52 protein-coding genes and 1 tRNA gene (2 of these 53 running past the window's edge) are annotated in these 56,174 nt (G+C 70.6%); 31 read left to right on the plus strand and 22 right to left on the minus strand.

What is annotated here, in order from left to right; all coding sequences use genetic code 11:
- A protein-coding gene (locus AC068D_RS12400; protein ID WP_478822925.1) for an MFS transporter crosses the window boundary here: on the plus strand, window positions 1–524 show its final stretch. It extends 1,000 nt beyond the left edge of the window; 524 of the gene's 1,524 nt are visible here — the last part of the coding sequence; its start codon lies beyond the left edge, outside the window; its stop codon occupies window positions 522–524.
- A gap of 259 nt (window positions 525–783) precedes the next feature.
- Here the strand turns inward: AC068D_RS12400 and AC068D_RS12405 are convergent, their stop codons facing one another.
- Window positions 784–1,290, minus strand: a complete 507-nt coding sequence (locus AC068D_RS12405) for a MarR family winged helix-turn-helix transcriptional regulator (RefSeq protein ID WP_478822926.1) — start codon at window positions 1,288–1,290, stop codon at window positions 784–786.
- Between the two features lie 186 nt (window positions 1,291–1,476).
- Between AC068D_RS12405 and AC068D_RS12410 the strand changes: the two genes are divergently transcribed.
- A complete protein-coding gene (locus AC068D_RS12410) occupies window positions 1,477–2,235 on the plus strand; it encodes a dioxygenase family protein (RefSeq protein WP_478823133.1) in 759 nt (252 codons plus the stop codon).
- Window positions 2,236–2,360: 125 nt separating this feature from the next.
- On the opposite strand, the gene AC068D_RS12415 is transcribed toward AC068D_RS12410, so the two are convergent.
- The gene (locus AC068D_RS12415; RefSeq protein ID WP_478822927.1) at window positions 2,361–2,906 is read right to left on the minus strand and encodes an N-acetyltransferase family protein; all 546 of its coding nucleotides are present in this window, start codon (window positions 2,904–2,906) and stop codon (window positions 2,361–2,363) included.
- Between the two features lie 157 nt (window positions 2,907–3,063).
- Here AC068D_RS12415 and AC068D_RS12420 point away from each other — a divergent pair, with 157 nt between their 5' ends.
- A complete protein-coding gene (locus AC068D_RS12420; protein WP_478822928.1) occupies window positions 3,064–4,092 on the plus strand; it encodes a sigma-70 family RNA polymerase sigma factor in 1,029 nt (342 codons plus the stop codon).
- A 229-nt stretch (window positions 4,093–4,321) separates the two neighbouring features.
- On the opposite strand, the gene AC068D_RS12425 is transcribed toward AC068D_RS12420, so the two are convergent.
- On the minus strand, window positions 4,322–5,284 hold the full coding sequence (locus AC068D_RS12425) for a helix-turn-helix transcriptional regulator (RefSeq protein WP_478822929.1): 963 nt from the start codon (window positions 5,282–5,284) through the stop codon (window positions 4,322–4,324).
- Between the two features lie 62 nt (window positions 5,285–5,346).
- Here AC068D_RS12425 and AC068D_RS12430 point away from each other — a divergent pair, with 62 nt between their 5' ends.
- The 4 genes from AC068D_RS12430 to AC068D_RS12445 all read left to right on the plus strand — a co-directional run bounded on the left by AC068D_RS12430 (window position 5,347) and on the right by AC068D_RS12445 (window position 11,065).
- On the plus strand, window positions 5,347–6,951 hold the full coding sequence (locus AC068D_RS12430; protein ID WP_478822930.1) for an MFS transporter: 1,605 nt from the start codon (window positions 5,347–5,349) through the stop codon (window positions 6,949–6,951).
- A 186-nt stretch (window positions 6,952–7,137) separates the two neighbouring features.
- Window positions 7,138–7,899: a DeoR/GlpR family DNA-binding transcription regulator gene (locus AC068D_RS12435; protein ID WP_478822931.1), complete on the plus strand. Its 762-nt coding sequence runs from the start codon at window positions 7,138–7,140 to the stop codon at window positions 7,897–7,899.
- The gene (gene pfkB, locus AC068D_RS12440; RefSeq protein WP_478822932.1) at window positions 7,896–8,849 is read left to right on the plus strand and encodes a 1-phosphofructokinase; all 954 of its coding nucleotides are present in this window, start codon (window positions 7,896–7,898) and stop codon (window positions 8,847–8,849) included. The genes AC068D_RS12435 and pfkB overlap by 4 nt, the downstream gene beginning before the upstream one ends.
- On the plus strand, window positions 8,846–11,065 hold the full coding sequence (locus AC068D_RS12445; protein WP_478822933.1) for a PTS fructose transporter subunit IIABC: 2,220 nt from the start codon (window positions 8,846–8,848) through the stop codon (window positions 11,063–11,065). Before pfkB ends, AC068D_RS12445 begins: the two co-directional genes overlap by 4 nt.
- 21 nt (window positions 11,066–11,086) lie before the next feature.
- Here the strand turns inward: AC068D_RS12445 and AC068D_RS12450 are convergent, their stop codons facing one another.
- From AC068D_RS12450 to AC068D_RS12460, 3 genes are all read right to left on the minus strand, one after another.
- Window positions 11,087–11,905 (minus strand): DUF6227 family protein, encoded by an 819-nt coding sequence (locus AC068D_RS12450; protein WP_478822934.1) that lies wholly within the window; start codon window positions 11,903–11,905, stop codon window positions 11,087–11,089.
- Window positions 11,906–12,097: 192 nt separating this feature from the next.
- Entirely contained in the window at window positions 12,098–13,135 is a 1,038-nt protein-coding gene (locus tag AC068D_RS12455) for a P1 family peptidase (protein ID WP_478822935.1), read from the minus strand.
- 127 nt (window positions 13,136–13,262) lie between these two features.
- Entirely contained in the window at window positions 13,263–14,489 is a 1,227-nt protein-coding gene (locus tag AC068D_RS12460; protein ID WP_478822936.1) for a low temperature requirement protein A, read from the minus strand.
- Between the two features lie 425 nt (window positions 14,490–14,914).
- On the opposite strand from AC068D_RS12460, the gene AC068D_RS12465 reads away from it, so the two are divergent.
- Entirely contained in the window at window positions 14,915–15,127 is a 213-nt protein-coding gene (locus AC068D_RS12465; RefSeq protein WP_478822937.1) for a hypothetical protein, read from the plus strand.
- 28 nt (window positions 15,128–15,155) lie between these two features.
- On the opposite strand, the gene AC068D_RS12470 is transcribed toward AC068D_RS12465, so the two are convergent.
- The 5 genes from AC068D_RS12470 to AC068D_RS12490 all read right to left on the minus strand — a co-directional run bounded on the left by AC068D_RS12470 (window position 15,156) and on the right by AC068D_RS12490 (window position 20,547).
- Window positions 15,156–15,704, minus strand: coding sequence for a hypothetical protein (locus AC068D_RS12470; protein WP_478823134.1), 549 nt, complete (start codon window positions 15,702–15,704; stop codon window positions 15,156–15,158).
- Window positions 15,705–16,003: 299 nt separating this feature from the next.
- Window positions 16,004–16,921, minus strand: a complete 918-nt coding sequence (locus AC068D_RS12475; protein WP_478822938.1) for an S-methyl-5'-thioadenosine phosphorylase — start codon at window positions 16,919–16,921, stop codon at window positions 16,004–16,006.
- Between the two features lie 84 nt (window positions 16,922–17,005).
- Window positions 17,006–17,344 carry an FmdB family zinc ribbon protein gene (locus tag AC068D_RS12480; RefSeq protein ID WP_478822939.1) on the minus strand — a complete coding sequence of 113 codons (339 nt, stop codon included), beginning with the start codon at window positions 17,342–17,344 and terminating at the stop codon, window positions 17,006–17,008.
- Window positions 17,345–17,412: 68 nt separating this feature from the next.
- Entirely contained in the window at window positions 17,413–18,720 is a 1,308-nt protein-coding gene (locus AC068D_RS12485; RefSeq protein ID WP_478823135.1) for an MFS transporter, read from the minus strand.
- 324 nt (window positions 18,721–19,044) lie between these two features.
- Window positions 19,045–20,547, minus strand: coding sequence for a potassium/proton antiporter (locus AC068D_RS12490; RefSeq protein WP_478823136.1), 1,503 nt, complete (start codon window positions 20,545–20,547; stop codon window positions 19,045–19,047).
- Window positions 20,548–20,811: 264 nt separating this feature from the next.
- On the opposite strand from AC068D_RS12490, the gene AC068D_RS12495 reads away from it, so the two are divergent.
- Window positions 20,812–23,658 carry a penicillin acylase family protein gene (locus AC068D_RS12495; protein WP_478822940.1) on the plus strand — a complete coding sequence of 949 codons (2,847 nt, stop codon included), beginning with the start codon at window positions 20,812–20,814 and terminating at the stop codon, window positions 23,656–23,658.
- Window positions 23,659–23,718: 60 nt separating this feature from the next.
- Here the strand turns inward: AC068D_RS12495 and AC068D_RS12500 are convergent, their stop codons facing one another.
- Complete coding sequence (locus AC068D_RS12500) at window positions 23,719–24,300, minus strand: 5-formyltetrahydrofolate cyclo-ligase (RefSeq protein WP_478822941.1); 582 nt, start codon at window positions 24,298–24,300, stop codon at window positions 23,719–23,721.
- A 107-nt stretch (window positions 24,301–24,407) separates the two neighbouring features.
- Here AC068D_RS12500 and galU point away from each other — a divergent pair, with 107 nt between their 5' ends.
- The 7 genes from galU to AC068D_RS12535 all read left to right on the plus strand — a co-directional run bounded on the left by galU (window position 24,408) and on the right by AC068D_RS12535 (window position 29,843).
- Window positions 24,408–25,310: a UTP--glucose-1-phosphate uridylyltransferase GalU gene (gene galU / locus AC068D_RS12505; protein ID WP_478822942.1), complete on the plus strand. Its 903-nt coding sequence runs from the start codon at window positions 24,408–24,410 to the stop codon at window positions 25,308–25,310.
- Between the two features lie 4 nt (window positions 25,311–25,314).
- Window positions 25,315–26,724, plus strand: a complete 1,410-nt coding sequence (gene glp / locus AC068D_RS12510; protein ID WP_478822943.1) for a molybdotransferase-like divisome protein Glp — start codon at window positions 25,315–25,317, stop codon at window positions 26,722–26,724.
- Window positions 26,725–26,777: 53 nt separating this feature from the next.
- Complete coding sequence (gene moaC, locus AC068D_RS12515) at window positions 26,778–27,281, plus strand: cyclic pyranopterin monophosphate synthase MoaC (RefSeq protein ID WP_478822944.1); 504 nt, start codon at window positions 26,778–26,780, stop codon at window positions 27,279–27,281.
- 80 nt (window positions 27,282–27,361) lie between these two features.
- The gene (locus tag AC068D_RS12520) at window positions 27,362–27,859 is read left to right on the plus strand and encodes a MogA/MoaB family molybdenum cofactor biosynthesis protein (RefSeq protein ID WP_478823137.1); all 498 of its coding nucleotides are present in this window, start codon (window positions 27,362–27,364) and stop codon (window positions 27,857–27,859) included.
- Window positions 27,860–27,876: 17 nt separating this feature from the next.
- The gene (locus tag AC068D_RS12525) at window positions 27,877–28,482 is read left to right on the plus strand and encodes a GNAT family N-acetyltransferase (protein WP_478822945.1); all 606 of its coding nucleotides are present in this window, start codon (window positions 27,877–27,879) and stop codon (window positions 28,480–28,482) included.
- A gap of 142 nt (window positions 28,483–28,624) precedes the next feature.
- Window positions 28,625–29,671 carry a divisome protein SepX/GlpR gene (gene sepX, locus AC068D_RS12530; protein WP_478822946.1) on the plus strand — a complete coding sequence of 349 codons (1,047 nt, stop codon included), beginning with the start codon at window positions 28,625–28,627 and terminating at the stop codon, window positions 29,669–29,671.
- Between the two features lie 98 nt (window positions 29,672–29,769).
- Window positions 29,770–29,843 (plus strand) — tRNA-Ala (locus AC068D_RS12535).
- 354 nt (window positions 29,844–30,197) lie between these two features.
- On the opposite strand, the gene AC068D_RS12540 is transcribed toward AC068D_RS12535, so the two are convergent.
- Both AC068D_RS12540 and AC068D_RS12545 read right to left on the minus strand, forming a co-directional pair.
- Window positions 30,198–31,172, minus strand: a complete 975-nt coding sequence (locus AC068D_RS12540) for a 2-hydroxyacid dehydrogenase (protein WP_478822947.1) — start codon at window positions 31,170–31,172, stop codon at window positions 30,198–30,200.
- Window positions 31,169–32,338: a lactate 2-monooxygenase gene (locus AC068D_RS12545; RefSeq protein WP_478823138.1), complete on the minus strand. Its 1,170-nt coding sequence runs from the start codon at window positions 32,336–32,338 to the stop codon at window positions 31,169–31,171. Before AC068D_RS12545 ends, AC068D_RS12540 begins: the two co-directional genes overlap by 4 nt.
- Window positions 32,339–32,411: 73 nt before the next feature.
- Here AC068D_RS12545 and AC068D_RS12550 point away from each other — a divergent pair, with 73 nt between their 5' ends.
- Window positions 32,412–33,734 (plus strand): PucR family transcriptional regulator, encoded by a 1,323-nt coding sequence (locus AC068D_RS12550; protein WP_478822948.1) that lies wholly within the window; start codon window positions 32,412–32,414, stop codon window positions 33,732–33,734.
- Window positions 33,735–33,764: 30 nt separating this feature from the next.
- On the opposite strand, the gene AC068D_RS12555 is transcribed toward AC068D_RS12550, so the two are convergent.
- Window positions 33,765–34,973 carry an FAD-dependent monooxygenase gene (locus AC068D_RS12555; protein ID WP_478822949.1) on the minus strand — a complete coding sequence of 403 codons (1,209 nt, stop codon included), beginning with the start codon at window positions 34,971–34,973 and terminating at the stop codon, window positions 33,765–33,767.
- Between the two features lie 79 nt (window positions 34,974–35,052).
- Between AC068D_RS12555 and AC068D_RS12560 the strand changes: the two genes are divergently transcribed.
- Window positions 35,053–35,631 carry a TetR/AcrR family transcriptional regulator gene (locus AC068D_RS12560; RefSeq protein WP_478822950.1) on the plus strand — a complete coding sequence of 193 codons (579 nt, stop codon included), beginning with the start codon at window positions 35,053–35,055 and terminating at the stop codon, window positions 35,629–35,631.
- A gap of 34 nt (window positions 35,632–35,665) precedes the next feature.
- Here AC068D_RS12560 and AC068D_RS12565 read toward each other — a convergent pair whose 3' ends face one another.
- Both AC068D_RS12565 and AC068D_RS12570 read right to left on the minus strand, forming a co-directional pair.
- Window positions 35,666–36,637, minus strand: coding sequence for a trypsin-like serine peptidase (locus AC068D_RS12565; protein WP_478822951.1), 972 nt, complete (start codon window positions 36,635–36,637; stop codon window positions 35,666–35,668).
- Between the two features lie 233 nt (window positions 36,638–36,870).
- Complete coding sequence (locus AC068D_RS12570) at window positions 36,871–37,377, minus strand: GNAT family N-acetyltransferase (protein WP_478822952.1); 507 nt, start codon at window positions 37,375–37,377, stop codon at window positions 36,871–36,873.
- A 51-nt stretch (window positions 37,378–37,428) separates the two neighbouring features.
- Here AC068D_RS12570 and AC068D_RS12575 point away from each other — a divergent pair, with 51 nt between their 5' ends.
- Window positions 37,429–38,238 (plus strand): exodeoxyribonuclease III, encoded by an 810-nt coding sequence (locus AC068D_RS12575; RefSeq protein WP_478822953.1) that lies wholly within the window; start codon window positions 37,429–37,431, stop codon window positions 38,236–38,238.
- 117 nt (window positions 38,239–38,355) lie between these two features.
- On the opposite strand, the gene AC068D_RS12580 is transcribed toward AC068D_RS12575, so the two are convergent.
- The gene (locus AC068D_RS12580) at window positions 38,356–39,042 is read right to left on the minus strand and encodes a MerR family transcriptional regulator (protein ID WP_478823139.1); all 687 of its coding nucleotides are present in this window, start codon (window positions 39,040–39,042) and stop codon (window positions 38,356–38,358) included.
- A 179-nt stretch (window positions 39,043–39,221) separates the two neighbouring features.
- Here AC068D_RS12580 and AC068D_RS12585 point away from each other — a divergent pair, with 179 nt between their 5' ends.
- The 4 genes from AC068D_RS12585 (at window position 39,222) to AC068D_RS12600 (ending at window position 42,915) form a co-directional block, all read left to right on the plus strand.
- Window positions 39,222–40,757 (plus strand): flavin-containing monooxygenase, encoded by a 1,536-nt coding sequence (locus AC068D_RS12585; RefSeq protein ID WP_478822954.1) that lies wholly within the window; start codon window positions 39,222–39,224, stop codon window positions 40,755–40,757.
- Window positions 40,754–41,677 carry an alpha/beta fold hydrolase gene (locus tag AC068D_RS12590; protein ID WP_478822955.1) on the plus strand — a complete coding sequence of 308 codons (924 nt, stop codon included), beginning with the start codon at window positions 40,754–40,756 and terminating at the stop codon, window positions 41,675–41,677. The genes AC068D_RS12585 and AC068D_RS12590 overlap by 4 nt, the downstream gene beginning before the upstream one ends.
- The gene (locus AC068D_RS12595) at window positions 41,674–42,555 is read left to right on the plus strand and encodes an SDR family oxidoreductase (protein ID WP_478822956.1); all 882 of its coding nucleotides are present in this window, start codon (window positions 41,674–41,676) and stop codon (window positions 42,553–42,555) included. Before AC068D_RS12590 ends, AC068D_RS12595 begins: the two co-directional genes overlap by 4 nt.
- Before the next feature lie 96 nt (window positions 42,556–42,651).
- On the plus strand, window positions 42,652–42,915 hold the full coding sequence (locus AC068D_RS12600; RefSeq protein WP_478822957.1) for a hypothetical protein: 264 nt from the start codon (window positions 42,652–42,654) through the stop codon (window positions 42,913–42,915).
- Window positions 42,916–43,120: 205 nt separating this feature from the next.
- On the opposite strand, the gene AC068D_RS12605 is transcribed toward AC068D_RS12600, so the two are convergent.
- Entirely contained in the window at window positions 43,121–46,636 is a 3,516-nt protein-coding gene (locus AC068D_RS12605; RefSeq protein WP_478822958.1) for a S41 family peptidase, read from the minus strand.
- Between the two features lie 189 nt (window positions 46,637–46,825).
- Between AC068D_RS12605 and AC068D_RS12610 the strand changes: the two genes are divergently transcribed.
- Together AC068D_RS12610 and AC068D_RS12615 are read left to right on the plus strand one after the other, a co-directional pair.
- Complete coding sequence (locus AC068D_RS12610; RefSeq protein ID WP_478822959.1) at window positions 46,826–47,407, plus strand: TetR/AcrR family transcriptional regulator; 582 nt, start codon at window positions 46,826–46,828, stop codon at window positions 47,405–47,407.
- Between the two features lie 227 nt (window positions 47,408–47,634).
- Window positions 47,635–49,809, plus strand: a complete 2,175-nt coding sequence (locus AC068D_RS12615; protein WP_478822960.1) for an MMPL family transporter — start codon at window positions 47,635–47,637, stop codon at window positions 49,807–49,809.
- Between the two features lie 36 nt (window positions 49,810–49,845).
- Here the strand turns inward: AC068D_RS12615 and AC068D_RS12620 are convergent, their stop codons facing one another.
- Complete coding sequence (locus AC068D_RS12620) at window positions 49,846–50,208, minus strand: SsgA family sporulation/cell division regulator (protein ID WP_478822961.1); 363 nt, start codon at window positions 50,206–50,208, stop codon at window positions 49,846–49,848.
- A gap of 183 nt (window positions 50,209–50,391) precedes the next feature.
- Here AC068D_RS12620 and AC068D_RS12625 point away from each other — a divergent pair, with 183 nt between their 5' ends.
- The 6 genes from AC068D_RS12625 (at window position 50,392) to AC068D_RS12650 (ending at window position 55,225) form a co-directional block, all read left to right on the plus strand.
- Complete coding sequence (locus AC068D_RS12625) at window positions 50,392–51,441, plus strand: energy-coupling factor ABC transporter permease (RefSeq protein WP_478822962.1); 1,050 nt, start codon at window positions 50,392–50,394, stop codon at window positions 51,439–51,441.
- Window position 51,442: 1 nt separating this feature from the next.
- A complete protein-coding gene (cbiQ, locus tag AC068D_RS12630; RefSeq protein WP_478822963.1) occupies window positions 51,443–52,204 on the plus strand; it encodes a cobalt ECF transporter T component CbiQ in 762 nt (253 codons plus the stop codon).
- On the plus strand, window positions 52,201–52,950 hold the full coding sequence (locus AC068D_RS12635) for an energy-coupling factor ABC transporter ATP-binding protein (protein ID WP_478822964.1): 750 nt from the start codon (window positions 52,201–52,203) through the stop codon (window positions 52,948–52,950). Before cbiQ ends, AC068D_RS12635 begins: the two co-directional genes overlap by 4 nt.
- A complete protein-coding gene (locus AC068D_RS12640; RefSeq protein ID WP_478822965.1) occupies window positions 52,947–53,411 on the plus strand; it encodes a MarR family winged helix-turn-helix transcriptional regulator in 465 nt (154 codons plus the stop codon). The genes AC068D_RS12635 and AC068D_RS12640 overlap by 4 nt, the downstream gene beginning before the upstream one ends.
- Window positions 53,412–53,508: 97 nt before the next feature.
- Window positions 53,509–53,946 (plus strand): organic hydroperoxide resistance protein, encoded by a 438-nt coding sequence (locus tag AC068D_RS12645; protein ID WP_478822966.1) that lies wholly within the window; start codon window positions 53,509–53,511, stop codon window positions 53,944–53,946.
- A gap of 112 nt (window positions 53,947–54,058) precedes the next feature.
- Window positions 54,059–55,225 carry a serine hydrolase domain-containing protein gene (locus AC068D_RS12650; protein WP_478822967.1) on the plus strand — a complete coding sequence of 389 codons (1,167 nt, stop codon included), beginning with the start codon at window positions 54,059–54,061 and terminating at the stop codon, window positions 55,223–55,225.
- A gap of 34 nt (window positions 55,226–55,259) precedes the next feature.
- Here AC068D_RS12650 and AC068D_RS12655 read toward each other — a convergent pair whose 3' ends face one another.
- Together AC068D_RS12655 and AC068D_RS12660 are read right to left on the minus strand one after the other, a co-directional pair.
- On the minus strand, window positions 55,260–55,679 hold the full coding sequence (locus tag AC068D_RS12655) for a hypothetical protein (protein ID WP_478822968.1): 420 nt from the start codon (window positions 55,677–55,679) through the stop codon (window positions 55,260–55,262).
- Between the two features lie 220 nt (window positions 55,680–55,899).
- Window positions 55,900–56,174: the 3' end of an EamA family transporter gene (locus AC068D_RS12660; protein ID WP_478822969.1), read on the minus strand. 577 nt of this gene lie beyond the right edge of the window; the window shows 275 of its 852 coding nt (coding positions 578–852); its start codon lies off the right edge, out of view — the gene reads right to left on this strand; the stop codon is at window positions 55,900–55,902.

The following is a 56,174-nucleotide window of genomic DNA, read 5'->3' on the forward strand; positions in this document are numbered from 1 at the left end:
TGCCGCCCCGGCTGCTCATGGGCCCGGGCTTCCTGGTCGCCGCGACGGGCATGCTGCTGCTGACGCAGCTCGAGATCGGGTCGTCGTACACCGGTCTGATCCTGCCCGCGCAGCTGCTGCTGGGCCTCGGTATGGGTACCGCCTTCATGCCGGCCATGTCGCTGTCCACGCACGGTGTCGAGGCACGGGACGCGGGCGTCGCCTCCGCGATGGTGAACACCTCGCAGCAGGTGGGTGGCGCGATCGGCACGGCTCTGCTGAACACGATCGCCGCGTCCGCGACCACCGGCTACATCACCGCCCACGCGGCGGGTGCGGCCGGGCCCAAGGCGCAGCAACTGCTGCAGCTGCAGGGCATGGTGCACGGCTACGCCAGCGCCATCTGGTGGGCCGTCGGCATCCTGGCGACCTCCGCGGTCATCGCCATCACCTTCATCAACACGGGGCGGCCGGGTACGACGACCGTGGCGTCCTCCGGGAACGGCGTCGACGACGAGGTGAAGATCCCGGTCGTCGCACACTGACCAGTGCCGGCGCCGCCATGAAGTCGGGGCCACCGACAGGGAGCGGGGCCGTGCCCGGGTTCACCGAACCCGGGCACCGGCCCGTCGCCGATGTGCAGCCCGGGGGCGCGGCGTATCGCGTCCGGCCGGGCCCGTTACTGTCCCCGTCCCGGGGGCCGGCCTCTGTAGCCGTACCCGCACCAGGGCCACCCCTGCCCGCGCCGGACCAGCGTCCGCCGGACGCGGCGGACCCGGAGTGCCGTGCAGGCGGCCGTGGGTATCAGCGCAGCCAGGGCAGGTCGGCGCCGGTGCCGTCCGGCTCGAGACCCTCGGCCATGGTGCGGGCGATCTCGCCGAGCTGGCGGACCTGTTCAGGGGTGAGTCTGTCGAAGATCGCCTGCCGTACGGCCGCCACATGCCCCGGTGCCGCCTTCTTCAGGACCTCGTACCCCTCGTCGGTGAGATATGCGTTCTGGCCGCGCCTGTCGGACGGACAGTCCTCGCGGCGCACCCAGCCGTTCTTCTCCAGGCGGGCGATGGCGTGCGAGAGCCTGGACCGCGTGATCTTGGCGTCCTTGGCCAGCTCGGTCATGCGAAGGCGGCGGCGCGGTGCCTCGGCGAGCTGGACGAGCAGGCCGTAGTAGATGTGCGGCATGCCCGCGTCCCGCTGGAGCTGGCGGTCGAGGGTGTCCTCGAGGAGGGTGGTGGCGTGGCGGTACGAGCGCCACACATGCTGCTCCTCGGTGCTGAGCCAGCGGACGTCGCCCGCGTTGGGTGCGGTGGTCATGTATCCACTCTACGAGCCTATTCTTGAAAGTTGAACAAGATGGGTCTAATCTGATGTCCAAGAAAGCTTGAAGTTTCAAGGTCAACTCCTCGGGAGGGGCTCATGGGCACCGTGGAATCCGGGAACCGTGTGGACCCCGCGGATGCGGCAGGCGTCGCCGCGGCCGGTCCGGCCGCCGCGGAGCGGATGCCCGTCCTCTACCTCTCCCACGGTGCGCCTCCGCTCGCCGACGACCCGGTCTGGCCGGGTCAGCTCGCCGCCTGGTCGGCGGAACTGCCGCGACCCAAGGCCGTCCTGATGGTCTCCGCGCACTGGGAGGAGGCGCCGCTCGCGCTCGGTGCCACGGAGACCGTGCCGCTCGTGTACGACTTCTGGGGCTTCCCCGAGCACTACTACCGGGTCCGGTACGGGGCGCCGGGAGCGCCGGTGCTCGCCGACTCGGTGAGGAAGCTGCTGCGCGGTCCCGGCACGCCCGTCCAGGACATCGCGGATCGCGGCCTCGATCACGGCGCGTACGTCCCGCTGGTCGCGATGTACCCCGGCGCCGACATCCCCGTACTCCAGATCTCCATGCCGACGCTCGACCCTCAGCGGCTCCTCGCGATCGGCCGCAGGCTCGCACCGCTGCGCGACGAGGGCGTGCTGATCGTCGGCAGCGGTTTCTTCACCCACAACCTGGCGGCGCTGCGTCATACGGGCGGTGTCCCCGGGTGGTCGGCGGAATTCGACGACTGGGGGAGGCGTGCGCTGGCCGCCGGGGACATGGACGCGCTGCTGGACTTCGAGCGCAAGTCACCGGCAGGGAGGCTCGCCCATCCGCGCACCGAGCACTTCGCGCCACTGTTCGTGAGTCTGGGCGCATCGGACAGCGACCCGGCGCAGGGCCGGAGCGTCATCGACGGCTTCTGGATGGGGCTGGCGAAGCGCTCGGTCCAGTTCGGCTAGGTCGCGTGGGCCGGCCTTTCGGGCGGGTACTCGGGTCGGGCCCTTCGGTCGGGCCTTTCGGGCGGGTACTCGGGTCGGGCCTATCGGCTCGTCCTCGGGCCGGGTCCTACGGTCCGGCCTCTCGACTACGCCTCGGGGGCGGGGTCTTCGGTCCGGTCGAGCCTCTTCTCGAACCAGGCCACGTCCCAGTACCGGCCGAACTTCCGCCCGACTTCCCCGTATGTGCCGACGTGCCGGAACCCGAAGCGCTCATGGAGCCGGACCGAGGCCTCGTTCGGCAGGGCAATGCCTGCGTAGGCGCGATGCAGGTCCTCTTCGGCGAGTGCGTCGAACAGCGCGTTGTAGAGGAGGGTGCCGACGCCGCGGCCCGTTGCGTCGGGGGCGAGGTACACGCTGACCTCCACCGAGGTGACGTAGGCGGGCTTCGGGCGAAACGCACTGCTCGTCGCGTACCCAATGACCCGGTCGGAACGGACATCCCGAGCAACCAGAAGGCGGTGGGGGCCGTCTTCAGGGTGGGAGTGCAGCCAAGGCAGACGCTGCTCGGGCGTGAATGCGGCAGTGTCGAAGGTGACGGCCGTCTCGCGCACGTAGTGGTTGTAGAGCTCTGTGAGGGCCGGGAGATCGGCCTCCGAGCCCGCTCTGACCTGCGTATCCGTGTGCGACAGCATCTTTCCTCCCCGTGCAGCGGCACAGGGTACTGCAAGATCACAAAAATCCATGCACCCCGCGGGAATTCTGTCCGGTTTCCAGTCGTTGTTTCCCTCGGATGCAGGACACCCTGAAGACTCTGACGGGTGTCGCGACCTACACAGCAAGGGAGCACGCATGGCAACCCGGGCCGTCGCCCGCCGTCAGTCCGCCACCAATGGGGCCAGGGCCGATGGGGCAAGCAGTGTTCGCGCCGTGGGCGGGGAGATCGCCGACCGCGACCTGGTCGGCATGTATCTCGACGAGATCGCGCGCACGCCCCTGCTCGACGCAGCGAAAGAGGTCGAGCTCTCCCAGACGATCGAGGCCGGCGTGTACGCCAGGCAGGTTCTCGACGGCGCTGTGACATCGGACGTTGCCGAGGAGGGCTCAGGAGGCGGGGGCGGAGCCACGCGCGAGGAGCTCGAGGTGCTGGTCGCCGAGGGCGAGCGCGCCAAGGACATCTTCATCCGGTCGAACCTCCGCCTGGTGGTGGCCGTCGCGCGACGCTATCCGCGCAGCGGGCTTCCGCTGCTGGACCTGATCCAGGAAGGCAACGCGGGCCTGGTGCGCGCGGTGGAGAAGTTCGACTACGCCAAGGGCTTCAAGTTCTCGACGTACGCGACATGGTGGATCCGCCAGGCCATCACCCGTTCCATAGCCGATCAGTCCCGCACGATCCGGCTGCCTGTCCACCTCGTGGAGGAGCTGGGCCGGATCCGTCGTGTCCAGCGAGAGTTCAACCGTGAGAACGGCCGTGAGCCCGAGCCGGCCGAGGTGGCCGCGGAACTGGGCTCGACGCCGGAGCGGGTCACGGACGTGCTGGACTGGGCCCGCGACCCGGTCTCGCTGAACATGTCGGTGGACGACGACGGTGACACGCAGTTCGGCGATCTGTTGGAGGACACCTCGGCGGTGTCGCCCGAGCAGTCGGTGCTGACGCTGCTGAGGAGCGAGGAGCTCGACGATCTGATCGACCAGCTCGACCACCGGACCGCGTCGATCATCCGCATGCGGTACGGCATCGAGGACGGCCGCGAGCGTACGCTGACCGAGGTCGGCAAGGAGCACGGTCTGACACGTGAACGCATCCGCCAGATCGAGAAGCACGCGCTGCTCGAGCTGAAGCGCATGGCTCGGGACACCGGCTTCGACGCGGCGGCGTAGCCCGTGTGGGGCCTCGGCCCCACCCCTGAGCGGACCCCGGCACCTTCCCCCCGGTGTCGGGGTCCTTTGTGTCCGGGCGCGCTCGGCGGGGAGCGGGTGGGGGGAGGCCCGGCAGAGCGCACGAGCGTGCGGGCGGGAGGCCGCGCAGGCAGGCGTGCGGGTGGGAGGCAGCGCAGGAAGGCGTGCCCGGCCGGCACGATGGGTCCGCTCGCCGTGCCTGCCGGCGGTGTCAGCCCGCAGCGCGTGTGAGGCGCGCGCCCATCTCCGTCACGAAGTCGGCCAGAGCCGCAGGGCCGTGGACCGTGAACTCGCAGTCGACCAGGGCCAGCCGGACCGCGAGCCACTCCAGCGAGTCCTGGGCGCGGGTCCGCAGACGGCAGCTGTCCGGGCCCGTGGCCTCGGGCGTGCCGAGGTAGCCGGGGAGCCGGGCCGAGACGAATTCCGCCGGCGCCCGGAAGGACACGTCCAGGGCGTGTTCCGGCTGGTTGCGGAACATGGAGTGGGAGAGGAGCTTCGCGGCGTCCCAGCCGTCCGGCACCTCGCGCGGTGTGAAGCGGGCGCCGGTCGCGAACGCATCGCTCACCCGGTCCACCCGGAAGGTGCGCCAGTCCTCCCGCTCGACGTCGAAGGCGACCAGGTACCAGCGCCGGCCCGTCGAGACGAGCCGATACGGCTCGACCTGCCGCTTCGTCTCCGTGCCGTCGCCCGAGCGGTAGCCGAACCGCAGTCGCTCCCGCCCGGTGACCGTCGCCGCGATGGCCGTGAGCGTATGCGGGTCAACGGTGGCGCCGTCGCCCCGAGTGAAGGGGATCACCGCGTTCTGAAGGGTCGAGACCCGGTGCCGGAGCCGCGACGGCAGCACCTGCTCCAGCTTTGCGAGGGCCCGTACTGACGCCTCCTCGACGCCTTCGATGGCGTGGCCGGCCCCCGCTCGCAGTCCCACCGCGATGGCGACGGCCTCCTCGTCGTCGAGGACCAGCGGCGGCATCGCGGCCCCTGCTACCAGCCGGTATCCGCCCACTGCGCCCTTGGTCGCCTCGACGGGGTAGCCGATGTCGCGCAGCCGGTCGATGTCCCTGCGGATGGTGCGCGGGCTGACCTGGAGCCGTTCGGCGAGTTCGCTGCCCGGCCACTCGCGCGGGGTCTGGAGGAGGGACAGAAGATTCAGCAGTCGTGCCGGAGTGTCTGCCATGTGTTCGAGAATGCCAGCGTTCTAGGACATGAGCTGACCTATATCCTCACTAGTTTCCTCCCATGAGCTCCGAAGCCGCCGTACCGGATACGGCAAAGTCCACGACTGCCCCCGCTTCCGTTCCGTCCCCCGCGTCCGCCCCGGCGGCCGAGTCCGTTCCCGCAGCGGCCGACCGGCGTCGCTGGATAGCCCTGGCCATCGTCATGACCGCGGCCTTCATGGACCTGGTCGACGTCACCATCGTCAATATCGCGATCCCGAGCATCGAGCGGGACCTCGGCGCGTCATTCGGAGCGATCCAGTGGGTCACTGCCGGTTATGCCCTGGCCTTCGCTGCCGGTCTCATCACGGGTGGCCGGCTCGGTGACATCTTCGGCCGCAAGCGGCTGTTCCTGATCGGTATCACCGGTTTCACCATCGCCTCGGCGTTGTGCGGGTTCGCTTCGGACGCGGACATGCTGGTCGCCGCACGGCTGCTGCAGGGTGCCATGGCCGCGATGATGGTGCCGCAGGTGCTCGCGATCATCCATGTCACCTTCCCGGCGCATGAACGGGGCAAGGTCTTCGGGATGTTCGGCGCGGTCGTCGGCCTCGGTGCGGTGTCCGGGCCGCTGCTCGGTGCGCTGCTGACCCAGTGGAATCTGTTCGGGCTCGAGTGGCGGCCGATCTTCCTGATCAATCTGCCCGTCGGTATTGCCGGAGTCATCCTCGGCCGGAAGTTCATCACCGAGTCCCGTGCCGAGAAGGCGCTCCGCCTCGACCTGGGCGGTGTCGTCCTCGTCACCGTCGGTCTGCTGATGCTGATCTACCCCCTCACGCGGGGCCGTGAGCTGGACTGGCCGCTCTGGGGTCATCTGTGCATGGCGGGAAGCCCCCTCGTGTTCGGTGTGTTCGTGGCGTACGAGAAGTGGAAGACGCGCAAGGACGGCTCGCCGCTCGTCGAGCTGTCGCTGTTCCGCGTGAAGAGCTTCGCCGCCGGTATCGCGGTCCAGCTGACCTTCGGTCTGGTCATGGGCATCTTCTTCCTGGTCTGGACGCTGTACATGCAGGTCGGGCTGGGTTGGAGCCCGCTGAAGGCGGGGCTGACCGGGGTGCCGTTCTCCATCGCGGTGTCGCTGGCGGCCGGAATGTCCGTGCAGAAGCTGGTGCCTCGCTTCGGCCGGAAGGTGCTGCAGGCGGGGGCGCTGACCATGGCGGCCGGTCTGCTGATCTACATCTGGGAGGCCGGGCGCTACGGCACCGGGATCCACTCCTGGCAGATGATTGCGCCACTCGTGATCATGGGGCTCGGGATGGGTCTGATCGTCGCGCCGCTGACGGACGCGGTGCTCTCCGATGTGCCGCGTGAGCACGCGGGTTCCGCGTCCGGGCTGATCAACACCACCATGCAGATGGGCAATGCCCTGGGTCTCGGACTGGTGTCGGTCGTCTTCTTCCGCACCATCGACGACCAGCAACTGACGCCGAGCACGGTGGGGACGGCGTTCTCGGACGCCTTCCAGGGCGCGCTGTGGTGGGTCGTCGCGGTGCTGGGCGCGATCTTCCTGGTGATGTTCGCACTGCCGGCGCGGCCCAAGCAGCACCTGGAGGGCGGCGCCGTCGCGGGCGAGGCCGAGCCCACGGACGACCTGGGCAGGCAGGAGCGGGAGGCGGCGCTGACGCATTGAGCCCGCAGGCCGAAGGATCGGCCCGGTGCCGGGAACATGTCCAATGTTCCCGGAACCGGGCCTTTCCTATGGCCCGCAAAGCCCGAATATGTCTGTTCAATGCCCGAATCTGTTTACTTACGCCTTTGCTGGGCGTACTCTTGCGAGGAAACCACAGGTTCGGACATGGAACGGATGTAAACCCACATGTACGCACCGGAGCGCCAGCAGCAGATCCTGCGACTCGCCCGTGAGGGCGGACGCGTCGACGTGCAGTCTCTCGCCGACGCGTTCCAGGTCACCGCCGAGACCATCCGGCGCGATCTGAAGGCCCTGGACAGGGCCGGGCTGGTACGCAGGGTGCACGGTGGAGCCATTCCGGCAGGCCGACTCGACTTCGAACCGGACCTCGCGGAGAGGGAGTCCACCGCCGCCGACGAGAAGGACCGGATAGCGCGGGCGGCGCTCGCCGAACTGCCGGAGGAGGGCAGCGTCGTCCTCGACGCGGGCTCGACGGTTGCCCGCCTGGCGGCGGAACTTCCGCTGGACTGCTCGCTCACCGCCGTCACCCATGCCCTGCCGGTCGCGGCGAGGCTCGCCGATCACCCCGGCATCGATCTGCATCTGGTCGGCGGCAGGGTCCGTCACCGGACGCGTGCCGCTGTCGACGCCTGGGCGCTGCGTGCCTACGGAGAGATCCGCGCCGATGTCGCATTCCTCGGCACGAACGGCTTTTCGGTCACCGCCGGGCTGACCACACCCGATCTCGCCGAGGCAGCCGTGAAGCGCGCAGTCGTGGCGGCGGCACGACGTGTCGTACTGCTCGCCGACTCGGCCAAGTGCGGCGAGGAGCACTTCGCGCGCTTCGCCGGGCTCGCCGAAGTCGATCTGCTCATCACCGACAGCGGGCTCAGCCCCGAGGACGCCGCGGCGATCGAGGCCGCGGGCACGAAAGTGGTACGCACATGATCCTCACCATCACCCCCAACCCGTCGCTGGACCGGACGTACGAGATCCCGGACCTGGAGCGCGGCGCGGTGCTGCGTGCCGCCGGCGAACGACTGGACCCCGGCGGCAAAGGCGTCAACGTCTCCCTGGCGGTCGCGGCGGCCGGGTACCGCACCGTCGCCGTGATGCCGCTCGGCGGCGCACCGGGTGCGCAGGTCGCCCAGCTTCTCGAGGGCGAGGGCGTCGAGGTCGCACCGGTGAGGATCGCCGGGACGACACGGTCGAACATCGCACTTGCGGAGCGGGACGGCACGCTGACGAAGATCAACGCGCCCGGGCCGCGGCTCACGACCGGTGAAGCACGAGCTCTGCTCGCAGCGGTGATGGAGCGCTCCTCCTCCATGGCGTGGATCGTCTGCTGCGGCAGCCTCCCCCTGGGCCTCGCCCCCGCCTGGTACGCCGAACTGGTCACCCGGGCGCACGAATGGGGAGCCCGGATCGCCGTGGACACATCCGGACCCTCTCTTCTGGCCGCGCTCCCCGCCCGGCCGGACGTCGTGAAGCCGAACTCCGACGAGCTCGCCGCGGCAGTCGGACGGCCGCTGTCGACCGTGGGGGACGCGGTGAAGGCGGCGGAGGAACTGCGCTCGCTCGGGGCCCGAACCGTGCTGGCAAGCCTGGGCGCGGACGGGCAGTTGCTCGTCTCCGACGCGGGCGTCCACTACGGTGCCGCGCCGGTCTCCACCGTACGGAGCAACGTCGGCGCCGGGGACGCCACGCTGGCCGGCTTCCTGACGGCGGGCGGCGAAGGCCCCGGCGCCCTGGCCGCCGCGGTGGCGCACGGCGCCGCCGCCGTCCAACTCCCCGGCAGCGTGATGCCCACGCCGACCGACCTCGATCCCACCGCGGTGACGGTGACCGCGGACGTCCCCCTGGACCTCGCACTCACAGAGCAAGGGAGCCCGCGATGAGCGACATGATCACCGCGGACCTGGTCGACCTCGACCTGGCCGCCGCAACCAAGGAAGATGCGGCCCGTTCGCTGGCCGAACGCATGCACACGCTCGGCCGCGTCACCGACATCGACGGCTTTCTTGCGGACGTGGCTGCGCGGGAGGCGCAGATGCCGACGGGCCTCGACGGCGGGATCGGCATCCCCCACTGCCGCAGCGCACATGTCGCCGAACCGACCCTGGCCTTCGGTCGTGCGCTCGGCGGCATCGATTTCGGTGCTCCCGACGGCCCCGCGGACCTCATCTTCCTCATAGCGGCCCCGGCGGGTGCGGATGACGCCCACCTCACCATCCTCTCCTCCCTCGCCCGTCGGCTCATGGACGGGAACTTCACCGATGCCCTGCGCACAACGGCCTCACCGGCCGCCGCCGCGGCCCTGCTCCGCGGAGACGCCGACCCGGACGCGGCGACAGCGGCGACCGGAGCGGCGGACGGGGACGAGGCCGAGGACGAAGCGGCCGGCACCGAAAACGCCGTGCCCGCACAGGCCACCGCCATGGATGAGGCCACCGGCCGGGGTGCACCGGACGCCGTCGGGGAGCCGTTGGCCACCGGCGGCCCGTCTGCCGTCGAACGGCCCGTCGGCGCAGGCGACACGAGTACGGCGCCCGGGCCGACAGCTGCCGCCCCGGCGCAGCCCACCGCCCTGCCGGAAGGCACCGGATCCGCCCCGGCGCCCGGGGGTGGAGGAGACGGACGGTTCCGGATCGTCGCCATCACCTCCTGCCCTACCGGCATCGCCCACACCTATATGGCTGCCGAGTCCCTCGAGAGGGCCGGTCACGCCGCAGGCGTCGAAGTCGCCGTAGAGACCCAGGGATCGGCCGGGTTCACCCGACTCGACCCGGCCGTCGTCGCGGCCGCCGACGGCGTGATCTTCGCGCACGACGTGCCCATCAGGGAGAAGGACCGGTTCGCCGGGAAACCGACCGTCGATGTCGGGGTGAAGGCCGGGATCAACCGGCCCGCGGAGCTCATATCGGAGGTCAGGGGCAAGGCCGCCCGCGGTGAGGTGGACCAGGCGGCCACTCCCGGCCCGGCGGAGCGCGCCGGCGAGCCCGGCGAAGGGTACGGCACCAAGCTCCGCAAATGGCTGATGTCCGGCGTCAGTTACATGATTCCGTTCGTCGCGGCCGGCGGTCTGCTCATCGCTCTCGGCTTCGCCATCGGCGGATACGAGGTCGCCGGCGCCAAGCCCGTCGCGGAGGCCTTCGCCTGGGGCGACCACAGCAGCTGGGCCGCCCTCCTCTTCCAGATCGGCGGGCTGGCGTTCAGCTTCCTGATCCCCGTCCTCGCCGGATACATCGCCTACGGAATGGCCGACCGTCCCGGACTCGTTCCCGGTTTCGTCGGCGGGGCCATCGCGATCACGATCAAGGCGGGCTTCCTCGGCGGCCTGGTCGCGGGACTCCTTGCGGGCGCCGTGGTGCTGGCGGTCCAGAAGGTCAGGGTGCCCGCAGTGCTGCGGGGCATCATGCCCGTCGTCGTGATCCCTCTGGTCTCGTCGGTGATCGTCGGGTTCCTGATGTTCCTGGTGATCGGGAAGCCGCTTGCGAAGCTCCAACAGGGGCTCACCGACTGGCTGAACGGTCTCACGGGCGCCAACGCCGTCATCCTCGGCGTGATCCTCGGCCTGATGATGTGCTTCGACCTGGGCGGCCCGCTCAACAAAGTCGCCTACACCTTCGCGGTCGGCGGTCTTGCCGATGCCACCGACGGCTCCTTCAAGGTCATGGCCGCCGTGATGGCCGCGGGCATGGTGCCGCCGCTGGCGCTTGCACTGGCGACGACCGTGCGCGGCAGGCTGTTCACCAAGGCGGAGCGCGAGAACGGCAAGGCGGCCTGGGTGCTGGGTGCCTCGTTCATCACGGAGGGCGCGATCCCCTTCGCGGCGGCCGACCCCCTTCGGGTCATCCCGGCGGTGATGGCGGGTGGCGCGGTGACCGGTGCCCTGTCGATGGCTTTCGGCTGCACGCTGCGCGCACCGCACGGCGGCATCTTCGTGGTCCCGCTGATCGGCAACCCGCTGCTCTACCTGGTTGCCATCCTCGCGGGCACCGTCGTCGGCGCGGGCCTGGTCCTCCTGCTCAAAGGTATGAGCAGGAGGACGTCGACGGTGAACGGAGCGGTCACGGCGGCGTCGGACCGGTCCCGGGTGGCCGCGGCCGTCTGAGCCCGGTCCCGGGACCGTCGGTCAGCGCACTCGTGCGCGGAGCTCCATCGCCCCGCGTGCGGTGCGCTCGTCCGCGTACACCTCGCACATATGGCGGCCGTCGGGCGTCGCCGTGTGCTCCACCTCCCACAGGCTCAGCTCCGTGCCGTCGAGCAGCAGGAAGGCGTGCTCGTAGAGGGTGAATCCGGCATCCCGGCCGTCGGACAGCCACGGGCGCCCGAATGCCTGGCTGATCTGGTGGGCGAAGGCGGACCTCAGTATCCCGGCCGTCTCCTCGCCCGGCCGGTCGGCGTTCTCGGCGCGGCGCAGCAGCCGACGGGCGTGGTCGGGGGAGTTGTCGGGGACATACGTGCGCACGGGGGTGGCGGAGGGCCTGGCGAGAAGCCTGCCGAGCAGCTCCAGGTCGGCGTCCAGATCGGTGTCGGAACCGAGGTCGAGGTCGGGGACCCTGTCCGGCCCGGTGCCGGATATCGCCGCAAGTCCGTCGCCGTCAGCACCTTCCGCATCGCCGGACCGTTGCCGGCGGGTGACCGGGAGCCGGGAGGCGGCAAGCCGCGCCTCGGCCTCGTCCGCGTAGAGCTCGTGCTGCTCGGTGCCGTCCCGGCCGGTGTTGTGCACCAGCTCCCAGAGGGTGAGGGACGAGCCGTCGGCCAGCAGGTACGTATGCCGGTACGTCGTTCGGTGCAGCGTCGCGCTGTGGTGCGAGGAGTGGAGCGAACTGGCGTGTGCCAGTGCGGACTCGAGCCGGTCGACCGTGGTGTCGGGAAGGTCGAAGGAGTTGAGTGCCCGACCCATGAGCCGATCGAGGTGCGTCTCGGTTGTCTCGTAGGGATCGTTCAAGGTGGATCTCCGGATCTCCAGGCCGTTGCCACATGTCACTTGGTGACTGCTTAACGTAGTCCCTGGGTCCGACATCCCGTCCCGGGTTCGGAAAAACGAACCGGGCGCGCGAAGAGTTTCCGAGGGCATTCGTGCACTCCCCCCAACTCCCTTGCCGGTCAAGGGCATCGAGCCGCCAGGATGTGTCGCCTGTCACTCCGCCGGTGCGCCGTACAGATCCCGGTACGAGGGGAAGTCGCCGCCCGGACCCGCCACGGTCCGCGCCGTCAGCACGGCGCGCACGATCGCCCTGGTCACGACGTCCGCGCCGGCCGCGAGGACGGCGTTGAGGGCGAGCGGATGGCCGTCGAGGGGACGGGCGCCGGTGGCGAGGGCGAAGACCGTGTCACCGTCATTGAGGAGATGGACCGGGCGCACGGCGCGCGCGATGCCGTCGTGCGCGGTGCCCGCGAGTTTCTGCGCCTGGGCACGGCTCAGTTCGGCGTCGGTGGCGACCACGGCGAGGGTGGTGTTCAGCGGCGGCGCCCCGTTCGCGTCCGAGGCCTCGGCGAGACGGCGCAGTGCCGCCGCATGGACCTCGGGGGAGGGGGACGCGGGCCGCTCACCGGTGAAGTACTGCCCGTACAGCGCACCGGTGTCCGGATCGACCGCCGAGCCCACGGCATTCGCCACGACCAGAGCGGCGACGGTGGACCCGTCCGGAAGCACGGTGCTCGCCGTGCCGACCCCGCCCTTGATGCGGCCCACGACCGCACCCGTACCGGCACCGGCACAACCCTCCTCGACCGGCGTGCCCGGCTCCGTACGCGCCGCCGCTTCCACCGCAGCCCGCCCGGTCGCCGCTCCCGGCCTCGCCCGCCAGTCGCCGCCGCGCCCCAGGTCGAAGACGCACGCGGCCGGTACGACCGGCACGACCCGGCCGGGCTCCCGGCTCACCTGGACCCCACGGCCCTGCTCCTCCAGCCAGGCCATCACTCCCGACGCGGAGTCCAGCCCGTATGCGCTTCCGCCGGTGAGCACGATTGCGTCGACGCGCTGCACCAGATTTCGCGGGTCGAGGGCATCGGTCTCCCTGGTGCCCGGGCCGCCGCCCCGTACATCGACCGCGGCGACCGCCCCGCCCTCGGGAGCGAGGACGACGGTCGTTCCGCTCAGCGCGCCGGGGCCGGAGAGGCGGGCGTGGCCGACCCGGATGCCGAGGACATCGGTCAGTGCGTCGTTGAATGCCATGGCCACTGCGTATCACGCGATCCGGCGCAACGGCCGGGCCGCGGACATCCCTTGCACCGGAGCATCGGTCATCAGGGCCGGTCGCCAGGGCCGGTCGACGGGCCCCGCCGGGCACGGCATCCCCGGGTCACCAGGCCAACTCCGGGAAATCCGGGGTTTCCGGCGACTCCGGATTCCGGCTTGCGAGGACCACACCCACCGCCACCGTGGCCGCCGCGACCAGGCCGGCGGCGAGCACGGCCCAGTGCCCGGCGAATGTGCACGCGAGGACCGCGGGAACCGAGACCGGAAGCAGGAGCTGCTGCGCGACGGTCCGCTTGAAATGCCGGGCATGCAGAAACCAGACGGTCAGCAGGAAAAGCGCTGTCGGTACGGTCACGGCAGCCGACGCGGCGAACGTCGAGATGTGCGCCTCATCCACGGACTGCTCCACCGCAACCTCCAGACCCGCTCCGATCGCAGCTGCCGAAGCAAAGATCAGGAAGTGCCCGTAACCCCATGGGATGGCCTCGCGGTTGCCTTTGAGCCGCTCGTGCGCGGGCACCGCGAAGTAGATCCACCAGGCCGAGAAGATGATCAGGATCCCGCCTGCCGCGATGGGTACCAGCTCACCGATCTCCTGGATCTTGCCCAGGACCGACTGGACGCCGATGGTGGCCGCGAACATCGTCTCGCCCAGCACGATGATGGTGAACAGGCCGTAGCGCTCCGCGATGTGGTGTGGATGCCAGGGCGTCTGGTGGTGACGCTCGGCGAACACCGGCACAAGCATCTCGGCCGCCGCGATGACCAGGAACAGCCATCGCTTCGCCCCTTCCGGTGCGGCCAGCAGGGCGATCCAGCCGGCCTGGCAGACGACCAGACCGGTGGCGTATCCGAGCGCGGTGGCGCGGGCGGGCCCCGCCGGTTCGGACGCCGCCGCCCTCAGCCACAGCGAGGTCAGCGCGATCCGCATCACGACATAGCCGATGACGGCAATGGTCCAGTCGTTCTCGGTGAATGCCCGCGGCACACCGGCGGCATAGATCAGCACTCCGCAGATCTGCATCAGAGTCGCGATCCGGTACGGCACGTCGTCGCAGTCGTAGGCGGAGGCGAACCAGGTGAAGTTCACCCACGCCCACCACACACCGAAGAAGACGTACAGATAACCGGCGATGCCGTCGATCACATGCCCCTCGGCGAGTGCATGCACCAGCTGCAGCCCGGCCTGCCCCACCGCGACGACGAAGCAGAGGTCGAAGAAGAGCTCCAGTGGTGTGGCTGCGCGGTGCGCCTCGTCGCGGCGGCGGGGGCGCATACGGCGCACCGGTCTGGCGCGGTCGCCGGCGGCGAATGCGGAGGTGGAGGTCATGCCTCCAGCACAGCAGAACGGGACGGATCCGCACCCTGCACGACACCCCTCCGCGGCGTGCCCTGCCGGGCCCCGCGCCCTGCCGGAGTCGGCGCCGCCCGGCCAGGGCAACCGGCAGCATCCTCGCCGGTCGGCTCCCTCCGAAGGCCGAAACCCTGGGCCAGGGCCAGCAGTCCGATGGGGTCGTGGCAGGGCGGCGCCCCCTGGGCCTCCCGGGCCCCGGCGGACCGGTCATCTCCAGGGCGGCCTCCCGTACCGGCGGGCTTGGTCCCCATGAGGGTTCGGGGCCCGGCGGACCCGTCATCCTCGGGGTTCCGGTCTCGACCGGCCCGGTCTCTGCGAGATCTCCGATGCCGGCGCCCCGGCCCTCCGACGATCCCGGCCCCCACCGTGGGGGGTGCCTGTGTCCGGCGTACGCTGGCTGCATGAGCACTGCCCCCAGCCCTGGACCGCGCGATGCGAAGGAATCCCGGCAGCAGCCTCTTCCCAAGCCGACGCTGATCTTCGAAGATCCGCTGGACCAGCAGTCCTCGGACGACACGGACCACGGGTGGGGCGAGCGGCCTCCGAGGACGAGTGGTGACAGCGCCGCGGACCTCGCCCGCTTCCTCGACGAGAAGCCCCCGCACCACATCTGAGCCGCGCCCCGGTCCCGGCGGCGGTCGGTCAGCACAGCGTCACCGCCAGACGCGAGGTCGTGCCCGCGCCCGCGAGCACCGCGGCGACGGGTCGGGGGACCGCCAGGACGACCAGTGCTCCGCCCTCCGCAGATGCCTCGTACGACCGAGGAACGTCGGTCACCCTGGCGCCGGTTGCCACGACGCGGGCATCGGCCGCTCCGCCCGCCCGGGAGTCGGCGGCGGCGATCACATCGACCCGGTCGCCGGGCCTCAGCAGCCGGACCGTCTCGGCGTCCGCGATGCGCACAGGGGCGGAGACCACCTCCACGGGCGGCGGCCGGTGCTGTCGCCGTGAAGCGGGCGCGTCGGGCGAGGCGACGGGTGCCCGCGGCCCCCAGGCCGCAAGGGCTGCCGCCGTCACCGCCAGTCCGGCAGCCAGCGCCCGCCGCCTCCGCCGCATCGCACGCCGCAGCCACAACCGCTGCCATCCGGTCCTGACGTGCAGTGGAGCGAATGGCGGCACCCCGAAGGGCTCCGGTGCCGGTGCGGGCGGCAAGGCCGTCCGCGAGCCCCATGTGTCCGGGTGCCCGTTCATGCTCATGGACCGATCGACGCCCATGGCCTCGTCCCCCGGCAGCGATCCGTCACGGCTGCTGCCGGATCCGCGCGGCCCGTGCCGCGGGTCCGGGAAGCGGCCGCTCCCGTACGAAGAAGGGTGCGCGCAGGAGGCGCCTTGACCGGGAGGAGAAAGCAGCGACATCGTCGTGACCGCCGTTCGTGGGATGCGTGAGGTGCCGTGTCGAACGCACCTCACGATCCACTCTTTCCCGCCGCCCCGCCGGTGCCTGTGGATCGCGACCCGGTTGTGGACAACTCGCTCACCCCGCAGGGTGATTACGGCAGCTCTATCCCTGTGTCCAGGCCGTTCAGTGCCGTCGCGCACTGGCAGTCGCGGTCCTCGTTCGACCGCAGACCCGCCACCGCGTCGAACAGCACCCCCCTCAGCCGGCCCACGTTCGCGGCGAAGACCGCCATCACATCCTCCTGGGAGACGCCTTCCCCGGCCTCCGCCCCCGCGTCGAGGTCCGTCACCAGCGCTATCGCCGCGTAGCAGAGCTCCAGTTCACGTGCGAGCGCGGCCTCGGGATGCCCGGTCATGCCGACCACGGACCAGCCCATCGCCGCGTGCCAGCGTGACTCGGCCCGAGTCCCGAAGCGCGGGCCCTCGACCACGACCAACGTCCCACCGTCGACGGGCTCCCAGTCGCGCCCCCGTGCCGCGGCCAGTGCGGCCGACCTCCCCGCCGGGCAGTACGGGTCGGCCAGCGACACATGGACGACCTTCGGTACCGAGCCCTCCGAGAGGGGCTCACCGTCGTAGTACGTGTCCGCGCGCGTCTTCGTACGGTCCACCAGCTGGTCGGGGACGAGCAGCGTGCCCGGCCCGTACTCGGGCCGCAGCCCGCCCACGGCGCACGGCGCGAGCACCTGGCGGACGCCCACGGACCGAAGGGCCCACAGATTGGCCCGGTAGTTGATGCGGTGGGGCGGCAGATGGTGACCGCGTCCATGCCGGGGGAGGAAAGCGACCCTGCGGCCGGCGATCTCACCGAAGAAGAGGGAATCGCTGGGGCTGCCGTAGGGGGTCGGCACCTGGACCTCGGTCACGTTCTCCAGGAACGAGTAGAAGCCCGAGCCGCCGATCACGCCGATCTCGGCACGCGGGGTGGCGGCGGTCCGCTGCTCGGGGGTCCCGGCCCCGGCGGTCACCTGCTGGGCGTTCTCTCGCTGTGCACTGTCTGCATTGGCCATGGCGATCACAGTAGCCGCGCCCGAAGTGCCGAAGGCCCCGCCGTCCGGACTACCGGACTGCGGGGCCCTGCAAGAAAAGGGAGGTCAGGCGGCCGTGGTGCCGCTGCTGGACGACGAGCTCGGGGCGGACGGCTTCGATTCCGAGGACTTCGTGCCCGCGGACGACGAGGTCGCGCTCGACGACGAGGTCGAGGTCGAGGTCGACGACGAGGAGCCCGCGGATGCCGGCGAGCTGCTCGACGACGCACCACGGCTGTCGTTCCGGTAGAAGCCGGAGCCCTTGAAGACAATGCCGACGGCGGAGAACACCTTCTTGAGGCGTCCCTGGCAGTTCGGGCACACGGTCAGGGCGTCGTCGGTGAACTTCTGCACCGCCTCGAGGCCCTCGCCGCACTCGGTGCACTGGTACTGGTAGGTCGGCACTTGTCTTCCTCCTGGCACTCTCACTCAGTGAGTGCTAACGATGGTCCATAGTGACGTATTCCGCCGGATCAGTCCACCGTCACCGGCACTCGGTGACCGATACCACGTGCGACCGTACGGCTGTGCGTCTGCGGAGCGAGGCGCGATCGCAGCGCCACCAGGGTGGCGAAGGCCAGGGCCGTGCCCACCAGCGGGACCACGAATCCGGCGGCAGAGCCGTGCGCATCCGCCAGCCGGCCGGCCACCGTCACCGCGGCCGCCTGGCCCAGTGCCACGGCGCCGGTGAGCCAGGTGAAGGCCTCGGTACGGGCCGATGCCGGCACCAGCGGCTCGACCAGTGTGTAACCGGTGATCAGCGCAGGCGCGATGCACAGGCCCACGAGCAGGCCGAGCGCGCCCAGCAGCAGCACGGAGTGCACCGTCCACAGCAGGGATGCGGCGACCGCCAGGCCCGCGTAGCCGACGATCATTCGTCGACGCGGCCCGGACTTCCAGGCGATGGTGCCGACGGCGATACCGGCCAGCATGTTTCCGGCCGCGAACAGCCCGTACAGAAGACCGTTCATGCCGGGCCGGCCGATCTCCTCGGTGAAGGCGGTCAGCGAGACCTGCATACCGCCGAAGACCGAGCCGATACCGAGGAACGCCACGATCAGGACCCGTACGCCCGGGATGAACAGCGCGGACGAGCGCGCCGTCCGCTCATGGGCGGCCGGACGGCCGAAGGGCGGCTGGGTACGGCGCTGGGCCGCGAACAGCAGACCGCCGGCGAGCGTGAGCACCGCCTCGGCGATCAGACCGGAGGCCGGGTGGACGCCGGTGCACAGCGCGGTGGCCAGGACGGGCCCGACCACGAAGGTGAATTCGTCCGTCACGGACTCGAAGGCCGCCGCGGTCGGCATCAGCGGAGAGCCGCCGAGCTTCGTCGCCCAGCGGGCCCGCACCATGGGCCCGACCTGCGGCACCGAGGCACCGGTCGGGACGGCTGCAGCGAACAGCGCCCACAGGGGCGCGTGCGCCAGCGCGAGCGTGGTCAGAACACCGATGGACATGGCGTGGGCCAGGACGCCGGGAATCAGCACGGTGCGCTGGCCGAAGCGGTCGGCGAGCGTGCCGCTGAGGGGGGCGAAGAGCGCCATCGCGACGCCGGTGACAGCGGCGACGGCCCCGGCCCTGGCGTAGGAACCGGTGGTGTGCTGCACCAGCAGAAGGATGCTGATGGTGAGCATCGCGAAGGGCTGCCGGGCGGCGAACCCGGGAAGCAGGAACGTCCAGGCCCCGGGTGTACGGACCAGCTGTCCGTAGCCGGGGCGGCGGCCGGCGGTGGCGGACGACGTGGCGGCGGCTCCGGAAGCTCCGGAGGTGCCGACGGTGATGGACGTGCCAGAAGTGGCCGGCGTGCCAGAAGTGGCGGACGTACCGGGAGCGCCGGACGTGCCGGAAGTGACCGTGGATGCCACGGCCCCTTGCCTTTCTGCCGCCTGGTAGCGCTCCCCGGGGTGACGGGAGCTGCCGAGAGCTGTCCTCTTGCGCGGAACTGCGGTAGATACCGACGCCCACTGAGGGGGAGACTCGGCCGCCATACGGTCGCGCCAGCTCTGCATCAGGCAGAGTTGGTCGATCAGTGTGCCTTCATACTACAGGGGGTGCAGGCGGCGTCTCCTGTGAAATGGCCGACGCTTCCCGGGTCCGGCCTGGGTTCAGTCGGCCGTTCCTCTTCCGGTCCCCAGCCACCCGGCCAGCTTTCCGCCCTGCCCGACTGCCCGCAGCCGTGCCTCGGCCGCGTCCCGCACCGGATCCGTCGTCACCACCAGCAACTCGTCGCCGCGCCTCAGCACGGTCGACGGCAGTGGTACGAAGCTCTTGCCCTCCCGCACGACGAGGGTCACCGCCGCCCCTGCCGGCAGTCGGAGTTCCGCCACCTCGACACCGTGCATCCGGGACTTCGCCGGGATCGCCACCGACAGCAGATGCCCGCGCAGGCGCTCCAGCGGCGCCGATTCGATGCCGAGGTCGGCGGCCTCGGCGCTGCCCCCGAGCCGCAGTGCCCTCGCCAGCCAGGGCAGTGTCGGCCCCTGCACCAGTGTGTAGACGACCACGAGCACGAAGACGATGTTGAAGATCCGGTCGCTGCCCTGGATCTCGTACACCATCGGGATGGTCGCCAGGATGATGGGGACGGCGCCGCGCAGCCCCGCCCACGACATCAGTGCCTTTTCCGGCCAGGGCAGCCTGAAGGGAAGGAGGGCGACGACGACCGACAGGGGCCGGGCCACCATGGTCAGCACCAGGCCGATGACGACGGCCTTCCAGAAGTCGTGCACCAGCTCGTGCGGGGTGACGAGCAGTCCGAGCAGGACGAACATGCCGATCTGGGCGATCCAGCCGAGGCCGTCCGCGAAGCCCCGGGTGGCGGGCCAGTGCGGCAGCCTGGAGTTCCCGAGCACCATGGCCGCGAGATAGACCGCGAGGAAGCCGCTGCCATGGGCGATGGCGCCGGCGGCGTACGCGGTCACGGCGATCGCCATGACCGCGATCGGGTACAGACCCGAGGCGGGCAGCGCCACATGCCGCAGGCCGTACGCGCCGAGGAAGCCGACCGCGAGACCGATGGCGGCGCCGATCGCCAGCTCAAGGGCGATCTTGGCGATGAGGATGTACCAGTCGTCCACCGGGCCGGCCGTCGAGAAAGCGACCACCAGGATGACCACCGGGGCGTCGTTGAAGCCCGACTCCGCTTCCAGCGTCCCCGTGATGCGCGCCGGCAGCGGCACCCTCCGCAGCACGGAGAAGACGGCCGCGGCGTCGGTCGAGGAGACGACGGCGCCGATGATGAGCGCCTGGCGCCACTCCAGCCCGACCAGGTAGTGCGCTCCCGCGGCAGTGACTCCCACGCTCACCGCGACACCTACGAGCGACAGTGAGACTGCGGCGGGCAGGGCCGGTTTGACCTCCTTCCACTTGGTGCCCAGGCCACCTTCGGCCAGGATCACCACAAGCGCGGCATAGCCGATCACCTGTGTCAGTTCGGCGTTGTCGAACTTGACGTCAAAAATGCCGTCCTGCCCAATGGCGATCCCGATGCCCAGATACAGCAGCAGGCTCGGCAGCCCGCTCCGGGACGAGACGCGCACCGCCGCGACGGCGATGAGCAGGACGAGCGAGCAGATGAGCAGGAGTTCATTGAGCTGGTGGACAGTCAGTGGCCGATCCTTCCCCTGGTGCCGGTACGCCGGATCGTTCCACCGGCAAGAACACTTCGTTACCTTACCTAATCTTTAACGCTTTCTTGACGCTCCTTGACCTCTCTCCATGTTCTCGATCGCCAGTTCGACAGTGGGGTCCGGTGAGCGTCCGGCCCACTTTGTTGACATGGCGTTACTGATACCGCGTCCGGGCTGCTTTCGCGCTGCGCCTATGGTTGCTCCAGCACTCCTCTGGACCACACTGCGCCTCGAAGGACAGCGATGCCCTCCCGAACGTCGCCCGACAACCGCACCTCATCGACGCCGCCGCGCGGCGACAGTGCTGAATCCACCGCCTCTCCGGCCGGCAAGCCCGGAAGGAAGAAGGCGCGACGCGGCCGTCTGGTCGTGATCGCTCTGGTTCTGGCGCTGGTCGGGGGCGCCGTCTACGGCTCGTACTGGGGCGTGAGCACGGTACGTGCCTCCTTCCCGCAGACCACCGGCACGATCGAGCTCAAGGGCCTGACCGCCGCTGTCGACGTCAAGCGTGATGCCAACGGCATTCCGCAGATCTACGCCGAGACCGACGAGGACCTGTTCAAGGCGCAGGGTTATGTCCACGCCCAGGACCGCTTCTGGGAGATGGACGTGCGGCGCCATATGACCGCCGGCCGCCTCTCCGAGATGTTCGGGTCCGGGCAGGTGGACACGGACGCCTTCCTGCGCACGCTCGGCTGGCGCAAGGTGGCCCAGGAGGAGTACGAGACCCGCCTGTCCCCCGCGACCAAGAAGTACCTCCAGGCGTACGCGGACGGTGTCAACGCCTATCTGGCCGGGCGGGCGAAGGAGGACATCTCCGTCGAGTACGCCGCCCTCGATCTCACCAATGACTACGTGCCCGAGAAGTGGACGCCGGTCGACTCGGTGGCCTGGCTCAAGGCCATGGCCTGGGATCTGCGCGGCAACATGCAGGAAGAGATCGACCGGTCGCTGATGTGGTCCAGGCTGAGCCCGCAGCAGATCAAGGACCTGTACCCGGCCTATCCGTACGAATGGCACCAGCCCGTCGTCCGGAACGGCGCCGTGGACTCCGACAGCGAGAAGTGGGACCCGAACGCCGAGGCGTCCTCCGACTCCCGCGGCTCTTCGGGCTCCGGCCCCGCCGCGGCAGCCGGTTCCTCCGCGGGATCCGGTGGCTCCACCTCCGGGGGCGGCGCCCAGGACGCCGGCGTTCAGTCCCAGCTCTCCGCGCTCTCCGATTCGCTCGACAGGGTCCCGGCGCTGCTCGGTCCGAGCGGCAGCGGCATCGGCTCCAACTCGTGGGTCGTCTCGGGCGCGAACACGACCACCGGCAAGCCGCTGCTCGCCAACGACCCGCATCTCGCGCCCCAGCTGCCCTCCGTCTGGTCCCAGATGGGTCTGCACTGCCGCGCCGTCTCGGACAAGTGCAACTACGACGTCGCCGGATACACCTTCTCCGGCATGCCGGGCGTGATCATCGGCCACAACCAGGACATCGCATGGGGCTTCACCAACCTCGGCGCCGATGTCACCGACCTCTACCTGGAGAGGGTCTCGGCGGACGGCTACCTCTCAGGCAGCAGGACCAAGCCCTTCACCGTCCGCGAGGAGATCATCAAGGTCGCGGGCGGCGAGAGCCACAAGATCATGGTCCGGGAGACCGAGCACGGTCCGCTGGTCTCCGACCGCAGTGAGGAACTGGAGGGCGTCGGCGAGCGCGCGCCCGTCAAGACCCCCGCCCCGGACCGGGGCGAGGGCTATGCCGTGGCCCTGAGGTGGACGGCGCTGGATCCGGGCAAGTCGATGGACGCCGTCTTCAAGCTCAACCGGGCCAAGGACTTCGACGGCTTCCGCGCCGCCGCGAAGGACTTCGAGGTCCCGTCCCAGAACCTGATCTACGCCGACACCAAGGGCAACATCGGCTACCAGGCCCCCGGCAGGATCCCGATCCGGGCCAAGGGCTACGACGGCTCCATGCCGACGCCGGGCTGGGACCGGAGTTCGGGCTGGGGGCGCGACATCCCGTTCGAGGAATTGCCGTACGAGTACAACCCCAAGCGGGGCTACATCGTGACCGCCAACCAGGCCGTCGTGGACGCCCGGAAGTACCCGTACCTGATCACCAGCGACTACGGCTACGGCTCCCGCAGTCAGCGGATCAACGACCTCATCGAGTTGAAGATCAAGGACGGCGGGAAGATCTCCACGGACGACATGCGCACGATGCAGATGGACAACAGCAGCGAGATCGCCAAGATGCTGAGGCCCTATCTGCTGAAGATCGATGTGTCCGACCCGTACGTCCGTGAGGCCCAGAAACTGCTCGAGGGCTGGGACTTCACCCAGGAGCCGGACTCCGGGGCCGCGGCGTACTTCAACGCGGTCTGGCGCAATGTCCTCAAGCTCGCCTTCGGGAACAAGCTGCCCAAGGAGCTGCGGGTCGAGGGCGAGTGCCTCAACGTCCGTCCCGCCGACAGCACGGGACCGGTCGACGATCTGAACAAGCTGGTGCGCGAGTGCGGCAAGCGTGACGCCGAGTCGGCCCAGCCGGACGGCGGCGACCGCTGGTACGAGGTGGTCCGAGTTCTGCTGGAGGACGAGACCAGCGAGTGGTGGCAGACTCCGCCCAACCGCAACGAGGCCGCCACGGCCACCCGTGACCAGCTGCTCGAGCGGGCCATGGACGACGCACGCTGGGAGCTCACCGCCAAGCTCGGCAAGGACGTCTCGACCTGGAGCTGGGGCCGGCTGCACCAGCTGACGCTGAAGAACCAGACGCTGGGCAAGGAGGGCCCGGGCGCACTGCAGTGGATGCTCAACCGTGGGCCGTGGAACCTGGGCGGCGGCGAGGCCGCGGTCAACGCGACCGGCTGGAACGCGGCGGGCGGCTACGAAGTGACCTGGGTGCCGTCGATGCGGATGGTCGTGAACGTCGGCGACTGGGACAAGTCCCGCTGGATCAATCTGACCGGTGCCTCCGGGCACGCGTACAGCGCGCACTACACCGACCAGACCGAGAAGTGGGCCAAGGGAGAGCTGCTGAACTGGGCCTTCGGCGAGCAGGCCGTCGCCGCCGCGACGCAGGACACGCTGGTGCTCAAGCCCTGATCCCGGAACGGCCGGCGGGCCCCGGACCCGGTGGCGCCGGGGCGGGCCTGCGGTCCGGCCTCAGACGGTGAAACGGCGAATGCCTCCGGGCGTCACCACCGCGTGCACGGGGTGGTCGTGCGGTTCCTCCGGGACCCGCGCGATCACCTCGTTCGCGTACAGGAGCACGACGAGGGCGGGGTGCGCTCCGGCCGCTTCGAGACGGGCGAGGACGCGGTCGTACGAGCCGCCGCCGCGGCCGAGGCGCATGCCCCGCTCGTCGACCGCAAGGCCGGGCAGCAGCACGGTCTCCGCCTCGAGTACGGCCGCGGGGCCCAGCCGTTGCCCGTCCGGCTCCAGCAGGCCGCGTCCGGCGGGCTCCAGGTGCTCCGGCCCCCCGTACACCGCCCAGTCGAGATCGTTGTCCTCCATCAGCACGGGGAGCAGAACGCGAACGCCCCGCGTGCGCAACGCATCGAGCAGCGCGCGGGTGCCGGGTTCGCGCCCCACCGACACATAGGCGGCGACGGTGCGGGCCGACGCGAGTTCGGGGAGACCGAGTGCGTGCTGCGCGAGAACCATGGCGGCGTTGTGGACGTCATGAGAAGACAGCAGGCGCCGTGCGTCCAGCAGTTCACGCCGAACCGCACTCTTTCCGGACATGTCACCGACCACGGCAACCTCGCAATTCTCAGTCAATACGCCTTTATGAGCGGAAAGTTATCCGAAAGGTAGTCTTCCGCCGATAGGTAGCAGATAGGGTGCTCCGCATGAACGACTCGCACATCAGGATCAGCAAGGCTGTCATCCCCGCCGCAGGCCTCGGTACCAGGTTCCTGCCTGCCACAAAAGCCACTCCCAAAGAGATGCTGCCTGTTGTCGACAAGCCGGCGATCCAGTACGTCGTCGAGGAAGCGGTGAGCGCCGGCCTCTCCGACGTCCTCATGGTCACCGGCCGTAACAAGCGCCCCCTCGAGGACCACTTCGACCGCAACTACGAGCTGGAAGAGGCGCTGCGTCGCAAGGGTGACGCCCAGCGACTCGCCAAGGTCCAGGAGTCGAGCGACCTCGCCACTATGCACTACGTGCGCCAGGGGGACCCCAAGGGCCTCGGCCACGCCGTCCTGTGCGCCGCCCCGCACGTCGGCGACCAGCCCTTCGCCGTTCTCCTCGGTGACGACCTCATCGACCCGCGCGACCCGCTGCTCTCCCGGATGGTCGACATCCAGGAGCGCGAGGGCGGCAGTGTCATCGCTCTGATGGAGGTCGAGCCCTCCCAGATCCACCTCTACGGCTGCGCCGCCGTGGAGACCACCGGTGACGACGACGTGGTCAGGGTGACCGATCTGGTCGAGAAGCCGGACCCGGCCGACGCGCCGAGCAACTACGCGATCATCGGGCGCTACGTGCTCGACCCGGCCGTCTTCGAGATACTCCGGAAGACCGAGCCCGGGCGCGGCGGCGAGATCCAGCTCACCGACGCCCTCCAGAAGCTCGCCGCCGACGAGAAGGTCGGAGGCCCCGTCCACGGCGTCGTGTTCAAGGGCCGCCGCTACGACACCGGCGACCGAAGCGACTATCTGCGTGCCATTGTCAGACTCGCGTGCGAACGTGAAGACCTGGGCCCGGACTTCCGGACCTGGCTTCGCCGTTACGTCACCGAGGAGATGTAGCACTTTGAGCAGTACGGCAACTCCGGCCGCCGGCTCCGGCGGCAGCCGCGGGGGCACCCGCTCCGTGTGGTCGGTGGACGAGCACCTGGACGACATCCTCGGTGCGATCCGCCCGCTCGAGCCCATCGAGCTGCAGCTGCCCGACGCCCAGGGCTGCGTCCTGGTCGAGGACGTCACCGTGCCTCTCGCCCTGCCGCCCTTCGACAACAGCTCGATGGACGGGTACGCGGTCCGGGTTGCCGATGTCGCGGGTGCCAGCGAGGAGTTTCCCGCGGTCCTCACCGTCGTCGGCGATGTCGCGGCGGGCAGCGGCGAGCCGCCCACCGTGGGTCCGGGCCAGGCGGCCCGCATCATGACCGGTGCGCCGATGCCACCCGGCGCCGAGGCCGTCGTCCCGGTCGAATGGACCGACGGCGGCAGCGGCGAGGGTGCGGCAACGGCCATGCGCCCGGCCGGGGCGGCCCCCGAGGGCGCGAGCGGTGAGGTCCGGGTCCACCGGCCGGCCGGGCTCCGGGCACACGTCCGGGCCCGGGGCAGCGACGTCCAGGCCGGCGATCTGGCCCTGACGGAGGGCACCGTTCTCGGCCCGCCGCAGATCGGCCTGCTCGCCGCCATCGGCCGCGCCACCGTGCGGGTGCGCCCCCGCCCGCGCGTCGTCGTCCTCTCCACCGGCAGTGAACTCGTCCAGCCGGGCGAGGAACTGCCGGAGGGGAAGATCTACGACTCGAACAGTTTCGCGCTCACGGCCGCCGCCCGTGACGCCGGAGCCATCGCGTACCGGGTCGGCGCCGTCACCGACGACGCCGACGAGCTGCGGGCCACCATCGAGGACCAGCTGATCCGTGCCGATCTGCTGGTCACCACGGGCGGCGTCAGCGTCGGTGCGTACGACGTGGTCAAGGAGGCGCTCACACCGGTCGGGGACGAGGACCGGACCGGCGACGAGAGCGCGAACGGGGGCGGGGACGGGACCGAGGGCCGGGGCGAGGGCGGGCCGCGCACGGGGGTCGACTTCCGCAAGCTCGCCATGCAGCCGGGAAAGCCGCAGGGCTTCGGTTCCATCGGCCCCGAGCACACGCCCCTGCTCGCGCTGCCGGGCAATCCCGTGTCCTCCTACGTGTCCTTCGAACTGTTCGTCCGTCCGGCCATCCGTGCGCTGATGGGCCTGAAGGACGTGCACCGGCCGCGTGTGCGCGCCGAGCTGCAGGCCGACAAGGCACTGTCGTCGCCCGCCGGGAAGCGCCAGTTCCTCCGGGGTGCCTACGATGCGGAGAAGGGCACCGTCACACCCGTGGGAGGCAGCGGATCCCATCTGATCGCCGCCCTCGCACAGGCCGACTCGCTCATCGTGGTCGCCGAGGACGTCACGTCCCTGGAACCGGGCACGGAGACCGAGGTGGTCCTCCTCGGCTGACCGCCGGGCCGTGGCGGTACGGTGTCTGACCACACACACCGGGAGCCACAGCCATGAGCGCGCAGCAAGGACTGACACACATCGACGAGGCGGGCGCGGCTCGTATGGTCGACGTCTCCGGTAAGAACGTCACGGCGCGCACCGCCCGTGCGAGTGGCCGGGTCCTCGTGTCGCGCCGCGTGGTCGAGCTGCTGCGGGGTGAGGGAGTCCCCAAGGGGGACGCCCTCGCCACCGCCCGCATCGCGGGCATCATGGGCGCCAAGCGGACCCCCGATCTGATCCCGCTCTGCCACCCGCTGGCGCTCTCCGGTGTGAAGCTGGATCTGTCCGTGTCCGACGACGCCGTGGAGATCCTCGCCACGGTGAGGACGACGGACCGGACGGGCGTCGAGATGGAGGCCCTGACCGCGGTGTCCGTGGCGGCGCTGACCGTCGTCGACATGATCAAGGCCGTCGACAAGGCGGCGGTCATCTCCGACATCCGGGTGGAGGAGAAGACGGGCGGCAAGTCGGGCGACTGGTCGCGCACGACGGCGGGGACGGAGGCCGGGCAGTGAGTCCGCGTGCCGGCGAGGTCCACAGTCACGCCCATGGCACGGCGCCCCTCGGTGAGGAACGCGAGGAGACCGTCGCCCCGATGCGACGCGCCCTCGTGGTCACGGCGTCGAACCGTGCGTCCGCCGGTGTGTACGAGGACCGGGGCGGCCCGCTGCTCGCCGATGGGCTGGCGGCGATGGGCTTCGCCGTGGACGGCCCCCGCGTCGTCCCCGACGGGGACCCGGTCGAGGCCGCCCTGCGCGAGGGGGTCGCCGCTGCGTACGACGTCATCCTCACCACCGGCGGCACGGGAGTCTCGCCCACCGACCGCACTCCCGATGCCACCCGCCGGGTCCTCGACTACGAAATCCCCGGCATCCCGGAGGCGATCCGGGCGCACGGCCTGGCGAAGGTTCCCACCGCCGCGCTGTCGCGGGGCGTTGCGGGTGTCGCGGGCGGGCGCACGCTGATCGTCAATCTGCCGGGTTCGACGGGCGGGGTACGGGACGGACTCGCCGTACTCGGCCGGATCCTTCCGCACGCCGTGGAGCAGATCCACGGCGGCGACCATCCGAGAGCAGCCGGGAGCTCGCACTGAACGCCCCTCACTGGCCCGTGGTTCTGACGGACGGTGATGTCACCCTCCGCCCGATAAAGCTGCGCGACCAGCGGGCCTGGCGTGAGGTGAACCGGCGCAACCGCGACTGGCTGCGGCCCTGGGAGGCGACCATCCCGCCGCCGGCCCCGGGTGCGCCGATGGCCCAGCGCCCCACGTACCGCCAGATGGTCCGGCATCTGCGTGCCGAGGCGAATGCGGGCCGGATGCTGCCCTTCGTGGTCGAGTACAGAGGTGTGCTCGTCGGACAGCTCACCGTCGCCGGGATCACCTGGGGTTCGATGTGCTCGGGCCATGTCGGCTACTGGGTCGACCGCGATGTCGCGGGCCGCGGAGTGATGCCGACGGCGGTCGCTCTCGCGGTCGACCACTGCTTCCGTGCGGTCGGACTGCACCGCATCGAAGTCTGCATTCGTCCTGAGAACGGGCCGAGTCGCAGGGTCGTCGAGAAACTCGGATTCCGTGAGGAGGGCCTGCGCCCCCGCTATCTCCACATCGACGGTGCCTGGCGGGACCATCTGGTCTTTGCGCTCACGGCCGAGGAGGTGCCGGAAGGGCTGCTGCGCCGCTGGCACCGGGCACGAACCGCATCCCCGGAAAAATGAAATAACTGTTCGAATTCAATCGAGACTCGATCGCCGAGTGATCTGAAGAATCACAAAAAAAGTCAGTGATATCAGCCAGATCGTGCGACACACCGGGCCAATTGGCCGATGCCCCCGCGCGAACCCCTCTACGGTGTGAGACGTGAGCAGCAGCGGCCTCATCTACGCAGTCATCGTCGGGGCCTGGGCCGCCTACTTGGTGCCGATGTGGCTCCGCAGGCAGGACGAGCTCAACGAAGCCCGTCCGACGGAACGCTTCAGCACCGCGATCCGGCTACTGTCCGGACGCGCGGGAATGGAGCGCCGGTATGCCAAGGGGTTGCGTGAGCGCACCGCAGAGGAGGAGGCGACCGCCGACGCCGACCCGGATGCCGAGACGGACCGATTGAGTTCCGTCGACGTCCGGGCCTTCGCAGCGCCCCCGGCCCGTACGGAAGCCCGTATCCGGCCTCCGGAGCGCGCCCCGCGCCCGGACGGGGCAGCCGCAGCGCGGGCCCGGCGCTCGAAGGTCCTCGCGCGCCGCCGGCGCAGCACGGTGATCCTCTTCCTCGCCTTCACGCTCGGCGCGATCGTCGCCGCGGTCGGCGGCCTCGGCTTCCTCTGGGCACCAGGGGTCCCGGCGGTCCTGCTCACCGTGTACATCGCGCATCTGCGTGCGCAGGAACGCCGCCGCTTCGTATACGTGATGGACCGGCGCCGCGCGGAGGCCGCAGCCCAGCGCCTCCGCGAGAACCGCCCGCGCCGCCAGCCCGTCCCGGCCGCGGAGCCGGCCGCGGAGCCCGAGGTCCGTCCCGAGCCCGAGCCTGCCCACGGACTTCGTCCGGGGGGCCCCGCACCCGTGGTCTCGCCGCAGGAGGCGGGCCGTCGCGCCCTGGTCGAGCAGACCGACCATGCGGAGTGGGTCGACCAGCAGCGCGACCCCGGCCCGGCCCGCGGCGACAGCTGGGACCCGGTACCAGTCCCTCTTCCGACCTATGTCACCGCTCCGGTCGCCCCGCGCGCCACCAGCGGCATCGATGTCAACGACCCGGACACCTGGAGCTCGGCCCGCTCCTCCGTGGCCGAACCCACCCCGGCTCCACCGCCACGCCAGAGCCCCGCGCCGCCCCGCCGGACCCGCGACCGCGGCCGCACCCCGCTCTTCGACCAGTACGCGGACGACGACCGTCCCCGCGCCGCCAACGAGTGAGACCAGCGGCGAGACCTTCGGAACTCTGCCTCTGCTGACCAGCGAGGAACGGATTTCCAAGCACCCCGATCGGGATGCTAAGGTTTCACTCGTTGCAAGGGCCTGTGGCGCAGACTGGTAGCGCACCTCGTTCGCATCGAGGGGGTCAGGGGTTCAAATCCCCTCAGGTCCACAACAACAAGTCGAAGCCCCTGCCGGAGAAATCCGGCAGGGGCTTCGTCGTGCGTCACACCGCGACGTGGACAACTGCTTCCGAAAGGGCGCGCCCACGGTTCCCGTGGCGGAAGGTCGGATCATCCCGGTCGGCTTCGGAACGTGCTCCCTTTGCCCCGGGGCGCCGAAACCAATGACCACAGGAGAGCGTGATTCTCCATGCACTCCGGCCGACACCGTGTCCTTTCCCGGGGGCAGCCGGCCGGCGTGCCGTGGGCCGGATCTGATCGTGAACACCCGCAACGGGACAGGGCCCCTGCCGGAGATGTCCGGCAGGGGCCCGCCGGCCGTGCGCCGCGGCACTGGACCACGGCTACCCCACCACGTCCCCGAGCGGTTTGCCGTCCAGGTGGTCGATGACGTTCTGGACCGCGGCCAGGGCGATACGGACCAGGGTTTCGCGGGTCACTCCGCCGACGTGGGGAGAGAGGACCACGTTCGGCGCCTTGAGCAGCCGCAGGGCGGAGGTGGGGGGTTCGGGGTCGAAGACGTCGATGCCCGCGCCGGCGAGGGTGCCTGCGGTGAGTGCGTCGGCGAGGGCGTCCTGGTCGATGAGGGCGCCGCGGGCGGTGTTGACGACGAACGCCGTGGGCTTGAGGAGGGCGAGCCGTCCGGCGTCGAGGAGATGGCGGGTCTCGGCCGTCAGTGGTGCATGGAGGGACACGTAGTCGGAGGCGCGCAGAAGCTCGTCCAGGGAAACGAAGCGGGCGTCGCCCAGACGGGCTTCGGTCTCCGGGGCCACGCGGCGTGGGCCCGTGTAGAGGATGTTCATGTCGAACGCGACCGCGCGGCGGGCCACTTCCTCGCCGATGTGTCCGAGGCCGACGATGCCGAGCGTCTTGCCGGAGAGTTCGGTGATCGACTGCTGGAGACGCGGCAGGGCCCAGTCGGCGTCGACGAGGGCGGTGTGGGCCGGGATCAGCTGCTTGGCGAGGGCGAGCATGAGGGCGAAGGTCTGCTCGGCGACGTTCTGCTTCTCCGCGCCGCTGGAGCCGATGTTGCAGACAGGGACGGAACGGGCGCGGGCGGCGTCCGTGTCGATGTAGTCGAAACCGTGGCTCGCGCACTGGATGAGCTCCAGAGCGGGGGCGGCGGCGATGTGTTCGGCGGTCACGGGCCCGAGGCCGGTGATGACGACCTGCGCCTCGCGCAGCGCGGCGGGGTCCTCGTCCGTCGTCTCGACGACGGTCACCCGGGCGCCGGGAAGAAGACCGGCGAGGGCGGCTCCGGCCGTACGGCCGCCCACATGGGGGGAGATGACGGCGAGGACGTTCTTGACGGCGGTCATGCGGATTCCTTCACGAGGTCGTCGGCGGTCAGGGTGCCTGGGCCGGTGTGGCCGGACAGCGCCAGGGTGAGGTCGAACTCGGCCAGCAGACAGCGGATGACGTGGTCGACGCCCGCCTGTCCGTCCAGGCCGAGGCCGTACGCGTACGGACGGCCCAGCAGCACCGCGCGGGCGCCGAGTGCGATGGCCTTGAAGACGTCGTCGCCCGTGCGCACCCCGCTGTCGAAGAGCACGGTGAGCCGGTCGCCGACCGCCTCGACCACGCGCGGCAGTGCATCGGCGGCGGCCACGGAGCCCGCGACCTGCCGGCCGCCGTGGTTGGAGACCACCACGCCGTCCATGCCCGTGTCCGCGGCACGGCGGGCGTCGTCGGGGTGGAGTACGCCCTTGAGGACGATGGGGCCGTCCCAGTGCTCACGGAGGAACGCCAGGTCCGGCCAGGTCTTGGCGGGATCGGCGAACATCCCGACGAAGTGCATCACCGCCGCGTTCGGGTCCTCGTGCACGGGCTTGGCGAGACCCGCCAGGAAAGCCGGGTCGGAGAAGTAGTTCGCCGTGCCCACACCATGGAGGAACGGCAGATACGCCTGGTCGAGATCGCGCGGACGCCAGGCCAGCAGAGGGGTGTCGAGGGTGACGAACAGCGCGGTGTACCCGGCGGCCTTCGCCCTGCTCAGGAAGCTTGCCGTCACGTCGCGGTCCTTCGCCCAGTACAGCTGGAACCATCGCTCGCCGTCCCCCATGGCTTCGGCGACCTGCTCCATGGGTGTGCTGGATGCCGAGGAGAGGATGTACGGCACTCCGCGGGCGGCGGCGGCCCGCGCGGCGGCGGACTCCGCGTCCGGGTGCATGATCGACAGCACGCCGACCGGCGCGAGGGCGAGTGGCGCCGGTATCGCGCGCCCGAGCAACTCCATGGACAGATCGCGTTGGTGCACATCACGCAGCATGCGAGGCACGATCCGCCACCGGTCGAGCGCGAGGCGATTGGCCCGTGCCGTACTGCCGCTGCCCGCGCTGCCCGCCACATAGCCGAACGGGCCCGGTCCGAGCCGGTGCTCGGCCAGCTCCTCCAGCCGGGTCAGATCGGTGGGCAGCCGGGGAACGGCGCCCGTCATGCCGTTCAGATAGATCTCGTACTGGAAGTCCGCCCAGTGGGTGGCCATGCGTACGTCCCGCCTCTCGTCGCTGAGATTGCGCTGCACGAGCCGATCCTGGCGACAGTGACAAGGTGCGTCCATGGTGGTGCGCACACTGAGCCGCTGGGATTATCACGGTGTGATGAGTGAGCGGGAGCGGGTCATGACGGAGCTGGTCTCCGATCCGCAGGTGGTCGAGGCCGTCGTCGCCGCGGTGCACGCACAGGTCCCGGCCTACGCCGCGCTCGACGGCAGCCGGTTGCCGGAGGTGCGGGCCATCGCCGCATGGGCATTGGAGCGGCTGCTGCAGACCTGGGTCACGGACGGCGGACTCGAGCCTGCCGATCTGCGGAGGTTCCGGGGGATCGCGGCGGCCCGTGCGGCGGACGGCCGGCCGGTGCAGGCCGTGCTGCGCGCCTACCGGGTGGCGGCCGCCGTGATCGCGGACGAGGTCGCCGCACATGCGCAGGGGCTGGCCGCGGAGGACGCCTTTGCTCTCACACGGCACCTGCTGACCGCGATCGACACACTCTCCGAGGTGATGACCACGGAGTACGCGGCCGCCAGCGAGCATCTGACGGGAGACCGGGAACGGGCCCTGCGGCATCTGCTCGACGATCTGATCGCGGGACGGCACGCGTCCGTCGGGGCACTGACCGATCGGGCGGCGCGCCTGGGCATTCAGCTTCCCGATCCCTACTGTCTGCTGGTGGCCGAGCCGGTGGACGCGGACGGCCGGCCGCACATCACGGCGGATGCGGCTGCCGGGCTGCTCACCTCCCTGGCCGGACGCGGCGCCCACGCTGCACGGGGCAGACGCGGTGACCGCGATGACCGCGATGAACACAACGGACATGGCGAACACCGTGGACACGGCGGCCGCATCACATCGCTCGCGACCGCCCGCGGCTCGCGTGCCGTGCTCCTGCTGCCCGCCGGTGCCTCCGGCGCAGCGCCGGAGGCACTGCGCGAGCGGAGCTGGCGCGGGTGTGCGATCTCCGGGGAGAGCCTGGACCGTATCGCCATCGCCCACCGTCTGGCCGTGGACGCCCTGGACACCGCGCCGCCGCACGCCCATCATCCCGAGCGGGTCCTCACCGACGCGGACGCCCACGTTCTCGCTCTCCTCGCCGGGCATCCCGCCGCGACCCCGGACCGGATCGGCCGCCTCGTGCTCGGTCCGCTGACCCAGCCCGGCCGGCGTCACCTCCTCGACGCCCTCACCGTGTACATCGGTGCGGGCTCGGCCAATGCCGCGGCCCGGGTCCTGCATCTGCACCCGCAGTCCCTGCGCTACCGCCTGCGCCGCATCCTCGAGCTCACGGGCCGCGACCCGCGCGACCCATGGCAGCGGCTCACGCTCGACATCGCCCGCACCGTCGTGTCGGGGCTGGGCGACGGAGGTAGCGGCGACCGGACGTGACCTACGTGCCGCGTCGCACCGGACGGGGCGTCACACCAGCCGCGGCGGGGTCCAGTCCGCATGGCGCAGGATCGCCCTGATGGTCGCGCGTGAAGGGGTGAGCCGGACAGCCGTGTTGCGCAGGGCCACCGCGACCGGGTGGCTGAGCTGCTGGCCCATGCGGCCGGCCCGCCGTGCGGCGAGGGCGACGGACTGGGCACGGGGGCGGCGCTCGGCGTCGTAACGCAGAAGGGCCCCTCCCAGGGTGGGCTCCTGGGCGACGGCAGCTGCCAGCGAGGCCGCATCCTCCAGTGCCTGGCAGGCGCCCTGGCCCAGATGAGGGGTCATCGCGTGGGCGGCGTCGCCGAGCAGGGCGACCCGGTCGTTCACGAACGAGGGGAGCGGCGTGACCAGTTCGTGGATGTCGTGATGGAGCACGGCATCGGGGTCGGTCGCGGCCAGCAGTGACGGGATCGGCTCGTGCCAGTGGGCGAATCGACGCCGCATTTCCGCGAGCGGGTCCGGATAGCGCACGCCGGCCGGGGAGTTGAGCACGGCGTGCCACTCTACGCGGCCGTCGGTGAAGCGGATGTGGCCGAATTCCGCGCCTTTGCCCCACGTCAGTTCGAAGTCGCTGTCCACTGCGGCCACCGGGCCGGTGGTGATGGCGCGCAGTACCGTCGAGCCGCTGTGCACGGGGCCGGGGGCGGACGGGTGCAGCTGCGAACGGATGCGGCTGTTGACGCCGTCGGCGGCGACGACCAGATCTGCGGTGAGGAACGCCCCCGCGGCGGGTGTGCCGTCGTTGCCGTACCCCTGCCCCGCCCCGCGATGGCGGCCGGAACCGAGACGGACCCGCGCGGCCCGGGGGTCCACCGATACCGCCTCGGTGCCGATCAGCAGGGAATCCGCCGGAAGGGCCGCGCGCAGCAGCCGGTGCAGGGTCGCGCGAGGGATGCCCACGATGGGGGCGCCCAGGGCCCGCTCCAGGGCGAGGCCGTCCATCCGGGCCAGCCAGCGGCCGTCGGGGGTCCGCGTGCCGCCGACGAGCTGGCGGGCGGACGCCTCGCGAACGGCGGCGCCGACGCCGAGTGCCTCCAGCGCCCGTATCCCGTTGGCTGCGAGTGAGATGCCGGCCCCCGCGTCGTCGAGGACCCGGGCGCGCTCGACGACGGTGACGCGCCAGCCGATGCGCCGCAGCCCGATTGCGGCGGCCAGTCCGCCGATGCCTCCGCCGACGACCACCGCGTGTCCGATCATGGGCCGCTCCTTTCTACAAGTGTAGAAGGAGGCTACTGCGGATGGAGAAAAGGAGGCGGTCAGGGGTTAGAAAGGGGAGGTGACAAGCGATCGCCGTACCGTCCTCGCCGACGCCGCCATCGACGTACTCGCCGACGGCGGGATGCGGGCGCTGACCCATCGCGCCGTGGACGCGGCGGCGGGGATGCCGAGCGGCACCACCTCCGCATACCTCCGCACTCGCAAGGCGCTGCTCACTGCGCTCGTGCGGCGGCTCGTCGAGCTCGACCAGGCAGAACTCGAGGCGGCGGGACGGGTGACCGCGCCGCCACGGGACGCGGATCAACTGGCCGACGCCCTTGCGCGGTTCACTGAGCAGCGGCTCGGGAGCGGCCGTAGGCGGTCGCTCGCCCGGTACGCGTGCGCCGTCGAATCCGTCCATCACCCCGAGCTGCGCGAGATCCTCGTGCCACGTGAGAACGCCGCCCTCGGCACCGTGCGCGGCTTTCTCGCCGCCCGCGGTGTCGTGGACGCCGAGGGGCGCACCGTGACGCTGCTCGCCTGCGTCGACGGCCTGGTCTTCGACCGGCTCGTCGGGGGCGGGGGAGGCGGGGCGCTGCGGGCGGAGATCCGGGGGCTGGTGGAGGTGGCCCTGCGTGCGGAGGCCGACGAGGGCTGATGCCCCCGCCGGCCGTCCGCGGTGTGTCAGTCGGTCAGGTCGCCTGCGCCTTGTCGTACAGCGCCTTGGCGTCATTGCCGAAGTACGGGCCGAACATCCGGTTCGGCAGGAAGATGTAGCCGAAGCTGTTCACCGAGACCTGCAGACCGGTGCCGGCCGACTCACTGAAACCGGTGAACCAGGGTCCGCCGCTGGAGCCGCCCGTCATGTTGCAGCCCAGGCTGTGGTCCTGCGTGAACAGCCAGTCCTTGGAGCTGTTTCCGCTGCAGTGGATCAGCTTCGTGCCGTCGTAGGGGGACGCGGCCGGGAAGCCGAAGGCGTACATCTGCTTGTTGTAGCCGCCGTTGAACTGGATGCCCTGTGCGCCGGTCACCGAGGTGAGTTTCTGGCCGTTCAGCGGGGCGACGACCGCCGCGCCGATGTCGTAGTTGATGTCCTCGGTGGCCTCCCACTGCGGGGTGGTGAGCGTCTTCGTCGCGGTCCACTGGCCGTAGGGGGCCTGGCCATTGTTGTACGCGGGCACGAAGACCCAGTTGGTGTGCCAGCTGCCCTGGTACTTGACGCAGTGCCCCGCCGTGATGATCGTGCTGCCGTTCTGGCTGTTCACGGCGTTGCCGGAGCAGGATGCCGTACGACCCTGGAAGGTGAAGAACACCCGGCCGGAGGTCTTCACGACGGCTCCGCCGCCGGTCCAGGGCCCGCCCGCCTGCGGGAAGGCGGTCGGGGCGGCGGGTGCGACGGTCGTCGTCCCTGCCTCGGGCCTGGGGGCCTTGAGGGTCTTCGCGGCGCTCGGGGTGAGCATCAGATCGAGCGGGGCCGCGCTGCGCATCCGGTCCGCGGTCCAGAAGGTGCGGGCCTTGTGCTGGTCGGCGGTCGAGGCGTGATGAGTTGCGACGGGCGCGGGTGCGGCCGAGTCGGCGTTGGCCGCGGTGGCGGTCGTCAGGCCGCCCGTGAGCAGAGCGCCGACGGCTAACAGAATGCCTGCGGCTGTGCGATGGCGTCTCACGCATGTCTCCTTCTGCCGGGGCAGGTGGGGGATGAGAACGGTGCGGATCGGCTTGCGTGAGGCAGAGTGCCACGGAGGCACTGGTTCTGTCAGGGGCGCGTCAGGTCTTTCATGTCCTTGAGCTTTTGCGCCCATTGCGGTTCCACGGCGACGCTCCGCTGCGGGGTCGCGCTGTCACGGCGCCGCGCGGTGGACCTGCCACGGGGTTGCGCCGGCGCTGACCGCCGCGCTCCTCACGCCCTCGGACCGGTGCGTCCTTGCGTGAGCGGCTTCGCGAAGCAGCGGCTGTTCTCGTAGTGCCGGTAATGGCCGAACTTCGTGCACGACTCATAGCCGCTGGACGCATACAGCGCGATCGCCTCCGGCTGCGCCGTGCCGGTCTCCAGCACCATCCGGATCCGGCCCGCCGCACGGGCGTCCTCCTCCAGCATCGCCAGGATCCTGCGGGCCAGTCCGAGGCCGCGGGCCTCCGGGACGACGTACATCCGCTTGAGCTCGGCGTCGCCGTCCGCGTATCCCTCGTCGTTCTCGTCCTGGGCGCGCCAGCCGCCCGTGGCCACCGGCCGGCCCAGCCCGTCGTACGCCAGCAGGTAGAGTCCGTGCGGCGGCACGAACATCGACGCGTCGAGCGGGGTGGCGTCGCCGTCACCGCCGCCGTACCGAACGGTGTACTCCAACTGCACCTGGTCGTTGAGCTTGACCGCGTCGGGGTGGTCGAAAAGGGTCGGCTGGATGTTCATGCGACTTATCGTACATCTATGCACATCCAGGCCCTCGGATAGGGTGCCGGGATGCTCACAGTGACCACCGTTAATGTGAACGGTCTGCGCGCCGCTGCCAAGAAGGGCTTCGTCGAGTGGCTGGCGGACACCTCCGCCGATGTCGTCTGTCTGCAGGAGGTGCGGGCCGAGGCGCATCAGCTTCCCGAGGACGTACGTGACCCCGAGGGCTGGCACGTGGTCCACGTTCCCGCCGCCGCCAAGGGGCGGGCGGGTGTCTCCGTCTACTCGCGGCGCGAGCCGGACGCGGTGCGCCCCGGGTTCGGCAGTGACGAGTTCGACGGTGCCGGACGGTATGTGGAGATCGATCTGCCCGGCGTCACGGTGGCCAGTCTCTATCTCCCCTCGGGCGAGGTCGGCACCGAGCGACAGGACGAGAAGTACCGCTTCATGGACGAGTTCCTGCCGTATCTCAAGGTGCTGAAGGAGCGGGCGGCGGCCGACGGGCGCGAGGCGCTGGTCTGCGGCGACTGGAACATCGCCCACCAGGAGGCCGACCTGAAGAACTGGAAGGGCAACCGGAAGAACTCAGGCTTCCTGCCGGAGGAGCGCGACTGGCTCGGCCGGGTCTACGGCGACGGCGGGCCCGGTGCCGGGTACGTCGACGTCGTGCGTGCGATGCACCCCGAGCAGGAGGGGCCCTACTCCTGGTGGTCGTACCGGGGCCGCGCCTTCGACAACGACACCGGGTGGCGCATCGACCTGCTCGTCGGGACGCCCCGGCTCGCCGGGAAGTGTGTGAAGGCCCACGTGGAGCGGGCGGCGAGCCATGGTGAGCGCTGGAGCGACCATGCGCCGGTGACGGCGGTCTTCGAGCTGTAGACCGCGCCGGCGTCTCCCTTGCGGCCCGGCGAGGGCGGCCGTGCCCTCACGGTCACAGCACCGGCGGCGCTCCGGGTGCGCTCCCGTCCGTCCGCCCGGGCTTGCCTGCGCCCTCATTCACTCCGCCGTGCGCCGGGTGGCGGCCTCGCCGGTCCGGCCGGGGTGGTCCTCGTGGCCGGGACCCATGGCCGCCTCGCGCAACTGCCGGTCCAGGGCCATCGACAGCTCCGCGTCGACGACGCTCTTGGCGAGCGGACGGAGCCGGGGGATGTCGCTCTCGGCCGCGTGCGCGCGCAGGAGTTCCGTGAAGAGCCCGGCCAGCGCTTCGGCGTGGTCACGCACCGTGCGGCCCGCCGCCAGTACCGCGGCCAGCGGGACGCCCTCCTTCACCAGGGCCGCGGAGACGTCGAGCAGCCGGCGGCTGATGTGAACGATCTCGTCGCCGTCCGTCGCCAGATAGCCGAGGTCGAGCGCGGCGGCGAGGTTCTCCGGGGTGACCTCGCCCTCGAAGTAGTCGGCGAGCTCCTCCGGGGTGAGGCGCACCGGGGTCTCCTCCGTCGGTTCGCCGAGCCCCAGCACCTCGCCGACGTCCCGGCCGCTGTCGAACGCCTCCGCGAGGTCGGCGATCCCGCTGAGGGTGTGGCCGCGTTCCAGCAGGGCCGCGATGGTGCGCAGCCGGGCCAGATGGTGATCGTCGTACCAGGCGATACGGCCTTCCCTGCGGGGCGGCGGTATCAGTCCGCGCTCGCGGTAGAAGCGCACGGTGCGTACCGTGATGCCGGCTTCCTTGGCCAGCTCCTCCATGCGGTACTCGCGGGTCTCGCGGTCGTTGCGCTGCTCGTCCGTCACGGTGGCAAGCCTATGTTGTACCGCCGGTAACTTGTTTGGTTCGACCTCTACCGCTGGGTATGCCGAGGCTCTAATCTCCCCACCATGCCAGTAATTGCTGGCGGGGTTCTGTGGAGTCTGCGGGAGGCGGCGGCATGGGCCAGCACGAGCATGTGCGCGTGGCGGTGATCGGATCCGGATTCGGTGGCCTCGGTGCCGCTGTCCGGCTGCGCCGCGAGGGGATCACCGACTTCGTCGTCCTGGAGCGGGCCGATTCGGTCGGTGGCACCTGGCGCGACAACAGCTATCCCGGGTGCGCCTGCGACGTACCGTCCCACCTCTATTCGTTCTCGTTCGCGCCCAACCCCGACTGGCCGCGCACCTTCTCGGGCCAGCAGCACATCCGGGCCTATCTGGAGCAGGTCGCCGACATCTTCCGGCTCCGCCCGCACATTCGGTTCAACCGCGAAGTGACACTGATGCGCTGGGACGGCGACGAGCTGCGCTGGGAGATCGAGACCACCGGGGGGACGCTGACCGCGGATGTGGTGGTCTCGGCCACCGGCCCGCTCTCCGACCCGAGGATTCCCGAGATTCCCGGCCTCGCCGGATTTCCCGGCAAGGTCTTCCACTCGTCCCGCTGGGACCACGACCACGACCTGCGCGGGAAGCGCGTCGCCATGATCGGGACCGGCGCGTCCGCGATCCAGATCGTGCCGGCGATCCAGCCGGAGGCCGGCAGGCTGACGCTGTTCCAGCGCACTCCGCCATGGGTGATGCCGCGAATGGACCGGCGGATCAGCGGTCTTGAGCGCTGGCTGCACCGGCAGCTGCCGTTCACCGGCGCCGCACGCCGCGGACTGCTCTGGGGCATCAGGGAGATGCAGGTCAGCGCCTTCACCAAGAGGCCGAACCAGCTCGGGCTCATCGAGTCCCTGGCGAAGGCCAATATGGCCAGGGCCATCAAGGACCCGGTGCTGCGGGCCAAGCTGACGCCCTCGTACCGCATCGGCTGCAAGCGGATCCTGCTGTCCACCGAGTACTACCCGGCGCTCGCCGAGCCCAATGTGGACGTCGTCGCCTCCGGGCTGACCGAGGTGCGCGGCTCGACGCTCGTCGCCGCCGACGGGACCGAGACCGAGGCGGACGTGATCGTCTTCGGCACCGGCTTCCGTGTCACCGACATGCCGATCGCCGAACGGGTGGTCGGTGCGGAGGGCATCACGCTCGCCGAGGCGTGGAAGGGCGGGATGGAGTCACTGCGTGGTGCGACCGCCGCGGGCTTCCCCAACTGGATGACGATCATCGGGCCCAACACGGGCCTCGGGAACAGCTCGATGATCCTGATGATCGAGTCCCAGCTGAACTACATGGCCGACTACATGCGGCAGTTGGGCGTACTGGGCGGCAAGGTGGCGCTCGGGGCGCGGCCGTCCGCCGTGGGTGACTGGAACCGGCGGGTGCAGGAGCGGATGAGGCGCACGGTCTGGAACACGGGCGGCTGCACCAGCTGGTACCTGGACGCGAGCGGCCGCAACACCACCATCTGGCCCGGCACGACGGGGGAGTTCCGCCGTGAGACGCGCGAGGTGGACCTGGCGGAGTACGAGGTGATCCGTCCCCCGCGCGCCGGCAGCGGCGTACCCGCGCAGGCGGAGGCCGCCGCACTCGTGACGGAGGAGGCGCAGTGAGCCGGCTGATGAAGCCTGCGGGCGGTACCCCCGTCCCGCCCGTCCCCGCCGGGGAAACGACCGCCGTCTCCGCGGACGGCTCGCGCATCCATGTCGAGCTGCACGGCCCCGAGGGTGCGCCCGCGATCGTTCTCGCCCACGGCTGGACCTGCTCCACCCACTTCTGGGCGGCGCAGACGAGGGATCTGGCCGCCGATCACCGCGTGATCGCGTACGACCAGCGCGGCCATGGCCGCACCCCGGATGTCGCGAACGGCGGCCACAGCATCCGGGCCCTCGCCGATGATCTGGAGGCGGTGCTCGGCGCCGCGCTGGAGCCCGGTACCAAGGCCGTGCTGGCCGGGCACTCCATGGGCGGGATGACGATCATGGCGGCCGCGGGGCGGCCGAAGTTCACGGAGCACGCCGCCGCCGCACTCCTGTGCAGCACGGGCAGTTCCCGGCTGGTCGACGAGTCGCTGGTGCTGCCGATGCGGCAGGGGCGGGCACGCGCCCGGATGACCCGCGCGATACTCGGCTCACGCGCCCCGCTCGGACCGGTCACGCCGGTCTCCAAGCGGATCCTGCGTTACGCGACCATGGGGCCCGGCTCGGCGCCGGAGAAGGTCGCCGAGTGTGCCCGTATCGTGCATGCCTGTGCCCGGCCCACCCGGGTGGCCTGGGCGAGGGTGCTCGCCGAGCTCGATCTCGACACGGAAGTGCGGGAGTTGACCGTTCCGACCGCGGTGATCTCGGGCACCGCCGACCGGCTCACCCCGATCGTCCATGCCCGTGCGCTGGCCGCGGCCCTGCCCGAGTGCGTGGGCCTGGTCGAGCTCGCCGGCATGGGGCACATGACCCCGGTGGAAGCCCCGGAGGCGGTCACCGATCGGATCCGGGCGCTGGTGGACGTATACCTGAAGAAGGAGGAGACCGTATGAGCAGGGTCAGTCTCGAGGGCCAGGTCGCCGTCGTCACGGGTGCGGCGCGGGGTGTCGGTGAGCTGCTGGCCCGCAAACTGTCCGCGCGCGGGGCGAAGATCGCGCTCGTGGGCCTCGAACCGGACCGGCTCAAGGACGTCGCGGGCCGGCTGCACACCGACTGCGACCACTGGCATGCCGATGTCACCGACCCCGACGCGATGGCGCGGGTCGCACAGGAGGTCAAGGAACGCTTCGGCAAGGTCGACATCGTCGTCGCCAACGCCGGTGTGGCGTCCGGCGGGCCCTTCGCCGAATCCGACCCTGCCGCATGGCGTCGGGTGATCGAGGTCAATCTGATCGGCAGCGCGGTCACCTGCCGTGCGTTCCTGCCTGTGCTGATGGAGAGCCGCGGCTACTTCCTGCAGATCGCCTCGCTCGCCGCGATCACTCCGGCTCCGATGATGACGGCCTACTGCGCCTCGAAGTCCGGAGTGGAAGCCTTCGCGCACAGCCTGCGGGCCGAAGTGGGCTACAAGGGCGTCAAGGTCGGCGTCGGCTATCTGTCCTGGACCGACACGGACATGGTGCGCGGCGCCGATCAGGACGAGGTCATGCGGGAGCTGCGTCAGCGGCTGCCGTGGCCGGGAAACCGTACGTATCCGCTGGGGCCCGCCGTGGACCGGATCGTCGCCGGGATCGAGCGGCGCAAGGCCCATGTGTACGCGCAGTGGTGGCTGGGCGGAATGCAGTCGGTGCGCGGCGTCCTGCCGGCGCTCGTGGCGACCGTCGGACAGCGCGAGATGCGACGCTTCGAGCCGCGGCTGACCGGGGTGAGGAAAGGCCTCGTGGGTGCGGGCGGCGCCGCCGACGAGCAGGAGCGCACGCAGCGTAGTTGATCGAAATGCGAGGTATGTCGGTGCGTGCCAGGCTGGTCGAGGCCGGGAGCCGATCGTGGCTCCCGCACCCCTCACACCCTTCCAGGAGTGAACCAGATGGGTATTCAGGACCAGTTCAAGGACAAGGCGGACCAGCTCGCGGGCCGGACGAAGCACGCGGCGGGCAACGCCGGCGGAGAGCAGTCCCCGCGCTCGCGGCAGGCCCGCCCGGAGCAGCCCCGCCCGGAGCAGCCCCGCCCCGAGCAGCCGCGAACGAAGCAGCAGCCCCCGCGCGGAAAGCAGCCGCGTGAGATGGGCGACCCGTCGCGTCGGCCCCAGCACGAGGCTCAGGGCCGCTTCGACGAGGACCGCGGCGCCTGACGTCCCGGGCTGATCGAGGGGCGCACCCTGTGCACGGGGTGCGCCCCTTGCGTGTGCCGCTCCCGGTCATGGAGTTCGGCGCCCCGGTGCTGGTCTCCCGGTCATGGAGGCCGGTGTCCGCCGGTCCGTGGTGGGGCGCGGCGCCCCGGGCGGCGGCGTCATCATGAACGCGTGGTGGGGCGCGGCGCCCCGGGCGACGGCGTCATCATGAACGCGGCGGGAGTTTCGGACGTCGGAGGTCCGGAACGCCGTCGTATCCGGGTGGAGTTGCCGCCGGGTGCCGGTCGAGCAGATCGAGCGCCACCCGCACCGCGGTCTCCAGGTCGGTGCGCTTGCCCTCGGCCCAGTGGAGCGGGGGGCGCTCCGCGAAGATGTCCGGGTCGACTCCGTGGTTCTCGACGGACCAGCCGTACTCCTCGAACCATGCCGCGTTCATCGGCACCGTGATCACCGTGCCGTCCCCGAGCCGGTGCCGCCCGGTCATCCCGACCACTCCGCCCCAGGTGCGCTGGCCCACCACGGGGCCGAGCCCCAGTAGCCGGAAAGCCGCCGTGATCATGTCGCCGTCCGACGAGGTCGCCTCGTCGGCGAGTGCGACGACCGGGCCGCGCGGCGCGTTCGAGGTGTACGAGACGGGCTGGGCGTTGCGGGTCAGGTCCCAGCCAAGGATCCTGCGGGTCAGCTTCTCGATGACCAGCTCGCTGATGTGGCCGCCCGCGTTGCCCCGTACGTCCACGATGAGGGCCGGCCGGGAAACCTCCATCCGCACATCGCGGTTGAACTGGGCCCAGCCGGAACCGCCCATGTCCGGGATGTGCAGATACCCGCACCTTCCGCCGCTCACTTCCCTGACGACCGCGCGGCGTTTGGCCACCCAGTCCTGGTAGCGAAGCGGCCGTTCGTCCACCAGCGGCACGACCGCGACCCGGCGTGGATGTCCCTCGCCGCCGTTCACGGGCTCCGAAGGGCTTTCCCCTGAGGCGTCGTGGGCGACGGGCGCGTGGAACGTCAGTTCCACGGTCGTGCCGCCTGCCGCGGACAGCAGCGGATACGGCCCGGCCAGCGGGTCCACGGGACGCCCGTCCACATGAGTGAGCACCGCCCCCTCGCGGATGCCCGTACCGGCCAGTGGGGAACGCGCCTTGGAGTCGGACGAGTCGCCCGGCAGGATGCGCGCGACGACCCAGCCCTCCTCCCGGCGCACCAGGTTGGCGCCGAGCAGGCCGATCGCCCGCTGGTAGTGCGGCGGTCCCTCGTTGCGTCGCGCGGGACTGACGTACGCGTGTGACGTCCCCAGTTCGCCCAGTACTTCGCGAAGCAGATCGGCGAACTCATCGGGGGATGCGACACGTTCGACCAGCGGACGGTACTGCTCCAGCACCCCGTCCCAGTCGATGCCGCACATGTCCGGTGCCCAGAAGTAGGCGCGGATCAGCCGCCCCGCCTCCTCGTACGCACCCCGCCACTCCGCGGTCGGGTCCACCTCGTGCAGAATCCGGCGCAGGTCGATGTAGACGGTCGAGTCACCGTCGCCCAGCTCACTCGACGGCGCGGCCCGCAGCTCGCCGTCGTCCATCACCACCAGACGCGTCCCGTCGCCGCTCACGGCGAACGAGTCGAGATGCTGGACGAGTTCGGTCTTGCGGGCCTTGGTGATGTCGAAGTGCTCGAGCGTCGGCCGGGTCGAGGGGTCGGCGGGATTGGCGAACGTCTCGCCGAGCGCACCGGAGATCGGCCAGCGCAGCCAGACGAGGCCTCCACCGCTGACCGGGAACAGCGCGGAGTACTTGGAGGCGGACACAGGGAAGGGAGTGACCCGGTTCTCCAGCCCCTCCACCTCCACCAGGGCCGTGCCCTCCCGGGTGTCGGCCACCGTCGGATCCAGCCCGCCGGCGGCCGGCCGCCCGTCGGGCAGGAGGGCGAAGGGCGAAGGCGTCGCCGAGGACAACGGCACCAGATAGGGACGGCAGCCGAGAGGGAAGGACAGATCGCCGGTGTGCACGTCGTACACGGGGTCGAAGCCGCGCCACGAGAGGAACGCCAGATAGCGGCCGTCGCGGGTGAAGACGGGGTTCTCGTCCTCGAAGCGGCCGTTGGTGACGTCGACGACCGTGCGGGGCTCCGATCCGTCGACACGCGCCATCTTGATCTGCCGCAGGGAGCGCCCGATGCCCGGATGCGACCAGGTCAGCCAGTTTCCGTGCGGGGAGAAGGCCAGATCGCGGACCGGCCCGTTGTCGGAGCGGATCACCTCGGTGACCCGGCTCCCGGGGCGGGTGGCGCCGGCGGAGTCCCCGGTGCCCCCGGTGGTCTCGTTGTCGTTGCTGTCGTCGGAGTCCGCCGGGGCCCTGCTCCCCGCGGTGTCCCCCTGCTCCGGAGCGCCGGCGGTCCCTGCGGTGTCCTCGCCGTCCCCGGTCGCGGCGGTGCCTTCCGATTCCGTCGCGGCGGTGCCCTCCGATTCCTCCGTGTCCGCGGCTGCCGCGGCCTCCTCGGACACATCGATGAGGAGCAGCCGCCCGTCGTGCGAAGCGATCGCGATCCGCTCCCCGGCCGGGTCCGACCTCATCTCCAGCACCCGGCCGAGTTCCCCGGAGGCCAGTCGCCGAGGCTCCCGGTCGCCGCTCGCCCTCGGCAGATAGGCGATCTCGATCGCGTCCTCGCCGTCGGCATCGGTGACATACGCGACCTGCCCGCCGCTGCCCAGCATCTCGGGCAGCCGCACCCGCACGCCCGGGGTGTCCGCGATGGTCCGCGCGGGCCCGTCGCGGTGCGTGAGCCAGTACAGACTGCCGCGTACGGAGACGGCGCTTGCCCGGCCGGTCGTGTCCACCGAGATCGCGTCGACATGGCTGGCGGCCGGTACCTGGTAGGGCCGCCGCCCGGCGCGCGGACCACCGAGCCGCACATCGAGCTTCCGTGGCTCCGCTTCCGCGGCCAGGTCGTCGACGATCCAGAGATCGCCCGCGCACTGGTAGACGACACGGTGTCCGTCGCTGGAGGCGTGCCGGGCGTAGAAGGCGTCGTGGTCGGTGTGCCGGCGCAGATCGGTGCCGTCGGGGAGACAGGAGTAGAGGTTGCCGACGCCTTCGTGGTCGGAGAGGAACGCGATGCGGCCTTCCACGAACATGCAGCAGTCGAGATGGCCTCCGATGTCCGGCAGCAGTCGCTCGCCGTGCAGGTACAGGCGCCCCGTCGCCCCGCCCCGGTACCGCTTCCACGACGCCGGCTCGTGCGGGGGCTTCCCGGTGAGCAGGAGTGTGCGGTGGCAGCCGTCGACATCGGCGACCGCGATGTCCGAGACGGGCCCCCAGGGGAGGCGTTTGCCGGGGTCGCCGTCCGTGGGCACCTTGTAGGCCCAGGAGAAGTACGAGAACGGCTGGCCGTGCGAGGAGACGGCGAGGATGTTGCCGTCCGGGTCCCAGCCGCACACCCGGGTGTCGGTCGAGCCCCAGTAGCTGAGCCGGCGGGCGGGACCGCCGTCGACCGGCGCCAGATGGATCTCGGGGTCCAGGCTGCGCCAGTTCGTGTAGGCGATGAAGCGCCCGTCCGCGGAGAAGCGGGGGTGGCCCACCCGGGTGCGGTCGACCGTCATACGCCAAGCGCGGCCCGGCCGTTGGCCTTCGGGGACGAGGGGCGCGATCCACAGATCGTCCTCGGCCGCGAAGCACAGCAAGTCGTCGTGCAGATGCGGAAATCGGAGGTACGCGACGTCTTCGCTCACCTTCCAATGCTTTCCGTGCCGGGAGGGCGCGGCAACTCGTGGGACAGGACTCGTTCGGACGGGCCGACTTGGGCCGGCTCGGGCTGTGCGGCGGGGCTTGTGGCCCAGCACACGTACGAAACGGTTTCGTTTCGCTAAGCGATGGGGTACCTTCGAACTGTACGAAACAGTTTCGTTTGGGAGGTTGCCATGGCATCGGCACGCACAAGGCTCACGCCGGAGCGCGAGGCCGAGCTGTACAACGCGGTGCTCGACCTCCTGCGCGAGGTCGGCTACGACGCCCTGACCATGGACGCCGTCGCCGCCCGCACCCGTTCCAGCAAGGCCACCCTCTACCGCCAGTGGGGGAGCAAGCCGGAGCTGGTCGCGAGGTCGCTGCGGAACAGCAAGCCGGTGGACGTCTCCCGGATCGACACCGGAAGTCTCCGCGGCGACTTCCACGAGATGGTGTCGCTCTCCGACGACTGCCAGATGGAACGGGACACCGCGCTGATGCGAGGTCTCACCCGGGCCGTCCACGAGAACGACGACCTGCTGCAGGCACTGCGTGAGCTGTTCATCGAACCCGAGATCACCGGGCTGGACACGATGCTGCAGCGGGCGATCGACCGTGGCGAGATCGCCGCGGACAACCCCGCACTGACATTCCTCTCCCACATGCTGGTCGGCGCCTTCGTGGCTCATCCGCTGATCAAGGACGAGCCGATGAGCCAGGAATTCCTGCGCAGCTACCTGGACGCCGTCGTGCTCCCCGCGCTGGGCGTCCGGTGACTCCGGCACCCCGGCCCTCCTCCGGGTCCGGGATCCCCGGGGGCCGCCCTCCGGTGTAGCGCCACCCGGCCGCCGTCGTGCTCCGCGCACAGGGTCTCCCCGCCCACGGCGCCCGAATTTCCCCGCACCACAGAACAAAGTCCCACCTGACGCGCACCGCTCACGTCGTCGGGCTGGTCATCCCTGCCCACTTGTTGTCCCAACGACCTGACCGGGAGTCCGTACCCGTGGCCATGTTCCTGTACAAACTCGGGCGGTTCGCCTTCCGCCGCCGCCGATTCGTCGCCCTGGTGTGGGTGGCCCTGCTCGCCATCGCCGGTGTCGCTGCGGCCTCCGCGACCACCGCCACGTCCAGCTCGTTCTCCATCCCGGGCACCGAGGCGCAGAAGGCCTTCGACCTCATAGACGAGCGTTTCCCGGGGGCGAGCGCCGACGGCGCCACCGCCCGGGTCGTCTTCAAGGCGCCCAAGGGCCAGAAGGTGACCGACCCCGCCCACAGGGCCGAGGTCAAGAAGGCCGTCGCGGAGCTGAAGTCGGGCTCCGACCAGGTCGCATCGGTCGTCGACCCGTACCAGGCCAAGGCGGTCAGCCAGGACGGCACCGTGGCCTACACCCAGGTCTCGTACAAGGTCAGCGGTATGGAGCTGGCCGAGAAGGACCGGGAGGCCCTGACCGAAACCGGCAAGGAGGCGGAGGACTCCGGGCTGACCGTCGAGATCGGCGGTGACGCACTTCAGGCCGCCCCCGAGACCGGCGCCTCCGAGGTCATCGGCGTCGCCATCGCCGCCGTCGTCCTCCTCATCACCTTCGGCTCGCTGGTCGCCGCCGGGCTGCCCCTGATCACCGCGATCATCGGTGTCGGTATCGGGGTCTCCACGATCACCGCCCTGGCCGGTGCGCTCGACCTCGGCTCGACCACGGCGACCCTCGCGACGATGATCGGCCTCGCGGTCGGCATCGACTACGCCCTCTTCATCGTCTCCCGCTACCGCGCCGAGCTGGCCGAGGGCCGTGAGCACGAGGAGGCCGCCGGACGTGCCACGGGTACGGCCGGATCCGCCGTCGTCTTCGCCGGACTGACCGTCGTCATCGCCCTTGTCGGCCTTGCCGTCGTCAATATCCCGATGCTCAGCAAGATGGGCTTCGCGGCTGCCGGCACCGTCGCGATCGCTGTCCTCATCGCGCTCACGCTGATCCCGGCGCTGCTGGGCTTCGCCGGCAAGCGGGTGGTCGGCCGCAAGGCGCGCAAGAACGCCGCTGCCCGGACCGCGGCGGAGGACAGGCCCAACATGGGCACGCGCTGGGCGAGGTTCGTGCTGCGCCGCCCGGTCACCGTGCTGCTCGTGGGCGTCCTGGGTCTCGGTGCCATCGCGGTGCCCGCGGCATCGCTGGAGCTCGGACTGCCGGACGACGGTTCCCAGCCCACCAGCACCACCCAGCGCAAGGCCTACGACCTGCTCTCCGACGGCTTCGGGCCCGGTTTCAACGGACCCCTGCTCGTCGTCGTGGATGGCGACAAGGCGACGGCGGACCGCACCGCCGAGGAGATCTCGGGTCTCGACGGGGTCGTGGCCGTCACCCCGGCGACGTACAACAAGACCGGTGACACCGCGATGATCACCGTCATCCCGGAGGGCCGGCCGAGCTCCACGGAGACCGAGGACCTCGTCCACACCATCCGTGACACCACCGACGACAGCGTCCAGGTCACCGGTGCCACCGCGATGAACATCGATTTCTCGCAGCGGATGAACGACGCGTTGGTGCCCTATCTGGCACTCGTCGTGGGCCTGGCGTTCCTGCTGCTGATGATCGTCTTCCGGTCCGTCCTCGTCCCGCTCAAGGCGGCGCTCGGCTTCCTGCTCTCGGTGGTCGCCGCCCTCGGCGCGGTCGTCGCGGTCTTCCAGTGGGGCTGGCTCGGGTCCGTCTTCGGCGTCGAGCAGACCGGCCCGGTCATGTCGATGATGCCGATCTTCATGGTGGGAGTGGTCTTCGGCCTCGCGATGGACTACGAGGTCTTCCTGGTCACGCGGATGCGTGAGGCCTATGTCCACGGCGAGCGGCCCGGCCAGGCGATCGTCACCGGATTCCGGCACGGTGCCCGTGTGGTCACCGCGGCCGCAGTGATCATGATCGCGGTCTTCGCGGGGTTCATCGGGTCGAGCGAGCAGATGGTCAAGATGATCGGCTTCGGCCTGGCTGTCGCCGTCCTGTTCGATGCGTTCGTCGTCCGCATGGCGATCGTGCCTGCGGTGCTGGCCCTGCTCGGCCGCCGGGCCTGGTGGCTGCCCCGCTGGCTGGACCGCGCCCTGCCGAGCGTGGACGTCGAAGGTGAGCAGCTGCAGAAGAAGGACGCCGGTGCCGCCGGACCCGAAGGGGAGCGGGAGCTCGTCAGCGCCTGAGTGGCCCTGCCGCTCCGAAGGTGGCCGTGTCCGTCCCTACTTGGTGACGGACGCGGCCACCTCCGCGTATGTCCGGCGCAGGAAACGCAGCAGAGGGCGGCAGTCGAACTGGATCACCGCCACTCCTTCCGGCGAGTGGAACTCGACGACCACCTGTGCGCGGCCGCATGGCCAGATGGCGACATCACCGCTGCGGGCGGGGGCGCGCAGTCCCGACTCGAGGAGTTCGCGGCCGAAGGTCCATTCGGCGCCGGTGGGGAAGACGAAGCGGACGACGTCGCGGTCGTCCCCGGGTTCATAGCGGAGGGAGACGGGCACCGATCGGAAGTGGGGTGCGTCGTTGACGATCCGGGCCTTCGCATGCTCCAGCACGGAGGGGGGCTCGACGGTGGATGGCATCGGTCGGCTCCTCACATTTGCTGCTGTTTGTCATCTAATGTCCCACATTTCGCCATGGGAAACCCAGGCGTGTCGCTTGCTTTTGTATGTGGTACGCACTTGCGAGACATTCGCAAGAGGGCGCATCATCGGACGGTTGACCAGCCAGGTCCCTACCGGCCTGTCCCGAAAGCGGAGCCCGCCATGCATGTCCCGGACGGATTCATCGATCTTCCCGTGTCCGCCGCGGCGGGCGTTGCCGCCGCCGGCGCCGTCGCCGTCAGCCTCCGTGGTGCGCGCAGGGAGCTCGACGAGCGCACCGCGCCGCTGGCCGGTCTCGTCGCCGCCTTCATCTTCGCGGTCCAGATGCTGAACTTCCCGGTCGCGGCCGGCACCAGCGGCCATCTGCTCGGCGGCGCTCTGGCGGCGATACTCGTCGGCCCCTATACGGGTGTGCTGTGCATATCCGTGGTCCTGCTGCTGCAGGGCGTGCTCTTCGCGGACGGTGGCCTCACCGCGCTCGGCGTCAACATCGTCGTCATGGGCGTGGTGACCGTCGTGGTCGCCTACACCGTCTTCCGAGGTCTGGTGCGCCTGCTGCCCAGGAGGCGCAGCTCTGTGACCGCGGCCTCGTTCGTCGCGGCCCTGGTCTCCGTGCCGGCCTCGGCCGTGGCCTTCACTCTCCTCTACGCGATCGGCGGCACGACCGATGTTCCGATCCGCACCGTGCTGACCGCAATGGTCGGTGTCCATGTGCTGATCGGCATCGGTGAGGCCGCGATCACCGCGGCCACGGTCGGCGCGGTCATCGCCGTGCGTCCGGACCTCGTGTACGGCGCCCGCGGGCTGTCCGCGCCGCTGAAGCTGCGGGTCGGCGGTGAGCTGGTCGACGCCGCCCCCTCGCCCGCCTCGCCCGCCGCTCCCGGCTCCCCGCGCCCGGTGTGGATCGCGGGCATGGTGATCTCGATCGTGCTGGCCGGCTTCGTCTCCTTCTACGCCTCCGCCGACCCGGACGGCCTGGAGAAGGTCGCCGCCGACAAGGGCATCGACAAGAAGGTCGAGGACCACGCGGCCGCCGACTCCCCGCTCGCGGACTACGGCGTCAAGGACGTCGAGAACGCCCGGGTCTCCGGCGGCCTTGCCGGTGCGATAGGTGTCGGTGCCACCGTCGCGGTCGGCAGCGGGGTCTTCTGGGCGGTCAAGCGCCGCCGTCACGACGAGCCCGTCGCCACCGCGACCAAGGGGACCGCCTGACATGGGTGCGGGCCACGCCCACAAGCTCTACCGGCACGGGGACTCGCCGGTCCACCGGCTGCCCCCGCACTGCAAGATCGCCGCGGCGCTGGGCTTCGTGGTCGTGGTGGTCGCGACCCCGCGCGAGGCGGTGTGGGCCTTCGGTCTGTACGCCGCGCTGGTGGCGTGCGCCGCGGCGGTGGCCCGCATCCCGGCCGGCTTTCTGCTGCGCCGGCTGCTGATCGAGATCCCGTTCGTCGCCTTCGCGCTGCTCATGCCGTTCGTGGTGCCGGGCGAACGGACCGAGCTGCTCGGGATCTCCTTGTCCGTGCCCGGGCTGTGGGGCGCCTGGAACATCCTCGCCAAGGGCACGCTGGGCGTGGCCACTTCCGTACTGCTCGCTTCGACCACCGAGCTGCGCTCCCTGCTGCTCGGACTGCAGCGGCTCAAACTGCCGCCGCTGATGGTGCAGATCGCTTCCTTCATGATCCGCTACGGCGACGTCATCACCGACGAGATGCGGCGCATGTCCATCGCCCGCCGCTCGCGCGGTTTCGAGGCGAGCGGCGTGCGCCACTGGGGCGTGCTGGCCAAGTCCGCGGGCGCCCTGTTCATCCGCTCCTACGAGCGCGGCGAGCGTGTGCATCTGGCCATGGTCAGCCGTGGCTACGCGGGCACCATGCCGGTGATCGACGAGGTCACCGCCTCCCGCACCCAATGGGCGCATGCGGCCGCCCTCCCGCTCTCGGCGCTCGCCGTCTGTCTGCTTGGCTGGACCCTATGAACATGTCCCTCGAGGTGAGCGGCCTCGCGTATGCCTATCCCGACGGCCACCAGGCCCTCTTCGGTGTCGATCTGGGCATCGCGCGCGGCGAGCGGGTGGCCCTGCTCGGTCCGAACGGGGCCGGAAAGACGACCCTCGTCCTGCACCTCAACGGCATCCTCACCGGTGGGGCCGGTACGGTCACCGTCTCCGGACTGCCGGTCGGCAAGCAGCACATGGCCGAGATCCGCCGGAAGGTCGGCATCGTCTTCCAGGACCCCGACGACCAGCTCTTCATGCCCACGGTCAGGGAGGACGTCGCCTTCGGGCCGGCCGCAGCCGGGCTGCGCGGCGCGGAGCTGGAGGAGCGGGTGCGGGGCGCGCTCGACCGGGTCGGCATGGGGGAGTACCTCGAACGCCCGCCGCACCACCTGTCGTTCGGCCAGCGCCGCCGGGTCGCAGTTGCCACCGTGCTCGCGATGGAGCCGGAGATCCTGGTGCTCGACGAGCCCTCGTCCAACCTCGATCCGGCCTCCCGCCGCGAACTCGCCGACATTCTGCGTTCGCTGGACGTCACCGTCCTGATGGTCACCCATGATCTGCCGTACGCCCTGGAGCTGTGCCCGCGCTCGGTGATCCTCAGCGAAGGCGTGATCACCGCCGACGGCCGGACGCAGGAACTGCTCGGCGACGCCGAACTGATGCGGGCGCACCGGCTGGAGCTGCCGTTCGGCTTCGATCCCCGTGCTGTGACAATGGGCGCGTGAACGAGGAGCAGACGGCCACCCCCGGGCCCGCGGCGTCGCTGCTGCTGGACGACCAGCTGTGTTTCGCACTGTATGCGGCGCAGCGCGCGGTCACCGCGGCCTACCGGCCACTCCTCGACGAACTCGGACTCACCTACCCGCAGTACCTGGCGATGCTGGTGCTCTGGGAGCGGGACGAGATCCTGGTGAAGGACCTGGCGACGGCGCTGCGGTTGGACTACGGCACGGTCTCGCCCTTGCTGAAGCGGCTGGAGGCTGCCGGCCTGGTGCGCCGGGAGCGGTCGGCGGCCGATGAGCGTTCCGTGCGGGTGGTGCTGAGCGAGGCGGGGCAGGCGCTGCGGGAGCCCGCCGAACGCGTGCCCGCCTCGCTGCTCGTGAGCACCGGCATGGGCGCCGAGGAGATCGAGCGGCTACGGGCGGAGCTGCACGATCTTGCGGCGCGTGCGTCGGGCCAGGTCTGAGAATCCCTTCCCTACCCCCGGGTAATGAGGTCTCGTCGGACCTCGATACATTGTGCACGATGTACTTGTGTGCACCTTATTCATGCGGGGATGGATCATGACCGATCAGGACACCCGTCCGACGAAGATCATGTACGTCGCGGAAGCCACGGCGCACGGCGGCCGCGACGGCTATGTCACCAGCCATGACGGCCGGATCGAGCTGCGCCTCGCGATGCCGCCGGCCCTCGGTGGGGACGGCAACGGCACCAACCCGGAGCAGCTGTTCGCCGCCGGCTACAGCGCCTGCTTCCACAATGCGCTCGTCCTCGTCGGCCGCCGCGCCGGATACGACCTCAGCCGCTCGACGGTCGCCGCGAAGGTCGGCATCGGCCCGAACAAGTCCCGTGGCTACGGGCTCGCGGTCTCCCTCAGCGTCTCGCTGCCCCTGCTCGACCAGCAGCTCGCCGCCGAACTGGTGGACGCTGCACACCACGTCTGCCCGTACTCCAACGCCACGCGCGACAACATCGACGTCTCGATCATGATCGGCTGACCCCTCGAACCCGGCCGGGAACCCGACCCGGGATCGGGAACCCGACGACCACGTTGCACCATGGACGGAGCCGGAAGGAGCCGGTCGGTCGGGAGAACAGGGAGCGTGTGACGTGGACGTCCAGGGCACGGTGGCGGAGGGCTTCGAGCCGGTCCGGGACGCGTTCGTGCGCAACTTCGAGCAGCGCGGGGAACGCGGCGCGGCCGTCGCCGTCTACAAGGACGGGGTGAAGGTCGTCGACCTCTGGGCCGGCACACGGGACGTGGACGGCACCGATCCCTGGGCCGTGCACACGGCGCAGGTCGTCCGCTCGGCGACCAAGGGTGTCGCCGCCGCCGTACCGCTGCTGCTGCACCAGCGCGGGCAGCTGGATCTGGACGCACCTGTCGGGACGTACTGGCCGGAGTTCAAGGCGGCGGGCAAGGAGCGGGTGCTCGTACGGCATCTGCTGTCGCACCGGGCCGGACTGCCCGTGCTCGACCGACCCCTCACGCCCGCCGAGGCCGCCGACGGCACGTCCGGGGCGCTCGCCGTCGCCGCACAGGCCCCGGCCTGGGAGCCCGGCACCGACCACGGATACCACGCACAGACCTACAGCTGGCTGCTGGCCGAACTCGTCCGCCGGGTCACCGGCCGCAGCATCGGCCGTTGGGTCGCCGAGGAGTTGGCCCGCCCGCTCGGCCTGGACCTCTGGATCGGGCTCCCCGCCGACGAGGCGCACCGGGTGGGCCGGATCGGTCCGGTCGAGGAACCCCCCACGGCCGTCGGCGGCGGGCTGAAGCTGCGCCCCAAGAGGTCGGTCTCCGAGGCGTACCGCGACCCGGACTCCCTGACCCGGCGCGCCTTCGGGGCGATAGACCCGATGCCCGACGAGAACGACCCGCGCTACCGCGCCGCCGAACTCCCCGCGTCCAACGGCATCTCCACGGCCCGTGCCCTGGCCCGCTTCTACGCGGCCACCATCGGCGAGGTGGACGGCCACCGGCTGTTCGCCCCCGCCACCCTCACCCTCGCCCGCACCGAGGAGTCCGTGGGACCGGACCGCGTCCTCGTCGTCGGCACCCGCTTCGGCCTCGGCTACATGCTCCACGGCCCGGCGTCACCGCTACTGGGTCCCGGCTCGTTCGGTCACCCGGGCCGCGGCGGCTCACTCGGCCTCGCGGACCCGGAGTCGGGCCTTGCACTCGGCTATGTCACGAACGGCATGCGCAAGGGGGTCACGGCGGACCCGCGCGCCCAGGCTCTCGTCAGGGCGGCCCGTTCGGCGGCGGACGAGTGACGCCCATGGAGCGATGCCTCCGGGGCGTCCTCGGTCACGTGGGTGGTGCGGTCGCCGCCGCACGGGACGGGGCCGGCACCACCCCGTCCATCGGGGTCATGACCCAGTGGGCGTCCTCCCACGTCACCGTCTCGGTCACATCCACGCTCCTGCCGCCCCGGTCCGAGACGCCGACCAGGTGCACCTGCCACACCCGGGCGAATTCCGACGTCCGCGTCCAGCGAACCTCCCAGCCCTGACCGCCGTAGGCCCCCATCCGGGCTCGGGCGTCCTCCGTGCCCTTCGGATGGGCGTCGAGCAGCCGCGCCAGACCGGGTTCGTCCGAAGCGTTGAGGAGCCGGACGTAGTCGCTGATGAATCGGTCCTGGTCCTTCAGGTCCGGGGCCTTGCCCCCGCCGTTGCCGCAGGCGGAGAGCAATACGGCGCAGCACAACGCCAGGGCCACGGCGCCCATGCGTCCGGTGCGGGCCGGCAGGCGCCGGTCGGATGCGGAAGGCGTGGCAGATCGCCCTCGGATTGGACGCCACAAGGCCCCGCCACCGCCCTCCGGTAGGTGTTGTTCGAAAACTGTTGCATCAAGTGCCGTTTTTGGAAGGGGAGTTGCGCGGATCAGTCGTCAACCGGGAGGCGTCCACCACCCGTCGCTCGCACCACGGCACGACCAGCCGCCATCGTCAGCCCGCCCTCAGCATCAGACCGATGCCGACCACCATCAGCCCCGCGGCGGCGATGCGCGGTCCGCCGAAGCGTTCCTTGAAGAAGAGCGCGCCTATCGCCGCGCCCACGATGATGCTCGATTCGCGCAGGGCCGCGATCGGGGCGAGCGGCGCGCGCGTCTGGGCCCACAGGACCAGGCCGTACGCCGCGAGGGAGAGGACCGCACCGAGGAGGCCGCGAGCGGCGTGCGGGCGCAGCCGGGCGAGAAGGGAGCCGCGGTAGCGGTGGAGGG

The organism is Streptomyces sp. NPDC043861 (genome assembly GCF_056435905.1).

Excerpts from the sequence above, each read along its gene's own strand:
- AC068D_RS12405 (WP_478822926.1), bottom strand. The coding sequence starts at position 1,290 with ATGACCACCGCACCCAACGCGGGCGACGTCCGCTGGCTCAGCACCGAG.
- AC068D_RS12410 (WP_478823133.1), top strand. The coding sequence starts at position 1,477 with ATGCCCGTCCTCTACCTCTCCCACGGTGCGCCTCCGCTCGCCGACGAC.
- AC068D_RS12415 (WP_478822927.1), bottom strand. The coding sequence starts at position 2,906 with ATGCTGTCGCACACGGATACGCAGGTCAGAGCGGGCTCGGAGGCCGAT.
- AC068D_RS12420 (WP_478822928.1), top strand. The coding sequence starts at position 3,064 with ATGGCAACCCGGGCCGTCGCCCGCCGTCAGTCCGCCACCAATGGGGCC.
- AC068D_RS12425 (WP_478822929.1), bottom strand. The coding sequence starts at position 5,284 with ATGGCAGACACTCCGGCACGACTGCTGAATCTTCTGTCCCTCCTCCAG.
- AC068D_RS12430 (WP_478822930.1), top strand. The coding sequence starts at position 5,347 with ATGAGCTCCGAAGCCGCCGTACCGGATACGGCAAAGTCCACGACTGCC.
- AC068D_RS12435 (WP_478822931.1), top strand. The coding sequence starts at position 7,138 with ATGTACGCACCGGAGCGCCAGCAGCAGATCCTGCGACTCGCCCGTGAG.
- pfkB (WP_478822932.1), top strand. The coding sequence starts at position 7,896 with ATGATCCTCACCATCACCCCCAACCCGTCGCTGGACCGGACGTACGAG.
- AC068D_RS12445 (WP_478822933.1), top strand. The coding sequence starts at position 8,846 with ATGAGCGACATGATCACCGCGGACCTGGTCGACCTCGACCTGGCCGCC.
- AC068D_RS12455 (WP_478822935.1), bottom strand. The coding sequence starts at position 13,135 with ATGGCATTCAACGACGCACTGACCGATGTCCTCGGCATCCGGGTCGGC.
- AC068D_RS12460 (WP_478822936.1), bottom strand. The coding sequence starts at position 14,489 with ATGACCTCCACCTCCGCATTCGCCGCCGGCGACCGCGCCAGACCGGTG.
- AC068D_RS12465 (WP_478822937.1), top strand. The coding sequence starts at position 14,915 with ATGAGCACTGCCCCCAGCCCTGGACCGCGCGATGCGAAGGAATCCCGG.
- AC068D_RS12470 (WP_478823134.1), bottom strand. The coding sequence starts at position 15,704 with ATGAACGGGCACCCGGACACATGGGGCTCGCGGACGGCCTTGCCGCCC.
- AC068D_RS12475 (WP_478822938.1), bottom strand. The coding sequence starts at position 16,921 with ATGGCCAATGCAGACAGTGCACAGCGAGAGAACGCCCAGCAGGTGACC.
- AC068D_RS12495 (WP_478822940.1), top strand. The coding sequence starts at position 20,812 with ATGCCCTCCCGAACGTCGCCCGACAACCGCACCTCATCGACGCCGCCG.
- AC068D_RS12500 (WP_478822941.1), bottom strand. The coding sequence starts at position 24,300 with ATGTCCGGAAAGAGTGCGGTTCGGCGTGAACTGCTGGACGCACGGCGC.
- galU (WP_478822942.1), top strand. The coding sequence starts at position 24,408 with ATGAACGACTCGCACATCAGGATCAGCAAGGCTGTCATCCCCGCCGCA.
- moaC (WP_478822944.1), top strand. The coding sequence starts at position 26,778 with ATGAGCGCGCAGCAAGGACTGACACACATCGACGAGGCGGGCGCGGCT.
- AC068D_RS12520 (WP_478823137.1), top strand. The coding sequence starts at position 27,362 with ATGCGACGCGCCCTCGTGGTCACGGCGTCGAACCGTGCGTCCGCCGGT.
- AC068D_RS12540 (WP_478822947.1), bottom strand. The coding sequence starts at position 31,172 with ATGACCGCCGTCAAGAACGTCCTCGCCGTCATCTCCCCCCATGTGGGC.
- AC068D_RS12545 (WP_478823138.1), bottom strand. The coding sequence starts at position 32,338 with ATGGCCACCCACTGGGCGGACTTCCAGTACGAGATCTATCTGAACGGC.
- AC068D_RS12550 (WP_478822948.1), top strand. The coding sequence starts at position 32,412 with ATGGTGGTGCGCACACTGAGCCGCTGGGATTATCACGGTGTGATGAGT.
- AC068D_RS12555 (WP_478822949.1), bottom strand. The coding sequence starts at position 34,973 with ATGATCGGACACGCGGTGGTCGTCGGCGGAGGCATCGGCGGACTGGCC.
- AC068D_RS12570 (WP_478822952.1), bottom strand. The coding sequence starts at position 37,377 with ATGAACATCCAGCCGACCCTTTTCGACCACCCCGACGCGGTCAAGCTC.
- AC068D_RS12575 (WP_478822953.1), top strand. The coding sequence starts at position 37,429 with ATGCTCACAGTGACCACCGTTAATGTGAACGGTCTGCGCGCCGCTGCC.
- AC068D_RS12580 (WP_478823139.1), bottom strand. The coding sequence starts at position 39,042 with ATGGAGGAGCTGGCCAAGGAAGCCGGCATCACGGTACGCACCGTGCGC.
- AC068D_RS12585 (WP_478822954.1), top strand. The coding sequence starts at position 39,222 with ATGGGCCAGCACGAGCATGTGCGCGTGGCGGTGATCGGATCCGGATTC.
- AC068D_RS12595 (WP_478822956.1), top strand. The coding sequence starts at position 41,674 with ATGAGCAGGGTCAGTCTCGAGGGCCAGGTCGCCGTCGTCACGGGTGCG.
- AC068D_RS12600 (WP_478822957.1), top strand. The coding sequence starts at position 42,652 with ATGGGTATTCAGGACCAGTTCAAGGACAAGGCGGACCAGCTCGCGGGC.
- AC068D_RS12610 (WP_478822959.1), top strand. The coding sequence starts at position 46,826 with ATGGCATCGGCACGCACAAGGCTCACGCCGGAGCGCGAGGCCGAGCTG.
- AC068D_RS12620 (WP_478822961.1), bottom strand. The coding sequence starts at position 50,208 with ATGCCATCCACCGTCGAGCCCCCCTCCGTGCTGGAGCATGCGAAGGCC.
- AC068D_RS12625 (WP_478822962.1), top strand. The coding sequence starts at position 50,392 with ATGCATGTCCCGGACGGATTCATCGATCTTCCCGTGTCCGCCGCGGCG.
- cbiQ (WP_478822963.1), top strand. The coding sequence starts at position 51,443 with ATGGGTGCGGGCCACGCCCACAAGCTCTACCGGCACGGGGACTCGCCG.
- AC068D_RS12635 (WP_478822964.1), top strand. The coding sequence starts at position 52,201 with ATGAACATGTCCCTCGAGGTGAGCGGCCTCGCGTATGCCTATCCCGAC.
- AC068D_RS12645 (WP_478822966.1), top strand. The coding sequence starts at position 53,509 with ATGACCGATCAGGACACCCGTCCGACGAAGATCATGTACGTCGCGGAA.
- AC068D_RS12655 (WP_478822968.1), bottom strand. The coding sequence starts at position 55,679 with ATGGGCGCCGTGGCCCTGGCGTTGTGCTGCGCCGTATTGCTCTCCGCC.